Raw genomic sequence first — 54,891 nt, forward strand, 5'->3', positions numbered from 1 at the left:
TCAACGACCGATGGGGCCACGCGACCGGCGACGCGGTGCTCCGAGAACTCGGCGAGCGCCTGCGCACCGGCGTCCGCACCGACGACGTGGTCGGCCGCATCGGCGGCGACGAATTCGTCGCGATCTGCCGGAACGCGGATCTGGATGCCGCGATCTCGATCGCCGACCGGATCCTCGCGCTCACCCGGCAGCCGATCGTCATCGAGGGCGCCACGATCCGCGTCTCCATGAGTGCCGGCGTATCGACCTTCGACCCGGCGGAGGATCCGCGTGCGACGGGATCCGACCTGCTCACCAGCGCGGACGTGGCCATGTACCGGTCGAAGGACTCGGGCAAGGACCGGGTGACGCTCTCTGCGAGCCCCGGTCGTTAAGCGCCCGGCGCGAGACGGGTCAGCGCAGCGAGCTCAGTGGAAGATCCGCCGGAAGACGTTCGTGTCGGCGAGGTCGAGCAGCTCACCGCCACCGCCGGACATCACGGTGCGCAGGGCGTACAGGGCGAACCCCTTGGCCTGCGCGGCGGTGATCGAGGGCGGAATCGATAGTTCCTGGCCGGCGACGACGACGTCGACGAGGGCGGCGCCCGGCAGCGCGAGCGCGCGTTCGAGGGCCGGCCGGAGGTCTGCCGGCTTCTCGACGCGGATGCCGGTGATGCCGATCGAGGTGGCGACATCGGCGAAGTTCGGGTTCTGAAGGTCGGTGCCGAAGTTGACGATGCCGGCCGCTTTCATCTCGACTTCGACGAAGTTCAGCGACGAGTTGTTGAAGACGACGATCTTGATCGGCAGGTCGTTCTGGCGGATCGAGATGAGGTCACCGAGCAGCATCGACAGACCGCCGTCGCCGCTGAGGGCGATCACCTGACGCCCGCCATCCACTGCCTGCGCTCCGAGCGCATGCGGCATGGCGTTCGCCATCGAGCCGTGCGTGAACGATCCGATCAGACGCCGCCGCTCCGTCATCCGCAGATAGCGCGCCGCCCAGATCACCGGTGTGCCGACGTCCGCGGTGAAGATCGCGTCGTCGGCGGCGAGTTCGTCGATCAGTCGCGCGACGTACTGGGGATGGATCGGCTCCTTGCCGTCGTCGTCGGCGAAGCCGTCCAGCTCTTTTCGGGTCTTGGCGTAGTGCTTCACACAGTCGGCCAGGTGCGTGCCCGCACGATCATCGGCGATGAGGGGACGCAGCGCGCTCGCCGTCTCGCGGACGCCGCCGACCAGGCCCAGGTCGATCGGCGTGCGTCGCCCGAGCTGCTCGCCCCGGATGTCGACCTGGATGATCTTCGCCTTGGACGGATAGAACTGCCGGTAGGGGAAGTCGGTGCCGAGCATCAGCAAGGCGTCGCACGACTCCATCGCGCGGTACCCGGACGCGAAACCGAGCAGGCCCGTCATGCCGACGTCGTACGGATTGTCGTACTCGATGTGCTCCTTGCCGCGGAAGGCATGCACGATGGGCGCCTGCAGTCGCTCGGCCAGTGCGAGCACCTCCGCGTGCGCCCCGGCAACCCCCGCGCCGGCAAGGATCGTCACCTTCTTCGCGCCGTTGAGGAGGCCCGCGGCCCGCTGCAGCTCGGCCTCGCCCGGAATGATGCGGGGCGCGGTCGCGAGGATCGGTGCCGATGCTCGGCGCTCCGGCGCATCCTGGAAGAACACGTCGGCTGGCACGACGACCACGGCAACGCCCCGGCGTTCGACCGCGGCCCGCATCGCGATCTCCAGCACCCACGGCAGCTGAGCGGCGTCCGAGACGAGCTCGGAATAGACGCTGCACTCGCGGAACAGCTCCTGCGGATGGGTCTCCTGGAAGTAGCCGCTGCCGATCTCGGCGGAGGGGATGTGTGAGGCGATCGCGAGCACGGGCACGCGGCTGCGCTGGGCATCGAACAGACCGTTGATGAAGTGGAGGTTGCCGGGCCCGCAGCTGCCGGCGACGACTGCGAGTTCACCGGTCACCTCGGCTTCGGCGGCCGCCGCGAACGCCGCTGCCTCCTCGTGGCGCACGTGCATCCAGCGCAGGCCGCCGTCGCGGCGGAGCGCATCGGTGAAGGCGTTGAGCGAGTCACCCGGAAGGCCCCACACCCGCGAAACCCCCGCTGTCTTGAGGGTCGAGACGAACAGTTCGGCGACGTTCTGCGCCATGTGAGGCTCCTCGGCTAGCGTGCGGATGCGCCGGGCGCAACGGCTTCACGCGCGCCCCGCGCCTCGGTAGAAACGTTCCATGATGATTCTGACGTACGCCGGCACCGAACTCATGACCGGGGATTCTCTCGCGCGGGCGGTGCTGGAATACTGCGCCGCACTCGCGGAAGAGGGCGCGGCCGAGACGCTGGAGATCCCCGTGCTCCATTCCGACGGCAGCCGCGGGATGGCGATGATGCTCGTCGGACCCGCCAGCCAGATCGTCGGGCAGAGCGTCGAGACCGCGTACGCCGAGCTGGAGGATGCGGCCGTCCTGGAGCATCTGACGGCCCGCACGCGTGCACATCGCCCCGTCCTGCGGACGAGCACGAACCCGTCCACCGACGAGTTCGACGAGGCGTGAACGCGAGTCGGAGACCGCCTTCACCCCGAAGAAGAATCGCGGCGTTTGTCAAGCCTCTCCGCACGACGGGGGCGACCGCGGATAGTTGATTCATCGATGATGATGAGAGGAGCGGTGGAGATGACTTTGGAGATACATCCCACCAACCGTCGCCCACGGGCACTGCCCTCGTCGCCCCCGCAATGGCAGCGCGTCGGTGTCGATCGCTATCAGGTCCGCGTCGGGACGCGGACGCTCGGCTACATCGACGTGGTCGGAGCCGTCTTCGTGGTGCTGGCAGGCTCTCGCTACAGCCGTGCAGTCGAAACGGCCCAGACACTGGTGTTCGAGGATGCGGTGAACGCGCTGGTGGAGGCTGCCCACGCGGGCTGAGGCATCCGTCCTCAGAGGAGGCTGAACAGCTGACCCTCGCCGCCGGTGAGAAGATCGGCTGGACCGGCGGCTTCGCCGTCATCCGCTGACCACCGCGTTGCACGCTCGGAGAACCCGATGGACACCTTGAACCCGGATACGACGGTGGATGCCGTCACCCTGCGCGTCGGCGACCTCGAAGTGATGTCGGCGTACTACTCGGGCGCGCTGGCCCTGGCGCCACTCGAGCAACGCACCCACGGCCGCGAGGTGCACCGCGTGCTCGGGCGTGGAACGACGCCGATGGTCAAGCTGGTGCACACCCCTGACCTGCCGGGCGTCGACCCCCGGCAGGCGGGGCTGTACCACACGGCGTTCCTGTTCGACGATGCGCCCAGCCTGGCGGCGACCGTCTATCGCGCCGCCCAGTCGCCGCGGAGCCAGTTCGTGGGTTCGAGTGATCACCTGGTCAGCGAGGCGTTCTACTTCACCGACCCGGAGGGCAACGGCATCGAGCTGTACACCGATCGCCCGCGCAGCCAGTGGGAGTGGACCAACGGCCAGATCCAGATGGCGACGCAGTATCTGGATCCGAACGCCTACCTGCAGCGACACCTGACGCAGGAAGTGCTGGATGCTGCGCCAGGTCTTGCCGGACGCGTCGGCCACGTCCACCTCCAGGTGGGCGACGTAGCCGTCGCGCGGGCGTTCTACGTCGACGCACTCGGCTTCGAGGCCACCGCGAGCGGTTACCCCGGCGCGCTGTTGCCTCCGCCGGCGGCTATCACCACCACGTTGCGATGAACACGTGGCACTCGGCCGGCGCGGGCCCCCGTGCAGCCAGCCTGGGCCTCGGCGATGTCGCGGTCTCGGTGCCTGCGGGTGAGGATCTCGACGCGCTCACCTCGCGGCTGACCGCCCTGGGCGTTGCGTTCGCCGACGACGGGCGCTCCGTGCGGGTGAGCGACCCGTGGGGCACGCAGGTGACGGTCGCAGCATCCGCCACCACCGCCGACGAGATGCTCGGATGAGCAATCTGCATGGGCTGACCGGCGGGCCCGGGCGTCGCCGCACCGCGCACCGTATTGCCTCCCCGTTGCGATCTCGCAAGGCCGGCCCTACGGTGTGCGCATGGGATTCGACGGCGCCGCGGTCGACTACGACCGATTCATGGGCCGGTACTCGTCGGGCCTGAGTGCACCGCTCGCTGACTTTGCCGGGGTCGGCCCCGGCCAGCGCGTCCTCGACGTCGGCTGCGGCCCCGGCGCACTGACGGCCGAACTCGTCTCGCGCGTCGGGGCCTCGAAGGTCGTGGGCGTCGACCCCTCGGTCTCGTACGCCACGTCGGCGCGCGAGAGATTCCCCGGTGTGCGCATCGAGGTCGCCTCCGCCGGTGCGCTCCCATTCGAGGATGAGGAGTTCGATGTCGTGCTGGCCCAGCTCGTCGTCCACTTCATGGCCGACCCGGTGCACGACCTGCGTGAGATGGCACGCGTCACGCGAACGGGCGGCGTCGTGGCGGCGTGCGTGTGGGACCACGCCGGCGGGTCCAGCCCGCTCAGCCGGTTCTGGGACGTGCTGAGCGCGACCGATCCGGCCGCACCGAACGAGGCCGCCCTTCCCGGCACACGCCGGGGGCGGCTGGGCGAATACCTGACGACCGCGGGCCTGACCGACGTCACCGAGACCGTGTTGACCGTCCGTGTGACCCACCAGACCTTCGAGGACTGGTGGGAACCCTATCTCCGGGGCGCCGGCCCGGTCGGCTCGTACATCGAGTCGCTCGACGACGCGGGCCGCGCACGGCTGGAGCGCACGCTCCGAGCGGAGATGCCGACGCCACCGTTCGACGTGACCGGGTCCGCGTGGGCGGCACGCGGGATCGTGGCCGCCGACTGAAGCGCGTGCGGCCTAGCCCGCCCGGGTGAGTTCCACCGCGGCGACGTCGTCGCCGAGAGTGATCTCGCCCCCGGCGACGCTCTCGGCCAGGGCGTGCACGCGGGGCAGGTGCTGGCTTCCGTAGAAGTCGGCGGACACGAGCCGGGCGGCATCTGATTCGGACAGGATCGGATGCTGCAGCACTGCGAGCACGGCCTGTCCGTGCATCCATCCCCCGGCGAGCGTGCCGAGCAGCATCAGATAGGGCACGCTCACGGCGTACGCGTCACGAGGGTGCGCACCGAATGCCATCAGGTCGGCCGTCGCCCGGCGCGCCGCCTGCACCGCGCGGGCGAGGCGCTCGCCGGTGCGCGTGGCCACCGGATGATCCCCCACCGACAGCTGGGCGATCGTGGCGTCGATGAGGCCGAACAGCTCGTGCGCGGTCGCTGCGTTGTTGCGGATCAGCTTGCGACCGACGAGGTCGTTCGACTGGATCGCGGTCGTGCCCTCGTAGATCGTCATGATCCGTGCGTCGCGATAGTGCTGAGCGGCCCCGGTCTCTTCGATGAACCCCATCCCACCGTGCACCTGAATGCCGTCGCTCGTCACCGGCACGGCCTCCTCCGTCGCCCACCCCTTGAGGATGGGAACGAAGAATTCCGCGAGCGCCGTGGTCTCGTCCGACCCCGTGCGGTCGAACAGGTCGGCGACGTACACGCCGAGCGCCCGCATCGCGTAGATCATGCTCGACATCGACAGCAGGAGCCTGCGCACATCGGGATGCGCGGCGATGGACGTCTGTGCGGGCCGCTCCAGGACGCTGCCCTGAATGCGCTGCCCGGCATACGCCGCTGCCTCTTGATAAGCCCGGTCGGCGATCCCGGTGGCCTGGAATCCCATGCCGATCCGGGCCGAGTTCATCATCACGAACATTCCCGCGAGCCCGCCGTGCAGCTCACCGACCAGGTATGCGGTCGCTCCCTCGTAGGCGAGCGCGCACGTTGGGCTGCCGTGGATGCCGAGCTTGTGCTCGATTCCGACCGTCGTGATGGCGTTGCGCTCCCCGAGGCTGCCGTCCGCATTCACGAGCACCCGCGGCGCGACGAACAGCGACAGCCCTTTGGCCCCCGCCGGGGCGTCGGGCGTCCGGGCCAGTACGAGGTGCACGATGTTCTCGGCGAGGTCGTGGTCGCCCCATGTGATGAAGATCTTCTCGCCGCTGATCGACCACGAGCCGTCGTCGCGCGGGGTCGCCAGCGTGCGGATCGCTCCGAGGTCGGTGCCGGCACCGGGCTCGGTCAGATTCATCGTGCCGGTCCACTCCCCCGACACGAGCTTCGTGAGGTAGGCCGCGCGGATCGCGTCGGAGGCGACAGCATCCAGAGCATGGATCTGTCCCTGCGTGAGCAGCCAGCAGAGGGCGAACGCGGCATTCGACGCGTTCCAGATCTCTCCGAGCCCTGCCCGGATCGATCCGGGCAGTCCGTCTCCGCCGGCCGATTCGGGGGCCTCAGCGGTGATCCACCCCGCGTCCACCATCGCGCGATAGGCCTCGGCGAACCCTGCGGGAAGACGCACCCGGCCATCTTCCAGCCGCGCGCCCTCGCGATCGCCGATCCGCTCAAGGGGCGCGATCACCGAGGCGGCGAATTCGCCCGCTCCCGCGATGATCTCGGTCGCATCGGCCGCCGAGAGAGCGCCGCCCGTCGACCGGGCCACCAGGTCGACACCGAATGCCTCACTGAAGAGGAACGAGTAGTCATCGACGGGCGGGACGTACGGAGCGGACATGGCTCTCCTTCGGGCGAACGCGGTGGGACCGAGATTCAGTTTACGTGACCCTCAGTCTCACGGCGAGGGTTGCTGGCTGGGGATGCTGCGTGGCCACCGCATGCGCTGTCGAAAAGACCGGCCGGTGACACGACACGCCGGGTCGACAGTTCGTTGGACGGCGTGTCGCCGTGACCGACCGGTCTTTTCGAACGAGAGACGACGAGGACAGCTCCCGGAAACAGAAAAAGTGCCGGCGAACCGGCACTTTCCCTCACTGTCTCAACACAGTGTGCGCCCGAAGAGACTCGAACTCCCAACCTTCTGATCCGTAGTCAGATGCTCTATCCATTGAGCTACGGGCGCGCAGCCTGCGCGCGAAACGGCGAGCAGGCCAGCGACCAGGATACCCTACGGCGCGGCGGGCCGCCAATCGAGGCGGAGGGCCGAGCGATCCAGAGCGGTCATCACAGCGGTCAGTCCGCGGCGCCCGGCTTGGACCGGCGCCGCGCCTGCGAGGCGAGCCGTGACAGGTCGACGAGGCGCAACGCCTGCATCCGTGCCTCGCGCATCTGGGCGTAATCGGGGTCGGCGTCGGCCGTCATGCTCTCCACCTGCAGCCGGCGCTGCAGGTTGTCTTCGACGTCACCCCACGCGGCATCGCGAGCGGCCTCGACGAGCTCGGCCACCACGTCGGGCTGGTCGGCGAGGTCGCGCAGGCGTTCGGCGACCTTGACGTACTGCGTGTGGCGCTTGCGCAGGTTGCGCGTATCGCGGTCACGGTAGTCGTGGGTGCTGTCCGGGTCGGAGAACTTGCCCCACGCCGACTTGCGCTGCTTCTTCGCGAGCGCCGCCGCCGCGTCCTGTTCGGCGGCGAGCGCTCTCAAGGTCTCCTGGGCGAACGCGCCGACCTCGGCGGTGTCGAAGTCGGCGCCGCGCGAGATCGCCTGGACGAGGATGTGGTTGCGCACCGCGAGCCGCGCCGCCGCCGACGCGATCGACACGCCTTCGCCGACAGCATCCGAGCGCTTGCCCATACTCGACCCTCCCCGGTATCGAGGGTATCGGGCGAGGCTCAGGCTCGTACGGGCTCGGTGTACTTGGACGAGCCGAAGCCGAGGATCAGGTAGCCGATGAACGCGAAGAGCCAGAGCACGAAGAACGAGAAGACGCCGCCCTTGTGGAAAGCCGAGCCGAGCTTGAAGGCCACGATGATGCCGAAGACGAAGCCGACGATCGGGATGAGGTACAGCAGGCCCAGCCACATCGACATGCCGGCGATCTTCACGAGGAAGAAGAGGTTGACGATCGGGATGATCCCGAGGATGCCGGGCAGGCCCGCCTTCTGGAAGATCCGCCACAGCGCGACGGCCGTGAGGATGTAGAAGATCAGGCCGAACACGGACGACGTCGTCCACACTCCGGTCTGGTCGGCACTGATCGGAGTGACCTGAGCGGATGCTGCGGTAAGGGCGGTGGCGAGGTGCATGCCGCTCATCATAGGGGTGACGATGAGCGCGGTTGAGGCGGGCCTCAGCCCTGGAGCCCTCAGCCTTGGAGCTTCGTGATCACCGCCGCGACGCGACGGGCACGCGTGTCGGCGGCCTTCGCCGATTCGACGCTGGTGACGTGCGCCTTGCGGTGGCTGGGCGCGAGTGCGTCGAAGACGCTTGAAAGCGATGCTTCAGCGAGCGCCGTCGCGAGGTCGTCGGGCACCTCGACCGTGCGCGGGGCGTCATCGATCTCGAGGTCGACGGTGATCGGGTCGCCGCCCTTGAGCCCGGTGGCCGCACGCTTGTCTGAGCTGAACGGAATGAGGAACTTCCCGCCCATCACGCCCACCGTGCTCGCATAGGCGAAACCGTTGACCACGACTTTCACCGCCGGGCGCTTTCCGCCGCCGAGCGCGTCGATCTGCTCCGCCGACACCTCGATGCCGGTGTTGTTGCCCATCGCATGAAGAGCGGTTTCGAATCTCATGCGCACGAGTGTGCTATGGATGCTGTCGGTGGGCGATCGGCCGACGATTGTCAAGCCCCCTGCCACCCGTCGACGCGCGTCGTAGCTTCTATGAGAAGCCTTCACGAGACTTCACGAAAGGAGCGCAACATGGGAATCCTGGATGACGCCAAAGAAGTAGCCGACACCGCCGGTCGCAAGATCAAGGACGGGTTCGAAGACACCAAAGACCGTATCGGCGACAAGGTCGACGAGGTCAAGGCGGACGCCGAGGTCAAGAAGGCCGAAGCAGACCGCGACTCCGTGCAGAAGCGCAACGAAGTCAAGGAAGAGCTGCGCGACTGATCGGCATGTTTTCCGGCCCACTCGGGTCGGTGTGAGACGTGGAGGGCCCCTGAGAATACTCGGGGGCCTTCTGCTGTGTCCGGGCGCACGCGTCTTCTGCGAGGCGCTCCCATCCGATGACGAGCACGCTCCGAAGAACCTCCAGCGCGGCATCCCGCCGCCCGATCTCGGAGGTCGCTCATGCGTCAGTCACCGAACCGCCTCGTCGCAGTCATCTTCGGCGCGGTCTACGTCGTGGTGGGTCTGCTGGGCTTCGCCGTCACCGGCGGTGTCGGCTTCATCGCCACCCAGGGCGGGCTGCTCCTCGGAATCTTCGAGGTCAACCCGCTGCACAACATCGCGCATCTGCTGATCGGCGCCTCGCTGATGATCGCCGGAATCGTCTCGGCGCGCGCCGCGAAGGCGGTCAACATCACGATCGGCGCGGTCTACCTACTGCTCGGTATCGTCGGCTTCTTCCTGGTCGGCACCGCACTCAACATCCTCGCGCTGAACACGTTCGACCACTTCCTGCACCTCGCGAGCGCGATCGTGCTCCTGGGTGTCGGACTCGCCGCCGACCACGGCATCCGCGCGTCGGTCGCCGGTCAGGCGGCCTGATGACCATCGGCGCTCCCCTCGCACGGCGTGCCGCGTCGACCGCTCCGGTGCTCCGGACGTCGTCGTGGCCCGCTGTGGCCGGGTGGGGCGCCGCACTACTCCAGCTCGCACTGGGCGCTGGGGCTCTCACGGGGGCGGGGGGTGTCTGGCTGGGGGTAGCCGGCGCCACCCTCGCGATCCTCGGGGCCGGCGGGCTGGTGTGGGGGGCCGCGACGCTCGCGCGGGGACGCATCGTCGTTCCCCGCGTGGGCGTCGCTGGGGCCCTCGGGGGAATCGCCGCGGCCACCGTCGTGCTGATGCTGGATCCGCTGCGGACCAGCGTCGTCGCGGTGGCCGCGGCCTCCGCACTCCTCATCGCCGCGGGCATCGGGTGCGGGATCGCCGTGCGCCGCGGCCCGGCCGGTCGCGCTACGCGCACCGGTGTGCTCGGACTACTCGTTGCCGCGGTGCTCGTCGCCGGCGTCGTCACACCCGCCCTCGGCGCGACCGAGGCGGGGCGCCTCGCGCCCAGCCACACCGGTCACGACCTGATCTTCGACGAGCACCAGCACTGACCGCATTCCCGTCTCGCAATGCACCCTCGATCTTCGGAGTGCACCCTCGCGAGGGTGCATTCCGAAGATCGAGGGTGCATTGCGGGAGGCTGATCAGGCGATCGCGGCGATCCGCCACGAGGCCGTGGCCGACTCGTCCGGACCGAGCACGATCAGTCCCGTGTCGAACGGGTACGCGTCGGCGTTGAAGGCGTCGGGCGCGCACGTCATCGGCTCGACTGCGAGCCCGATGCGGTGGAACGGATGCCCCGGCTCGATGTCGGCCGTATGCACCTGCACCCATGGGCACGCGGCATCCCACACCATCGCGACGCCTTGGCCCTCGGCATCCGTGACCCGCACCTCGGCCAGGCCGTCGGAATCTCGGGCGAGCGCCGTGAATGCATGGTCGATCTCGGCACCGCCGATCTCGCGCGGCACGCGGAAGTCGAACCGCGCCGGATCGACCTCGACCGGCTCCAGGCCCGTCGGGACGAGGCGATCGGGGGTGACGGCCAGCACCTCGGCCGCCGGCAGCGAGAACGTCCAGCTCTCCAGCGCCGAATCACCGGCGCGCAGGTAGGGGTGCGGGCCCGTGCCCCACGGCGCGGAGGTGCGGCTGTCGTTGGTCGCGGTCACCGTCTGCGTCAGCCCGTCGGGTCGCAGCCAATAGCCGGTCTCGACGGTGATCCGCCACGGGTAACCCGCCTGCGGCTCGACGACGGCGGCGAGGGCGACGTGGCTCGGGCCTTTGTCGACCACTGTGAAGTCGAGCCACCCGACCAGGCCGTGCAGCGCGTGCCCGCGCTTGGGCTCGGTGAGCGGCAGCACGTAGTCGACCCCGCCGAACGCGTACCGCCCGTCGACCACCCGGTTCGGCCACGGCGCGAGGGTCGCGCCGCGGAAGCCGGGACGCACCTCGTCGGCCGCGAACGGCACGACCAGGTCGCGACCGGTGTAGGTCAGCGAGCGCAGGCTCGCGCCCACGCCGGCGATGACCGCCTCGTAGCCGCCTGCGCGAATCGAATGTTGGATGCCTGATGCCGGTGTGCGAGCCACGGGAATCGAGCCTAGGCCGTTCGGCCAGGCTCGTGCGACCGAATCGATTCCCGTGCCGCGCAGACGTGCCAGGGTGGGAGCATGCGCATCGCACTCACGGGCTCGTCCGGCAAGCTCGGAACCGTCGTCGCCCGCGAACTGCGCACCTCAGGCCACGACGTCGTCGGCCTCGATCTCGTCGGGGCACGCGGGGCGGGCTTCGTGAGGGTCGATCTGACCGATTACGGACAGGTCGTCGATGCCCTGGCCGGAGTCGACCGCGCCGCGCCGTTCGAGGCGGTCGTGCATCTGGGCGCCATCCCCGCACCGGGGATCCTGTCCGATGCCGCGACCTTCCACAACAACATGCCGAGCACGTTCAACGTGTTCTGGGCAGCGGTGCGCACCGGCATCCGTCGCATCGTCTATGCGTCGAGCGAGACGGTGCTGGGGCTTCCGTTCGACGTGCCTCCGCCGTACATCCCCGTCGACGAGGAGTACGCGGCGCGCCCCGAGAGCGTGTACTCGATCGTGAAGGTGCTCGAGGAGCAGCTGGCGACTGAGCTCGTGCGCTGGCATCCCGATCTGTCGATCACCGCGCTGCGTTTCTCGAACGTCATGGTGCCGGAAGACTACGCCGCGTTCCCCGCGTACGACGCCGACGCGATGCTACGCAAGTGGAACCTCTGGGGGTACATCGACGCCCGCGACGGCGCGCAGGCGATCGAGCGCGCGTTGGAGGTCGCTCTCCCGGGCTTCGACCGGTTCATCATCGCGGCCGCCGACACCGTCATGTCGCGGCCGAATGCCGAGCTCGTCGCCGAAGTGTTCCCGGACGCGCCGGTGCGCGGCGACCTCGGCGAGCACGACACCCTGCTCGCGATCGGCAAGGCGCGCCGGCTGCTCGGCTACGCGCCGCAGCACTCGTGGCGCGACGAGGTCTGAACGCGCTCACCCGCTTCCGGCACCAGGTGGTGCGTGCTCACGCCCAGACGATGAATCCGGTCACGGCTGCGACGGCCGCGAGGACTGCCAGGACGATGTTGATGATGGGCTTCTCGCCCAGCCGCGCATGCGTGACGGCGGCACCGATCTGCAGCACGCCGAGCGCAACGGCGGCGATCGGCGCGAGGATCGGCACGATACCGGTAAGCGGCGGCACGATGAGCCCGATCGCGCCGAGGAGCTCGGCGACCGCGATGAGGCGGATCGAGCCCTGCGAGAAGCCTTTCGTCCACTCCATGGCGTTCGCGCCCTCGAGCTGCGCCTTCGTGCGGAACAGTTTGAGTCCCGCGGCGAAGAGCGACACGAATGCGAGCAGCCCCGCGGCGATCCAGTAGGCGATCAGCATGGGCTCACGATACTCCCGCGTGCCGGACCGCCACGCGGCCGGGACTTCACCGAGCGAGAATCGCATTCACGCGCGAGAATCAGGCATGACCCGTCATTGGACTCCGCTCGCGTTCGTGTACCTCGGCCTGTCGATCGCCGGGCTCATCGGCACCATGGCCTTCAACGTGATGAGTGTCGTGCTCATGCGCGACTACCTCGGCGATCTCGTCACGAGCGGGCCCGCCGTGACGTCGATCACGATCGATCTGCTCGTGGCAGCCGTCGCGGCGAGCATCTTCGTGATCGTCGAGTGCCGAAGGCTCGGGATGCGTTTCGGCTGGCTGTACATCGTGGGTTCGGCGGTGACGGCGTTCGCGTTCACCTTCCCGCTGTTCCTGGCAATGCGAGAGCGACGGATGACAGAGCGCCGGATGACGCCGCGCCGGACGACAGAGAGCACGGCCGCGCGCGAGTAGCGCGGGCGCCGGTCAGACGTCGGCGAGCATCGCGACCGACCGGTCCCACAGGTCGCGCGCGAGCCCAGCATCCGTCGCCTGCCTCTTGGGCTTCGCGGGCTTGCGGTCGACGAAGTACTCGCCGGTCGGGTAGTCGATGCCGGGATGCTTCTCGGCGAGGAACACGAGCGTGTCGGCGCCCTTCTCCACGGGAGCGAGGAACAGCTTCGCGAGCCGCGAGGCGTACACGGCCCGCATGGCCGAACCTGGCGCCGCCGAGAAGCTCGAGGCGATGACGCCGGGGTGGAAGGCGGTCGAGGTGAGCCCGACGTCGCGATACCGGCGATCGAGCTCTTTCGCGAAGAGGATCTGCGCGAGCTTGGCGTTGCCGTACGCCCGGCGCGGGCTGTACCGGCGCTGGGCGTCGAGGTCGTCGATGTCGAATCGGCTGAACAGCTTGTTCGCCGCGCTCGAGGTGTTGATCACCGTGCCGTGCGCGGCGACGAGGTTCTCGTGCAGCAGCTGCGTGAGCAGGAACGGCGCGAGGTAATTCACCTGGAAGGTGAGCTCGTGCCCGTCGACGGTGGCCTCGCGGTGCTTGGCGAAGATGCCGCCGGCATTGTTCGCCAGGACATCGATACGGGGATGCTGCGCCCCGAGCTCGCCCGCGAGCCGGCGCACCGAGCCGACGTCGGCGAAGTCGGCGAGGTGATGCTCGACGCCGAGCTCATCGGCGATCGCCGCGGTCTTCTCGGGCGAACGCCCGACGACCACCACCTCGTGGCCGTGTCCGGCGAGCTCGCGAGCCGCGGCTGCGCCGATCCCGTCGCTGGCGCCGGTGATGACGATCGTGCGGCGGTCAGTCGAATCGGTCATGCTTCGACGCTACCCCGCGTCGAGGCATCCGGCGCCGGCACGTCACATCGACGACTCCCGCACAAGCAGCTCGGGGGTGAGTTTGATGTGATGCGGTGGGCGATTGCGGCCGCCCTCGAGCCGGGCAACCAACAGATCGACCGCGCCGCGCCCGACGAACTGCTTCGGGGGGCGTACGGCCGTGATCGCCGGGTGGCCCAACCTTGCCACCTCATCGTCGTAGGCGACGATGGCGATGTCGTCGGGAATACGCACGCCACGATCGGCGCAGTGCTGCTCGAACGCGACCGCTTGAGGGTCGGACAGAATGAGAAGCGCGGTCGTGCCCGTCGATGTGCACTGGGCGAGAATCTCGTCGATGACCGTCTCACGGTCGAACGAGTCGAAGCTGACAGCATCGGTGTTCACCACGTCGGGGGTCAGTCCCAGAGAAGCGATGGCCCTCTTCCAACCCCGTCGCACGTGTGGGGTGGTCGGGCTCTGCGGCTCCGTCAGCAGTCCGATACGTCGGTGCCCCGCAGCGTACAGATGCCGAACTGCCTGCATCGCCCCCGCAGCATGATCCGTGACGACGGACTCCAGCCTCGTCGCTGCTGCGGCAGAGCGCACCCGGCGCTCGGCGAGCACGACCGGGATCGGCAACGAGTCAAGCCAGCGAAGCATCTCGAGTCCCTCCGGCCCTGCCGTGTGCGGAGCGACGATGAGTCCGTGCATGCCCGAAGTGTTGACCAGCACCTGAACCTGCTTGCGGTTATCACGAGCGTCGTACAGCGAGCCGCGCAGCATCAGCCGCGACTGCAGCTGCGCCGCCTGCACACGAGCGCCACTGACGACTTCGGGCCAGTAGTAGTCCAGCGAGGGGACCACCATGCCGATCGTGTACTTGGTCACCGTCGCGTCACGACCGGTGAGAGCGCCCCGGCTCTCGTCTATCGAACTGCGAATCGTCGCACCGCCGTGCACGCGCGTGACCAGACCTCGGCGCGCAAGCGCGTTGATATCGCGCCTGATCGTCAACTCGCTCACCCCGAGCACCACGGCAATGCGGCCGACAGCGACGGCGCCGTGCGCACGCAGCTCGTCCATCAGCCGTTCCTGTCGCTGCAGGGCGAACAGCGGCGCGGGGTCTTCGTCACTGAGATCGGTCATCGGTCCACCTCGATCGTGGTGCGCAGTTCGCCGAAGCGGGGATGCGGTGAAGCGAAGGTCAGGCGAGTGAGGGTCTGTCCCCACACGGCCGTCAATTCCGGGTCGTCGAGCTGCCATACGTCGACGATCGGATGCTGGTTCTGAAACGGCGTAGCGTGGTTTTCCCGCGAGCTCACCGTGATGCGCAAAGCCCTCGCCGACACGTCCGCGCGCACACGCGTAACCGCGTCGTCGATGCTGACCTCGCCGGCGAGAATGAAGTGGATGGATGTCTCCTGCCCTGCAGTGCCGGAAAGCTTCCACTCGTCTGAGACGACTACCCGATGGTTCTGCCTGTCCAGACGCGCATCCCGGATCCACGAGTCGCCTTCCGGGAGCGGATATGCGCTGGCCAGCTCGAGGCGTATCGACGGGGTCGTCTGAGGTGCGCCCGTGCGAGCCGGCTCCGCGAGCATCCGCGCCGCGAATCGGGAGCCCTCCCCCTGCTCGAGACCGAACGGGGCGATCGTGTTGTGCCAGCTGCTGCGCATGGCCGGGTTCTCGTAACGATCAGCGCCGAAGGTCTGAGCCGTGTAGGTCGGTTTGCCGATATCGACGATCAACGGCCGTCCATCCAGGCCGACGATCACCGACCCGACATCCTTATGATTGTGGCTTTCGCCGTTGTGGCCGCCCTTGACCACCAGGGCGAGGCCGTGCGAATCACCCGACTCCTGGCGGGCGACGAACAGCTGCACGGAGCCGAGCCACACGTGTTCGGGCAACGGCGGGTCGGCCGGCGTGGCATCGCGCCACTCGGCATCGGCCAGCGCGCGCAGAACACGCGCGAGGCCTGCGCCGACATCGATCACCGGCTCGCCGGGTATTCGCTTGCTCCGAGCGTGCGCCACGACGTCGTGGTCGCCGAGGCGCATCCCCCATCGAAACGGCACGTCCCACGGTTCGCGGCCGAACGAGCGAGCCGATCCGTCAGCCACATTGACGTACCAGTGATCTCCGAGCTGCATCCGATGGGGAAAACGCAGCGTCTCGCGCACGACCGGAATGTCGCCGGCATCCAAATCGCCGTCGGTCACTCGCGATACGACGTCCAGGCATTCGAGCAGTCGACACGCACCTTGCCACCAGTAGGAGAAGCCCTCGTCGATCGCGCCATCGCTGGGGAGGGTCGCGACGAACCGGTCCAGACTCTCCAGTGCTCGATCCATAACGCGCGCGCGAGTCGGCGTGTCGTCGATCAGAAGCACCGCAGCGGAGATCACGTTGCCGATGATCCAGGGATTCCAATTGTTCACCGTGCGCCGGTAGCCCAGCCACCACAGGTCGTCACGGTTGAGGAACGGCTCGAAGACGCGAATCGTCGCCTCATGGCGGATGCGCTCCCGCAGTCCTGGCCACCGCGATTCGAGGCGTGTGCCCAGCACGTGGTCTGCGACGGCGAGCTGCACCACCACTTCGCCGGCGCCGAGATCGAGATAGGGCGCTGATGCGTCCGGGAGGATGAACCCCCGACGCTCGTGCGCATCGTCGTGCGCCGGCCACGACCAGGTGCTCTGTTCGCAGAGGACGACGATGCCATCGGCCACCTCGTCGAGCCAGACGGATTCGTCCGTGATGGCGGCGAGCACCACAGCTCGCGTGAGTCGTTGCTGCCGGCCGGAGACGCCAGCTTCGTACTCCGTGCGGTTTCCGTCTCGCACGTAGCGCGCATAGGCGGATGGCAGGGCGCTCGGCCATGCCGTGCCTCGTTCGGCCCCGGCGGCGGCGGTGATCTGTTCACGCGTGCGGCCGTCGATGCGGAGCCAGATCGAGCGGTCTTCGATCGTCGGCAGACCGAATCGGGCTGCGGCTCCCTCCAGCATCGGAACGAGCGCGCGCTCCCTCATCCGCTGGCCCCACTCCTGAAAAAGAGGACCCTCGAAAGCCTGGTGTGATCCGCCGAGCGGATTCGGCGACGTCATATCGTCGCACCCGCCCCATCGGCGCGCCGCATAAAGCGCTCTCTCAGATGAATCATTGTGTACGACCTTGTTCGAGTCTGTTTGGAATGTTTGACTTTGGTCAAGGCTGAGTCTCTACTGATTCTTGCGACGGCGCAATCGGCCGTCGAAGGGCATCGCAGCTCGACAGGTTTGGAGCAAGTCCTATGACACCTTCAACAAGGCCCAACGCCCTCATCGTGATGAGCCCCTCCGCCTTCCGCGCACAGTTCGATCACGATCGACTCGACCGGTTGGCGGATCTGACCACGCTCGCCGAACCGATCTGGACCGACAATCTCGACTCGCCGGAGCTGCTCGGACGGCTCGCATCCGTCGACATCCTTCTCACCGGATGGAGCGCCCCCGCACTGACCGACGAGCGGCTGAACCGCATGCCCAACCTGCGTGCCATGTTCCATTGCGCGGGCTCCGTGCGATACGTCGTGACCGACGCATTCTGGGAGCGCAACATCGTCGCATCGAACGCTGCCGATGCGAACGCCATCCCGGTCGCGGAGTACACCCTGGCCGCCATCATTTTCGCCGGCAAGAAGGCACCATTCCTTGCGGCTGACGCGCGCGTCTTCCGGGAGGACTGGGGGTACGCCCAGCGGCGCGGCGAATTGAGCAACCGCGGTCGCACCATCGGCATCGTCGGCTTCTCCCGGGTCGGTCGCCGGGTGGTATCGCTCGTGCAGCAGCTCGACCCGGTGACCTGTCTGGTCGCCGATCCTTACGCCGACCCCGCCGAGGTGGCAGCTGCGGGCGCCACCCTCGTCTCGCTGGCAGAAATGCTCCCCCGGGTAGATGTGCTCTCGCTTCACGCTCCGGCGCTACCGGGCACCCACCACATGATCGACGCCAAGGAACTGGCCGCGCTCCCCGATCACGCCACGGTGATCAACACCGCCCGCGGTTCCCTGATCAACACTCAGGCACTGGAGTTCGAATGCGCGACCGGACGCATCAGCGCGATTCTCGATGTGTCCGATCCGGAACCGCTGCCCGCATCATCCGTTCTCTACGACCTGCCCGGTGTGATGATCACGCCGCACATCGCGGGTTCGATGGGTTCGGAGCTGCACCGCATGACGGATGCTGCGCTCGACGAGTTGGGCCGATATGTGCAGGGGCTCGAACTCGTCGCAGAACTCTCCAGCGAGAATCTCAGACTCAGCGCATGAAATCGACCGATACTTCACACCCACCCAGCACATCGACGGAGGCCCACCGAACGCCCGAAACCAGCACCACCCGATCTCCTCGCCCCTCTGCACCACTCAACGCAAGACCTAGAAATGGAGTTATCTGATGCGAATGAAGCGTACGCTCGTCGCCTGCAGTGTCGGAATCACTGCACTACTCATGGCCGGATGCGCCGGTACCGCAGCAACCAGCGCCGGTAACGACAGCGATGGGTCGCAGACCCTGAGCGTCTCGGTCTGGGACTACTCACAGGGCCAGGAATTCAAGGCGCTGTTCACCGCGTTCGAAAAGGCGAACCCAGATATCACGATCAAGCCGGTCGACATCATCTCGGCGAACTACGAAGACAAGATCACGACCATGCTTGCCGGAGGCGACTCTGTGGACGTCATCGGTCTCAAAGACCTGAGCGACTTCGCGGGATATGCAGCGAAGCAGCAACTCTTGAACATCGATGACGTCGCCGAGAAGCTTCCCAGCGACAATCTCCCCGCGCTGTCGACGTACACCGTGGACGGCACGGCATACGGTGTCCCGTATCGACAGGACTTCGGCGTCCTGTATTACAACAAGACACTCTTCAAGAACGCCGGTCTCCCCGATCCGACGAACCTCTCGTGGAGCGACTTCGCCGCCGATGCCGCCAAGCTCACGAGCGGAAGCGGCCCGGACAAGGTGTATGGCGCGTATATCCACACCTGGAGTTCGATGGTGCAGAGCTACGCGGCTGCGCAGACCGGCAACACCTTCTCGACACCCGACTATGGCTGGATGAAGGACCAGTACGACCTCGTGCTGGGCATGCAGAAGGCCGGGACGGCGATGGACTGGGCGACAGCCAACAGCCAGCAGGTCGACTATCAGGCGATATTCGAATCCGGAAAGGCCGCGATGGTACCCATGGGTACGTGGCTGATCGGCGGCCTGCTCGCCGACGCCAAGGCCGGCACGACGAATGTCGACTGGGGTATCGCGCCGATGCCACAGCTCAAATCAGGCACGGATATCACGACGGCGGGCGGACCCACGGGCTTCGGAATCAACAAGAATGCCAAGAATGTGGACGCCGCCAAAAAGTTCCTCGCGTTCGCGGCGGGGGAAGAAGGCGCGAAGGCAGTGGCTGCCGCCGGGGTCGTTCCGGCCTACCACAGTGACGCGATCACGAAGCAGTACTTCAGTCTCGACGGCATGCCGCAAGGCGAGCTCGCCGAGAAGGCCTTCAACCCTGACGTCATCAAGCTCGACGGCTTGACGGGTCCGGACGCGGCCGCGATCGGCACCGTACTCGATCAAGAGCACCAGCTCATCATGACAGCCAGCGTTTCGGTTGCAGACGGCCTCGCGGAGATGGGTAGCCGCGTCAAAGCGGAAGTCCTCAACAAGTAGTAGCGACGGTTGCGTGGTGCGGCGCCGCGATGCGGCGTCCGCACCACGCGAGGACCGTCGACCGAACTTCCGCGCACAGTACTAGGGAACCTGAACGAGAGGAACGTCCGGCTACCCGGTCTCACACCCACATGACTACTACCATTTCAAAGCGATCATCGCTGACGCCACGGGTGCGCCCGACGTCACATTCGCGCTCGATGCGACGACGCCGGGCACTGGTCGGTTGGAGTTTCATCCTGCCGAACTTCCTCGGGTTCGCGTTGTTCACGCTGGTCCCTGTCATCGCCGCCTTCGTGCTCTCGTTCATGCGCTGGGACGCCTACAACCCGCCGACATGGACCGGCCTGAGCAACTTCATCCGACTGGTCGGCGACCAGAGCTTCCAGGTCGCGCTCCTGAACACGTGCCTGTACGCCCTCGGGCATGTGCCGCTGACGCTGGCCGTGGCTCTGGTCCTCGCACTTCTGCTCAACCAGAAACTGAAGGGCATCGCCTTTTTCCGTGTGGCGATCTTCTTCCCATACATCACGTCGCTCGTTGCGGTCGCCATCGTCTGGAACATGCTGTTCGACCCGACCAGCGGGCCCATCAACCAATTTCTCCACCTCATCGGCATCCAGGACGCTCCCGGCTGGACAGCCAGTACGACGTGGGCGCTGCCCGCCGTGATCATCACCAGCGTCTGGCGCGACATGGGCTACTACATGGTGCTGTTCCTGGCGGGGCTGCAAGCCATCCCGGGGGAATACTACGAAGCCGCCGAAGTCGACGGCGCCAACGGGTGGCAGAAGTTCTGGTACATCACCCTGCCGTCACTGCGGCCCACGACCTTCTTGGTGCTGGTTCTGCTCAGCATCTCCAGCTTCAAAGTCTTCGATCTGGTCTTCGTGATGACTCGAGGCGGCCCCGGTCGAGCAACGCTCATGCTCTCCCAACTGATCTATCAAGACGGCATCATCAACGGCGAGTTCGGATACTCATCCGCCATCTCCCTCGTGCTCTTCCTCCTCGTCCTCGTCGTCACGGTTTTCCAATTCAGACTGCAACAACGACGGGAGCGCTGATGACCACTTTCGCGTCGAAATTCACGAAAGGACTCGCGGTCGAGTTGGCCGACTCCGCGAGCGTCCTCGGAAAACCGTTGCGTCCCACACGACGTGGGCGTCCACGCGTCCGCTCTCTGACAGGGCGAATCGCGATGTACGTTCTGCTCAGCGTGCTGCTGGCACTCGTGCTGTTGCCATTCATCTGGATGCTCTCGTCGTCGTTCAAACACGACAACGAAGTGCTCACCGTACCGATCCGGTGGATCCCCGAAACATTCGTGTGGAGCAATTACACGGACATCTGGACGCGCGTTCCGATGGCGGGATATCTGCTCAACTCCGCGATCCTCGCGGTCGCCATCAGCTCTTTGCAGGTGCTCACCGGAAGCTTCGCCGCGTATGGATTCGCCAAGATACGGTTCCCGGGACGCGACGCGCTGTTCCTCGCCTACATCGCGACGATCGCCGTTCCCTGGCAGGCGTACATGATTCCGCAATACATCATGATGCAGAAGGCCGGGCTTACGAACACTTTCACCGTTTTGATCCTGCTGCAGGCCTTCAGCGCATTCGGCGTGTTCTTGATGCGCCAGTACTACTCGACGATTCCCGACGAACTGATGGAAGCCGCTCGAATCGACGGGTTGAACGAGTACGGCATCTGGGCACGCATCATCCTTCCGCTCTCGAAGCCGGCGCTGGCCAGTCTCGCTCTGCTGACGTTCGTCAATACCTGGAACGACTACATGGGTCCGTTCATCTATCTCTCCAGCAATGAATTGTGGACGGTGCAGATCGGGCTGAGGTCATTCATCGGTCAGTATTCGGCCCAGTACGCCATGATCATGGCCGGCTCGGTGATCTCGATCATCCCCATCTTCCTCATCTTCATGGCGGGGCAGCGAAACTTCATCAGTGGGATCGCGACGAGCGGACTCAAGGGATGAACGCGTCGACGACTCCGGTGAAACGGCGACCGTGGTTCGCCGTTTCGCACGAGACCCTCGAGTCGACGTTCGGCTTGGTCTACGCCGCGCTCGTCGTGAACCTCGCGTTGGTGCTCGCGAACCTCCCGCTGGCGTTCTTCGTGTTCGCCGTCCCCAACCCGCTGTCGTACTGGCCGCTCTTCCTGGCGTTGTCGCTGACTCTCGCGCCGTCGATCACCGGCGCGTTCGGATGCTTCCGCGCATTGCGCGATGGAGCACCCGCCGGGCCGTTCGTGACATTCTGGCGAACCTACCGGCGCAATTTCTTGAGGTCGTTCGTCATCGGGACGGCGGCCGGATCACTCCTGGCCTTCCTGCTCCTGGATGTTGATCTGGTCGCGCAGTTCTCTTTCGGACCGCTGATCGTTCCGACGTTCGTGATGCTCGGCCTCACAGCCGTGGCCATCGTGATCATGGCGCTGGCCGGATTCGCGCTCTACGAACACGCATCGTGGTGGGCGATCACGAAGGCCGCCATGTATCTAGCGGTCAAGCGGTGGTACTTCAGCGCCATAGCGCTGGTGCTCGTCGGCCTGATCGCAGCGATCGTCTTCGTCCAGCCGATCCTGGGGTCGTTCTTGGCGCCGAGCCTTCTGTTGTTCGCCGTCTGGAGCAACGCGCATTTTTCCTTCGTGAAGCTCATCGAGACCGCCGAATGATCACTCGCACGACAGAAAGCCGGTAGGACCATGCCAGAGATGAACGACATCGGCTATGGATGGCGAGGGGCGCAGTATCGCGCCGTCCGCGCCGACGCCGGCCGCGCCGACGGGGATGCCGGCACGGACCCGTGGGCAGCCGGCATCCGGACGCCGCGATTCGTCGACATCGCATCCGGGGCACCGGCTCCGTTCGCGACGTCAGCCAGCGTCACCTGGGATGACGACGCTCTGTACGTGGCCCTCGACGCGGAGGAACCCTTCGTCACCGCGACCAGCCGGCACGACGGTGACCTGCTCTTCTTCGAGAACGATCTGGAACTGTTCATCGACGGGGGAGACACCTACTACGAGCTGGAAGTCAACGCCTTCGGCACCCGCTACGAAGTGTTCTACATCTGGCGGGATGCCCCACAGGCTCAGGAATTGCTGCAAGACCCCCGGTTCGATGTGCACGCGCCGACTGCACATACGTTCGGAGGCGACCACGAACGTACTGCCTCATCATTCTGGACGGGCAATCACCCCCGCGGAACACGGTGGGCATTCCTGGACTACCGTCTGCGCGACCTTCATATCGACGTGGCGGTCGACGGCGAGATCAATGACCCCGCTCATGTCGACAGGGGCTGGTCTGTGCGCCTGCGCATTCCCTGGGACAGCTTGTCGGATCTTGCGGGAACACGATCTCTCCCGCCTCGAGAGGGTGACACCTGGCGGATGTTCTTCGGTCGTTTCGAACAACTCGCAACGCGTGCGCCGGGTGTCAACATCGGTCTCGGATGGGCGGCGAATCCGCACGGCCTGAATGACACGCACATCCCCGAAGCGTGGACGAACGTGACGTTCGTCTCCGGCGCCGCGTGAAACCGAAGGAGATGGCCCCAATGAACCGGGTGGTCGGGGGATGTCGATGAACACGGTGCACCCCGGCGACTGGAGACGGCCGTGGACGGATGCCGTCGAGACGATCCGGCGACAATATGGTGACCAGATCGGTCGACCGACGGGCGAGTTGATCACGCCTGCTCTCGTTCTCGACGCCGACGTGGCCGACCGGAACATCGAGACCATGTCGACGACGCTTGCGGGCGGTCATGTCGGGCTGCGCCCGCACACCAAGGTGCACAAATCGCCGGATCTCGCGAAGTGGCAGATAGCGGCTGGAGCCGTCGGCGTCACCGTCGCTTCGGTATGGGAGGCCGCAGCGATGGGCTCCGCGGGAGTTTCCGACGTTCTCATCGCGAACGAGGTGGTCGGCCCCGCGAAAGTCGGTGCGGCGGCCCGTCTCGCCCGTCACATCCGGCTCGAGATCGTCGTCGATGACGTTACGAACATCGCCGATTTCTCGGCGGCGGCCGCCGCCGCTGGATCGACCGTCGATGTTCTGGTCGATCTCGACGTGGGAATGGCCCGATGCGGGGCGCGGTCTCCGCAGGAGGCGCTCGCGCTCGCGCGGGCGGTCGATGCCGCTCCCCACCTTCGGCTGCGCGGCGTGCAGGCATATGAGGGTCACTGCATGCTCGAGCCGGACCTGACGCAGCGAATACTCAAGGCGAACGAGGCGATGGACTACGCCGGCATGGTCAAGACGCTGTTGTCGGACGATGGGCTGGATGTTCCGGTTCTCTCCGGCGGCGGGACCGGAACATACAACGTGACGGGAATGCACCCGTCGGTCACCGAGCTCCAGGCGGGGTCGTACGTATTCATGGACGCATTCCATGGCAGCCTCGTGCCCGGTTTCGAGGTCTCCCTCACCGTTCACTCGACCGTGGTGGCTCGTCACGGCGATACGGTCGTCTTGGATGCCGGCCGCAAATCCGTCGGCATCGATTTCGTTCTTCCGCCGATCTTCGGCGAGGATCTCGTCGCACGTTATTTTGCCGAAGAGCACGCCCTCTTCGAGGTGGAATCCCGCTTTCCTGCGCAGCCCGGCGACCATGTCCGGCTCATCTGCGGCTACGCACCGACCACGGTGAACCTGCACGACGTCATTTTCATCGCGCGGGACGAGAGGGTCGTCGACGTCTGGCCGGTTTTCCCGCGCGGTCCGCACCACCATGGCTTCCTGCGTTCGCTCGAGGCGCTCATGAACTGATCGGTGAGAGCGATGATCATCGGAGTCGATGTCGGCACGACAGCTATCAAAGCGGCCGCGGTGCATCGGGACGGCACAGTCGGCCACGCCGCTTCCCGGCGGGCAACCTTGCGACGCCGGGGACCGATCGTCGAGCAGCGCATCGACGACGTGATCATCGCCGTGAGCGATGCCGTGAGAGAGATCGTGCGCACGGACCACGATTCGGTCGAGGCGATTGCGATCACGGGTCAGGGTGACGGGCTCTGGCTGCGAGGCGTCGATGGTCGCGAAACGCGACCCGCTATCTCATGGATGGACGGCCGCGCGGCAGAGCTGGTGAACGAATGGTTGCAGTGCGGCGTCGTGGGCAGAGTATTCGATGTCAGCGGTTGCGGTCTGTACCCGGGGTCGCATATGACCCTGATGGCCTGGATGCAGCGCTTCGAACCGCAGTCACTGACATCGGCGGCGACGGCCGGCTATTGCAACGACGCGATCGTCGAACGGCTGACGGGTCGACGAAGCGTTCATCCCAGTGACGCCGTCCTCTCCTTCTGGGATTCCCGCAGCAACAGCTACCGTGACGAAGCCCTGGGCCTGCTCGGTCTCACCGAGTACAGGCATCTGCTCCCGCAGCCCTCGAGCGACGCGGAACTGTTCGTCCTGTCGAACGAGGGCGCCCGGCTCCTCGATGTGCCGATCGGAACGCCGGTCTCTGGGGGCCCATATGATCTGCTCGCGTGCAGCCTGGGGGTGGGCGCCAGCGCGGTCGGTGATGGAACGATCGTGCTGGGCACGACGCTGAGTTGTCAGGTGAGGACGAGCGGCTCGAAAGGAGCGGTCGCCCTGCCTGCCGGAATGCATCTGCCGGTCACCCACTCTTCAGATCTTCTGCAGGTCATGCCGTCGATGGTGGGCACCGCGGGGATCGACTGGCTCTTCAGCCTCTTGGGGCTCGACCTCGCGCAGTTGGACGCGCTCGTCGCGCAGAGCCCGATCGGGGCGAACGGCGTGCGCTGTCTGAGCTCGCTGTCCTTGTCGGGAGAACGAGCACCCTTCATCGAGCCGTTCGCGCGTGGCACGTTCACCGGACTCAGCCTGTCGACATCGCGGGCTGACCTCGTGCGGGCCTTCTGCGAATCCCTCGCGTATGTCGCGCGACACTGCTTCGAGCAGCTGCCATTGACCGGGCGGCTGATCGGATGCGGTGGCGGCTTGATGTCGGACGGCTGGGCGCAGATGTTCGCCGACGTCCTCGGCCGGGAAATCCTGGTTTCGAGAGATCCCTTCGTCGGTGCGCGGGGCGCCGCGATGAACGCGTGGACGAGCCTCGGGTGGCCGACCGCGCGTGCGGCCGGCCCGGACGGGCTCACGAGAGTCTCTCCTGATGCGTCGCGAACGGCCGAGTACGACGAACACTACGACCGCTACAGGTCACTCCTGGAGTCGGCACGGCTGGACTGGGCGACGCGACGATGACACTTCAGTCGCTGTGCCGGGGTGCGCTCACTGTGGGTAGCGTCTCAGCAACTCCCGCGCGACGGCCTCATCGGTCACGAGTACATCGAGATGCGAGCCCTTCACCGCGGCGAGGATGGCGTCGACTTTGTGGATTCCCCCGGCCACGCCGATCACCCGTGGAATCCGCTTCAGCTCATCGAGCTCGATGCCGATCCTCATCCGGTTGATGTGAAGGTCGACCAGGCGACCCTCGCTGTCGAAGAACTGGCCGAGGATGTCGCCGACGACATGATTCCTCAAGAGGATGTCGACACCGTCGCTGTCGAGGAGCCCCATCTCCACGATCACCGCGCTGGAGGTGGGAGTTCCGATCCCGACTACGGCGACATCCACCGCGCGCGCCTTCTCGAGCACCGCTTTGATGGTCGGCTCCTGCTTGAGAGACTGAGCCAACTCGGCACTGGAAGCGACGATGGGCGAGGGCATCACCGACGCCGTCGTGGGTGAGGCCCGCGTCGGATCGGGGTTCGACGACATGAACGGACGCAGATACCCGTCGACACCTCCGGTCAGGGTGACGAGCTCCACCTGCCCCAGCGGCGGAAACGAGGTCCCACGGATCACCTCCGACACCGTCTCCCCGAATCCGACGCCGAGCGTGGTCCCCTTCGCCAGGTAGCTCGTCAGCAATTGCGCACCGCCGAGCCCGATCCGGGCATTGAGTGACCGGGTGCTTCCGGACGGATTCGGCGGCGTAGGTATGACCAGCGCTTCGCTCAGCCCGAAGGTCGACCGCAACGTCGAGCTGAGCTCCATCGAGGTCAGCGACTCGGCATTGATGCCGATGGTGACGATGCCGGACTTGCGCGCGCGGTCCAACATCCGGGCTACGGAGGCCCGAGACAGCGAGAGATGACGCGCGATCTCATCCTGAGTCATGTCGTCTTTGTAATAGAACCAGGCGACGCGAAGGATCAGTTCATCGGTTGTCCGTTCGACACGTCGAACGGACTCTGGGTGGCTCACAGCCGGTCCACTTAGGACACCAGAGGCGCCGCGGTGGGGTTGATCTTCCGAAGGTCCGGACCAACGCAGCGGATCACTTGCAGCACTTCGGACGGAGCGCGAAATCGCGCGTCGACGATCGCCGGCAACGCGAGGGTCATTCCCTTCGTCACGTGGATCTCACCGAACCGCCCCCTCAGGTACCCCGACCCCGACGTGACGATCAGGATGGAGAACCTGCCGTCGGCGACCGTCAATTCGGCGCCCGGCACGATGTCGAGCGAGATCGCGTTGAACAGTCCCCAGAACTCCTCGTTCATCAGAGCGGTCATGCGCGCTCCCCCGCTGTCGTAGATCACCGTGGGAGCCTGGCGAGGATCTCCGGCCGTCGGGGGAGCGTCCTCGACCGGGAAATCGATCATGTCGAGAGCTTTGTCCCAGCCGAAGCCCATCGTCGCGTACGCTTCGTCGTCGCCCGCATCGAGTTCGGCGATGACGATGTGATCGCTGGGCTCTTGCACCTCGATGTACGAGAGGCCGCCGCCCAGGCAGTGCGCCGCCCCCGCCGGCGCGACGAACACGTCGCCTTCCGCGATATCGAAGCGCTGCAGCGACCTGCGAAGGGAGTCGCGATCCCGGTTCAGCGCGGCAGCCTGAAAGCTCGGGCGATCGACGCCCGGAACGAACCCGATGCCGGCACTTCCCGTCTTGTCGGGAGACTCGACGTCGAGAAAGATCCACGCCTCCGTCTTGCCGAAGGCGGAGCCGAGGTTCTTCCTCGCCCACTCCGGTCGAGGATGGGCATGGACGGGCACTGCGCCCTCCGGGGAGAGCAACTTCACCAGTACGCCGGTCGTCGGTCCGACGCGTGTGACGTACTCGTCACCCAGCATCTCGGCCGGATAACTCTCGACGAGATCGACCAGCCGTACCGGCGGGTGCCCCGGAAGGTCAATGGTGCTCAGCCCCTGCTCTGCACCGTCGGGCGAGAGGTTGTTCGCGGTGGTGCACGACCCGACCCAATCCTCGGACCAGAAGTCCGCGGGACTATCGGGCATGCCCCGGAATCGGCGGCTCAGCCGGCCACCCGGGTAGAAGCGATGGACGGGATTCGGTGGAAGAAGGAGGGGCCGCGCGATCGCGTCGCGGGGAAGATCGATGCTCATTAAGCGATGTCCCGTCGCTTCAGAAGATGGCGGTGGGGTTGATAGGCGAGCCGGTTCCGCCGACCAGCCTGAGCGGGGCAGCCGTGAAGAAGAACTCCCAACGACGTTCCTCGGCGCACGCGGCAGCGAGATCATCGAGATTGAGGCTGTCGAACGTCCACCAGCCCAGCGCCGGCAACGAGATCGCATGAATGGGGTATGCGATTCCCTCGCAGTGCGAGGGGACTGCCTCGCCGTCTCCGTCGTACCCGACACCGGCGATATCGCGGTCGTGGAGGATGGGCAACACCGAGGCGTGGATTCCCGCCTTCGATCTGCTGGCATCCCAGGGGCCGAGAACCTGCCGGCGACGTGTATGACCGGTGCGAAAGAGCAGGATGTCTCCTCTGCCCAGCGTGACCCCGCTGGCCGCCTCGGCTGCGAGAAACTCGTCGGGCATGATGGCTTCTCCGGGCTCGACCCACTCGACTTCCCGGAATCTCGGGATATCCAGCAGAACACCGCGAGTGGTTATCCCGTTCTGGGCCACGGTCACGCTCTGAGCGAGCGCACCGGCGGGGCCGATCGCGTCCGCCTCCTCGCGACCGTTATACGTTCTTCCCCGGTAGCTGACGTGGCAGAGCGCGTCGACATGCGAATGCGCGTCGCCGTGAATCTCCATCCCGAACCTGTCGCCGGCGATTCTGAGATCGGCAGATGCGGCGTCGGGCGCTTCGAATCCGAACGTCAGACTGTGTTCGACGGGGGACGGGTTGTCCAACGCGTAGTCCTCGTTCAGGTCGAGAGCGCACGACACCGACCGTCCCGATCTCACCAATCTCGCCGCCTCGACCACCTTCGCGGCCGAGATCGTATTGAGTGCGCCTCGTTCGTCATCGACTCCCCAGCGATCCGCGTTGTCGCACCGGGCGAAGATCTCGTCGAACTCGGCCCGACTGAGGGCCGCGGCAGTAGTGGGCGTCGTCACTGTGTCACCTCGAGCGATCCACGGATCCCCAGTGTCTGTCCTCCGTCGACGACGATCGTTTGACCCACCACATAGGAGGATTCCGCGCTCGCCAGCCAGGAGATCACGCTGGCCACGTCATCGGGCTCACCGAATCTTCCGACGGGTATCGACTCGAGGTAGCGTTCAGTCGTCGCGGGATCATCGAAGACCGGTGCCGCGATAGCGGTGCGGATGACCCCGGGCGCGACGCCGTTGACCCGGATTCCGTCCCCTGCCAGGTCGAGCGCCGCCGAGCGGATCAACGTGAGCAGGGCGCCTTTGGAGACGTTGTAGGCGGCCATCGACTCTTCGACATGAGTGCCATTGATGGAGGCAGTGATGACGATCGAACCGGCAGTGGCCCGGACTTTCATCGATCGAGCGGCGTATACGGCGCACATCGCGGCCCCCACGACATTGACGTCGAGGTGTGCCCGAAAGTTTTCGGACGTCATGCTCAAGAAGTTCTGCGGTATGGCGATCCCGGCATGGGCGATCATGATGTCGATCTGTCCGTAGGCTTCCACGCACGCGTCCACAGCGCGCGCGCAGTCCGTCTCCGATGACACGTCGGCGACGACCCCCGTCGCGGCGTCTCCGAGTTCGGCGACCGCCGCGTCCAGTGCCTCCGGGTTGACGTCCACAGCGACCACGCGCGCACCTTCGGCGATGAGTAGGTGGCACGTCGCCAGTCCGATGCCCTGGGCGGCACCTGTCACGACGGCGGCCTTCGCGGCGTGACGACCGGTCATCGGCTTCTCACTCTCGATTGTGAACAAATGTCCGATATCTGGACATCTGCTCACTATTCTCGACTATGACTCACCGCTTAGCAAGAGGATGCTCGGCCCGCGGCGGAGCATCCCCAGCCGGCGACGGGCTCGCTTAGAGTTCTCGGGTGAGCATCTCGGTCGTGATCCCCTGGCGCTCCGCGCCGTCGCGGATCGATGCGTTCGATCGCGTCACGACCTGGTACGCGCAGAACCTCCCCGAAGTCCGCGTGACGACCATCGACACGAACGACGACGTGTTCGTGCTCTCGCGCTGCCGCAACCTCGCGATCGGACGCGTGGACGATCCCGACGAGGTGATCGTCGTGGGTGACGCAGACACCATCCCGGAGCGAGGGCCCCTGCTCGCGGCGGTCGCCGCCGCGGCGACGAGCGGAATGGTGCACCTGCCCTACACCGAGTACCGCTGGCTGGGCGCCGAAGGATCGGCGCAGTTCGCCGCGGGCACGCCCCTGATCGACTGCGCGGTCGCTCAGCTCGTCGACGGAGCCTGCTCGGGCGTCTACGTCACGACGCGGCGCACGTGGGAGCGTCACGGCGGCCAGGACGAGCGGTTCCGCGGGTGGGGCTTCGAGGATGCTGCGTGGTACCGCGCCCACACCGCGCTGCTGGGGGCTCCCCCCGCACGCCACGAGGGGCGGGTCTACGCCCTCCATCACGTGGGCGAGGCGCGCGCGGGAACCGGCTACGAGCGCAACGCCGCGTTGATGGAGCGCTACCGCGCCGCCGAAGGCGATGCCGCAGCGATGGCCGCGCTCGTCGCCGAAGGTCAGCGACTCAGGGCCGAGAACGCCCGTTCTGCACCTGGCGCCGCCCGCTGAGCCTCGGCCGCAGCATCCAATCGCTCGCGCGTGCGCGGGTCGAGCGCGAGGACGGCCTCGAGCGCCGCCGCGAGCTCTGCCGCCGTCGCGGCGTTGGGGTCGAGCGCGACGCCGAACCCGCTGCGCTCGAGCGCCGCGGCGCCGGCGAACTGATCCGTCGAGAAGGGCAGCACCACGAGCGGGACGCCTGAGCCGATCGCCTCGGTGACGGAATTGTTGCCGCCGTGCGTGACAGCCGCGTCTGCGGCGGCCAGCAGCCGCACCTGGGGCAGGAACGCCCGCACGAGCCAGTCGCTCGGCACCTCACCCAGTTCGCCGGGATCGGTCGAGCCGGTGGCGATGGCCAATCGCACCCCGGCGATCTTGGCGGCGTCCGCCACCCGGCGAAGCACGTCCGCGCGCACCGAGAGGAAGCTGCCGAAGCTCACGTAGACGAATGACGGGGATGCCGCGATCCACTCTTCGACGTCGGGGTCGACCGGCTCCGTCCGCCGGGTCGAGCCGAGGTAATCGTGCGGCGGGAGCAGGCCCGCGCGCGCGGGGTCGGCGAGTTCTTCCGGATAGTTGTAGAGCACGATCGGACCGTGCTCGGCGAACGCATCGTCAGAGCGCGCCCCTCCCGGATCGAGCACGGCCAGCGCGCCGTTCCACTCCTCGGTGAAGCGCGCCGACACCCGCTCGCACAGCGTCTGGAGCTCATCGCGCGCCGCGCGATCGGGGCTGATCGCCCGGGGCCAGGTCGGCGGGCACCCGTACACCTCGCCGGAAACCGGAAGTGCCGTCGGATGCCCCAGCACCACGTCCGCGTACGGGATCCGGGCGGCATGCAGCCCCACGCGGGCGCTGAAGGCGAGGTGGTCGACGAGGATCGCGTCGGGTTGCACGTCGTCGATGATCCGCGTGACGGCGCGCGCAGCATCCACCGGTCGCCACATGAGATCCGTCAGGCGTTCGGTCGCCTGGTAGGTGAGGGTCGCCACGGCCCCCTCGCGCGTTGCGGCGAAGAAGCCGCGGAGAGAGTCGCCCTCGTCGGCGGGCTGGTCCTCCGCTCGGATCACGCCGGCGTTCGAGCCGCGACCCAGCCTGAGGTCGGTGCGCTCGTAGCCGAAGGTCGCGACGATGTCGGCGGTGGCGGGCCCGGTGGCGACGACGACGCGGTCGCCTCGGTCGCGCCACGCGGTCGCCAGGGTGGCCAGCGGCAGCAGGTGCGAGGCGTAGTCGGGGCTGATGACCAGGAGCGTCATCGCGCCGACTCGGCGAGTTCGCGCAGCGTCGCCTCGTCTCGGGCGACCGTGTCGTACACGCGCCCGAGCGCGTCCGACATCTGCTGGATCGTGAACCGCCCCTGCACCATCTCGCGGCTTCGTCGGGCTCGCTCCTGGCCGCGCTCGCCCTGGGCCGTGACCACAGCCGTATCGACGGCCGCACGCAGCTGCCCCGGATCCCACGTCGCCGCGAGGATCCCCGTCACCCCGTCTTCGACGTAGGTCGCGGGCCCTCCCCCGTCGGGGGCGACGACCAGGAGTCCGGTCGCCATCGCCTCCAGGAGCGCGATGCCGAACTCCTCCTTGATGCTCGCGCACACGTACACTCCGCCGGGCGCGGTCGCCGATGGCAGACCCGTTCGGGCTGCCGCCATCCAGCGGGCGACCACGTCATTCGGGCGGTGTCCGGCCATCACCAGCCCGCGGCGCGCACGCTCGCCGGGCGGCACGATCGCGTCGATCAGCGCCAGCTGCTCGCGTTCGTCGAGCGAAGGCGAGTCGAGGTCGCCGCCGACGATCAGCAGATTCGCGCGGTCTGCCACCGGGCCGGACGCCCAGGACGCGACGAGGGTCGCCATGCCTTTGACGCGGTGCAGCCTGCCGACGCTGACGACGAAGGGCAACGAGCGGCGGTCTTCATCGAGCGCATCGACCAGTGCGCGCAGTTCCGCCAGCGCCGCGACGGGAGGCTCACCGGCGAGGTGGCGCTCGGCGTCGGCGAGGGCCGCCTCGATCGTCACGAGGTCGACGCCTTCGGGCACGATCGTGTGGCGCTCCGCGTGCGCGGTCATGTCGATCCCCACGAGCTGTCGCATGTCGTCTTCCAGGTTCGGACGGGGGAAGAACACCGTATGGGCGGCGTTGGCGGCGAGACTCTGGACGAGTCTCGTCCGGAACCAGAAGTGCTCGATGACGTCCGCTTCGCCGAAGCCGGAACGGGTGAGCCGACCCGATTTGTCGAGCGACTCGATCACCGCGTGCGGATCTGGAGCGACCGTGAAGACGACGGGGATGCCGAGCTCGCGCGCCACGTCGGCGGCGGCGAGGCTCCCCACATCGGCCATCCGCAGGTGGAGCAGGTCGACACCGTCGGCGGCGCGGAGGATCCGGCGGATGCCTCGGCGGGTCACGACCCGGAGCGGCCATGCGGCGGCGGAGGAGGCCGGATCGCGCAGGAGCGGGATGTGCCCGTAGAAGTGACCGACATCGGCCGTGCGGATCGCGCGAAGATCGGCCGTCGCATCTTCCACCGAGCCGCGCGACAGCGTGATGACCCGGCGGACACCGGTGGCCGGCTCGTTCACGAGCGCGTCGCCGAGCCGCACGAGCAGCGTCGCGATCCCTCCGTTGTCACCGGCTCCCGCCGACGAGAGGTGCGGATCGATGTCGGCGTGCAGGAACAGCTGCGCGACCGACAGGCCCGATCCGCGGTGCAGAGCCGCCTCGTGGGGTGCGAGGTCGATGAGCGAGAGTCGCGCGACATCGCCGATCAGGCCGGGCTCGGCCGCGAACGAGTCGAGTGCGTCGCGCACTGCAGGGCTCGGCGAGCGCTGCCCGAGTGCGGCGATCGCGGCGATCCGCACGGTCTCGTGCTCTCGTGCGTCCGTCGCCACGCGCAGAAGCGGCGCAGTCGCGATCGAGGCGCGCACGAGGCCGAGGGTCTCCACCAGCCGTGCCCGCGACGCGGGCTCGGTGATGCCCAGGAGCGCACCTTCCAGCCCCACCATGAGCGCCTCGGCGGTGCTTCCCGACCACTGCTCGAGGGTGCGCTGCGCCACCATGCCGGCGAACCCGCCGCTGACCACCAGCGCGAGCAGCCTTCCCATGGCCTCGGGCCGCGGCAGGCCCGATCCGAGCGCCCACGCGGCATGTTCCCGCACGAACAGGCGCCGATCCGAGAGAAGTCCGACGAGCGTCCGCGCCGCTTCGCCGTCGAAGACTTCGGCCAGGGCATGGATCGCGGCGATCGCGACCAGCTGATCGTCGGAGTTCAGCGCTGCGGCGAGCAGTCGCACGGTGCGCACGCCAGGATCGCGTCCCGCCTCGAACGCGAGATCATCCGCGAGCCTCATGGCGTCGACGATGCTCGTCGCCTTCGCGACCTGGTCGAGTGCGGTCTGTACGCCCACGCTCATCTCCTTCTATCGCCGGCTCGACGCGCGAAGCACGCACGCCGGCACGATACCGGCACTCGGATGCTACTTGGGCAGAATGGCCGTTCGGGTGGGATTGACAACGAAGATGGGCGAAAGGGGCCTTCATGCGGCTGGTTGCGATCGGCGACGTCGGGGTGCAGGGGGGCATCGTCCACATCGGCGATGAGGCGATGTTCGAGGCCCTTCTCGACGAAGTGCGCGTCCGCGGGGTGCGTTCGGTGGTCGCGATCTCGAACGCACCGACCGAGACGGCCCGGCGCTACGGCGTCGACGCGATCGACCGCATCGGATTCATGGGCGACCGCGGCGAGATGGCAGCGCGTCTCGCGACGGTGTCTGCCTGCCTCGACGGCGATCGCGTGCTTCCGGCCGATGACCCCGTGTGGCGCGTCATCGCAGCGGTGGAGGCGGCGGATGCTGTCGCCATCGCCGGCGGCGGAAACATGGCGTCGAACTGGCCGCTGCACATCTACGAGCGCGCCGCCCTCGGCATGATCGCGCGGCGGCGGGGACGGCCGCTGGTGGTCACCGGACAGACGCTGGGACCGACGCTGACCCCTCCGGATCGCGACGCGCTCGCTCCGCTCCTGGACGGCGCTGCTCTGGTCGGAGTGCGCGAGCACGCGTCGTTCGGGCTCGCAGCGGAGCTCGGCGTCGAGCGCGCGCACCTCGTCGCCAACCGGGACGACGCGTCGTTCCTGGGGTTCGATGACTACCCGCCCGAACCCGACGCGACGCGGCCTCTCGTCGTGAGCCTGTCGACTCACCTGGGCGGACTCCCGCGTGCCGAGACGGTGGGTGGCCTGGCGCGCGCCCTGGATGGACTGGTCGCGGCATCCGGGCTGAGCGTGATCTTCCACCCCCACTTCGGATCACTCGACCCGGCCGTGCACGCCGGCGACCAGGTGCTGCACGACGAGGTGCGCGCGGCGATGCGGGCCCCGTCGGAGGCCGTGCCGCCCGGCGACGCCCGCTCGTCGGCGGCGCTCGCCCGCTCCGCCGCGATGCTCGTCACGAGCAGGTATCACCCCACGGTGTTCGCGACTCCCGCCGGGATTCCGGTCGCCGCCCTCGTCGCCGATGACTACACCGGGGTCAAACTGCGCGGGGCCACCGGGTGGTGGGACCAGCAAGGCACGATGACGCTCGAGCATGTCGCGGGCGCACTGGGCGCGGCATCCCTCGTCGAGATCTGGGAATCGCGACACCGCGTCGCCGAGCGCACCGCGCAACTGCGGCCGGACGCGCGGGCCGATCACGCCGCGTGGTGGGACCGCGTGGTCACCGAGCTCGGAGGCTAGGGCTGCGGCGCGAACGCGAGGCGGAAGAGACCACGCACCCGGGTAGCGACGTGGAGGCGCTGGTCGGGGTCATTGCGGGCGATCTCGCCGGCGAGCATCGCCGTGGCCAACAGCACGTCCTCGATCGTCAGGTGCAATCCGGCGCGCCCCGCCTGCTGTTCGCGGGCGAGAAGGCGGGCCGCTACCTCTTGGTAGCGGGCACCGAGCGCAGCGATGCGGGGGTCATGACGATCGCCGTTGATCAGCTCGACGAATGCGATCGAGACCATCGCCTGATTCACGGTGCGGTTCAACAGGTCATCGAGCGTGCTGGTATCGGGCTCCATCAGCCGCTCGAGTTCGGCGACGTTCTCCTCGTAGACCGCAACGGCCAGCGCGGTGCGATCGGGGAAGTGACGGTAGAGACTCCCCTGCCCCACCCCGGCGCGTTTGGCGACCGCACTGAAGGGCGCATTGAGCCCCGCCTCGGCGTAGACCTCCCGCGCGGCCGCGATCAGGGCGCGGCGGTTCTCCGGACCAGCGGCGGGTCCACGATTTACTTTCGGCTGCTCTTCTTCCGACGACGACACGGGTGTAGCCTATTACCGGACATGCTTGTCCGGTAGAAAGGAACACATCATGGGCACCTCGCCTCTCACCGCCAACTCGTCGATCGCCACCTGGCTCGAAGATCCGATCGGCAACGCCATCCTCACCGAGATGCTCGCAGCGGGAGGCCAGACCCCCGAGGCATTCAAGCCGATCCGCAAGCTGGCGCTCAAGCGCCTCGTCAAGCTCAGCCAGGGCGCCTTCACGGAGCAGATGCTCGATGACCTCGTGCGCCGCGCGGCCGCAGGTGACGCGCCCGTCGCTCCGGCCCCGAGCTCTCCGGGGGCGGATGCTGCAGCATCCGCTCCCTCTCCTGTCGGGCGCGAATGGACCGAGCGCGTAGACCAGGGTCGCTTCGCCGGCAAGACGATCGTCGTCACCGGCGCCGGATCCGGCATCGGCCGGGCGACGGCGTCGCGCATCGCGCGCGAAGGGGGCCGCGTGGTCGCGGTCGACGTCAGCCAGGAGCGGCTCGACGAGTTCGGCGCCGCGCACTCGGATGCCGAGATCGTCGCGCTCACCGCTGACATCACCGACGACGCCGGAGTCTCGCGCATCATCGAGGCGGCCGGAGGCACGATCGACGGCCTGGCCAACATCGCCGGGATCATGGACGACATGACCCCGGTCGGCGATGTGTCCGACGCGGTGTGGGAGCGCGTCTTCCGCGTCAATGTCACCGGCACGATGAAGCTCATGCGCGCCGTCATCCCGGTGATGCTCGCGCAGGGCGGCGGCTCGATCGTCAACACCGCATCCGAGGCCGCGCTCCGCGGCTCGGCTGCCGGTGCCGCCTACACCGCGTCCAAGCACGCCGTCGCCGGACTCACCAAGAGCACCGCGTTCATGTACGGGCCGAGCGGCATCCGCGTGAACGCCGTCGCCCCCGGCCCGACCATCACCAACATCCAGGCGACCTTCGCCTCGCCGTTAGGAGCCGAGCGCGTGGGGACGGGCATGGCGATCATGCCCGACCCGGTCGAGGCCGATGCCGTGGCCGCATCCATCACCTTCCTGCTCAGCGACGACGGCGTGAACGTGAACGGCGTCATCCTCGCGAGCGACGGCGGCTGGTCTGCCGCCTAGGGTCGATGAGGGGCGCGGGGTGCGTCGCAACGCAAGACGCAGACGAGGAGTGATGTGGCGACCGAACTGACCGTGACCGGAACCTCGTGGGTGACCCCGAGCGTGAAGCGGGTCCACTTCCACTCCGACGATCTGTCGGCGTTCGCCGAAAGCGGGTTCACCGATCGGTACGTGAAGATCGTTTTCCTCAAGCCCGGGGTTCACTACCCCCAGCCGCTCGACGTACGGGCGCTGCGCGGCACTCTCCCGCCCGAGCAGCTGCCCGATGTGCGCACCTACACGGCGCTGTTCCCCGATGTCGACGCCGGAACGCTCGCGATCGACTTCGTGGTGCACGGCGACGAGGGGGTGGCGGGGCCGTGGGCCGCCCGTGCGGAGGTGGGCGACACGCTCTTGATCAACGGCCCCGGCGGGGGCTACCGTCCGAGCCCCGACGCCGAGTGGCACCTGCTCGTCGGCGATGAGTCGGCGCTTCCGGCGATCATCGCCGCCCTCGACGTGCTGCCGAGGGATGCTGTGACCCGCGTCATCCTCCTCGTCGACGACGCCGCGCATGAGCCGGAGCTGACGCTGCCCTCCGCCGGCGAGGTGCAGTACGTCCACCGCGCGGACGGCGCGGATGCCGACGGCGTGCTCGTGGACGCCGTGCGGGCGCTGGAGTGGCCGGAGGGCCGGGTCCACGCCTTCGTGCACGGGGAGGCGCAGGAGGTCATGCATGGCCTGCGCCCCTTCCTGCTGAAGGAGAAAGGGCTGACCCGCGATCAGGTCTCGGTTTCGGGGTACTGGCGCCGTGGCCGCACCGAAGACTCGTTCCGGGTCTGGAAATCAGAGCTGGCCGCCGCCGAACGCGCCTGATCTTCCTTCCGTCAGGCGAACGGACCGCGGTGCCGGCTGCGCGCGACGTAGACGGTGTTCGACGAGGTGCCGCCCGTGACGGCGTTCGCGAAATCGACGACGTGCGCTGCTCCGTCGTCGAACACGGCGTGCAGCGCGGTCATGAAGTCGTCGTCGGGCGGGTCGTCCGACCACAGGGCGAACACTCCGCCCTCGGCCAGGTGCCGGTCGAGCGCGCGCAGGCCGTCGGCCGAATAGAGGTCGGCGTGACTCGGATCGAGCTGGTGGCGCGGCGAATGGTCGACGTCGAGCAGGATGGCGTCATAGCCGCGAGCGCCGTCGGGCGGCGGCATCCGCATCACGGCGAAGAAGTCGTCGCACACGAGCGTCGTGCGCGGGTCGTCGACGAGCTCCGCCGAGACGGGCAACAGCCGTCGCTCGTGCCACCCGATGACCGCTTGGAGCCTGTCTACGATGGTGACCGCCCCGACGCGTTCGTCGCGCAGCGCGGCGACCGCGGTGTACCCGAGCCCGAGGCCCCCGACCAGCACCTTCAGCTGCGTGCCCGTCGTCGCGGCGAGACCGAGGGTGGCGAGCGCCTCTTCGGCCACAGTGAACAGGCTCGACATGAGGTACTCGTCGCCGAGCTTGACCTCGTAGATCTCGTGGCCGACGGCCGGCTCGGTGCGGCGGCGCAGAGTGATATCGCCGATCGGGGTGGACTGCCAGTCGAGTTCCTCGAACCGTGCGATCACAGCATCCTTCTCATGTAGATGCTCACCCTACGCGGCAGGATGCTGGGTTTCGCCGCGCAGGTCCGGCGCGCAGGTCAGCCGCGCAGGTCAGCCGCGCAGCGCGAGCGCGAACGGCAAGACCGCGTCAGCTCCGGCGCGCCGCAGCTCGCGGGCCGCGACCGTGAGGGTCCAGCGGCTGTCGGCGATGTCGTCCACGAGGAGCACCGGGCCCGGAGGAAGATCCAAACCGGACGCGTCGAAGCGATCCCAGAGCCCGGCCAGGCGATAGACGCTGTTGCCGCCCGGGTCGCCGGTCGGGCCGCCGCCCCGCGTGCCGAGCGTGCCGGCGAACGTGAGGCGCCCGGCGCCGGCGAGGCCGCGGGCGAGCGAATCCACCAAGAGCGGGCGGCGGCGCGCGGGCATCGCGACGACCGACACGGGACGAGCCGCCCACGGCCAGTCTGCCAGCACCCGTACCGCGGCATCGAGCAGGGCAGGCGTAATGGGCGCGTCCGAGGCGCCGTCGGCGAACAGAGTGCGAAGGGCGCCGCCCCAGCCCAGGTCGGTGAGGCGCGCGAGCGCGCGCCCCTCTTCGGGTCGCTCGTCCGCGGCGATCCGGCCCTTCACCGCGACGCCGAGGCGGTCGGCGCCGGTCGGCCACTGCGCGCGCGGCTCGATCGGCACCCCGACGCGCGCGAGCGACGCGGTGGCCGAGTCGGCGGCAGCCGATGCGATGTCCGCGTCGAACCATACGCCCGCGCAGTTGTCGCACCGGCCGCATGGGGTTGCCGTCTCGTCGTCGAGCGCGCGCTGCAGGTATTCCATCCGGCATCCGCTCGTCGCCTCGTAGTCGAGCATGTGCTGCTGCTCGGCGATGCGCTCGGCGCCGATGCGCTCGTACCGCTCGGCGTCGTAGGTCCACGGCTCGCCCGTTGACACCCACCCGCCGCTCACCCGGCGCACCGCGCCGTCGACGTCGAGCACCTTGAGCAGGAGCTCGAGAGGTGTGCGCCGGATGTCGACCAGCGCCTCGAGGGCGGGGGTAGAGGTCGGGCGGTCATCGAGTTCGCGGATCACCCGCTCGGCGCGGTCGCGCGTGGGCATCGACGCGGTTGCGAAGTAGCGCCAGATGTCGGGGTCTTCCGGGCCGGGCAGCAGCAGCACGTCGGCGTTCGCGGTCGCGCGGCCCGCGCGACCGACCTGCTGGTAGTACGCGACCGGCGACGAGGGCGCTCCAAGGTGCACGACGAAGCCGAGGTCGGGCTTGTCGAAGCCCATCCCGAGGGCGCTGGTCGCCACGAGCGCCTTGACCTCGTTGTTCTTGAGTTGGGCTTCGGATGCCTCACGCTCGCCCGGATCGGTCTGCCCCGTGTACGCCCGCACGGCGTGGCCGGCCTCGCGCAGCAGTCGGGCGGTGTCTTCGGCGCCCGCGACCGTGAGGCTGTAGATGATGCCCGAGCCCGGCAGATCGCCGAGGTGCGTGAGGAGCCACGCGAGCCGCGCGCGGGCGTCGGGCAGGCGCAGCACGCCCAGCCGCAGCGACGCACGGGCGAGCGGACCGCGGATCGTGACGACCTCTTGAGACCCATGCCCCTGTCCGCCGGCATCTACGCCTCGCCCCAGCTGCTCCTCGACGTCGGCGACCACGCGGCTGTTGGCGGTGGCGGTCGTCGCCAGGATCGGGATGCCTGCGGGCAGGCGCCGGATGAGATCTCCGAGGCGGCGATAGTCGGGGCGGAAGTCGTGCCCCCAGTCGCTGATGCAGTGGGCTTCGTCGACCACCAGCATCCCCATCCGCTCCACGAGCGCGGGGAGCTGCTCGTCTCTGAACGTGGGGTTGTTGAGCCGTTCGGGCGAGAGCAGGAGCACGTCGACCTCGTCGCGGTCGAGCCGGCCCAGCACATCGCTCCACTCATGGGCGTTGGTCGAGTTGATCGCCACCGCGCGCACGCCGGCGCGCTCGGCGGCCGAGATCTGGTCGCGCATGAGGGCCAGGAGCGGCGAGACGAGCACAGTCGGGCCCCCGCCGCGCCGGCGCAGCAGCAGCGTCGCGACGAAGTAGACGGCCGACTTGCCCCAACCGGTGCGCTGCACCACGAGCGCGCGCCTGCGGCCGTCGACGAGCGTCTCGATCGCCTCGAACTGGCCCTCATGGAACTCGGCGGGCGGTGAATCGGCACCGGGGCGCCCCACGAGCGTGCGCAGGATCTCGAGCGCCTCGGTGCGGGTGTCGGCGGTCATCGTCCGAGTCTGTCAGCCGCCGCCGACAGTCGGGTCAGGCCGCCGACAGTCGGGTCAGGCGATCGCCTGCACCGCGTGGCGGATCGAATGCCACTCGGCGTCGAGCCATTCGGCGACGACCTCACGGCGATCGTCGGCGCGCGCCGCCGGGAAGGCGATACCGCGGGTCGGCACGCTCGCGCCGAGCTCGACCAGCAGCGGTCGGAGCGTGGTCTCCACGGCGAGGGTGTGCTGCGGCGATCCGATCGTGAGCAGTGGCACGGCCGTGACGCCGTGCAGCCCGTTGGTCGGGTACCGGTCGAGGAACGCCTTGAGCAGCCCCGAATACGCCGCCTTGTAGGTGGGGCTCGCCACGATCACCAGATCGGATGCCGCGACCCGGGCCAGCAGGTCGTCCACCGTCCTGTCGCCGAAGTCGAAGAGCGACCCCGCCACCTCCGCGAGGTCGATCGTCTCACCCACGGTCGCGTCGCCCCGCGCCGCCAGCTGGGCGGCGACCTCCTCCGCCGCGAGACGCGTCGTGGAGGCGGGCTTGGGGTTTCCGACCAGGACGGTGATGACAGGCAACGGTGCTCCTCGGCGCTCGACGGTACGTCACCGATTCCACCGCACCGGCTTGGCGGGCGCCAACCTACGGGAAACCTCGCGTAACGCGCCGTCAGGCGGAGTGAGGGAGGGATGCTGCGCCCAGCGCGGCTTCGAGAGCCACCCAGGGGAGCATCGCGCACTTCACGCGCATCACGTATTTCGAGACGCCCTGGAACACCTCGGCGTCGCCGAGGAACTCCGGCGCCTCCTCGGCGCCGCGCGAGCGCATCATCGAGCGGAACGCGTCGATCGACTCGTGCGCGTGCTCCTCGGTGGCCCCTTCCAGCAGCTCCGACATCACCGAGGCAGACGCGGTCGAGATGCTGCACCCCTGGCCCGACCAGGCGAGGTCGATCATTCCGTCATCGCCGACCGCGACCCCGACCGTCATCTGGTCGCCGCAGGTCGGGCTCACCTCGGTGTGCTGATGCACGAAGGATGCGGCATCCCCCCGTCCGACCTTGCGGCGCGCATGATCGAGGATGACCTCCTGATACAGGCCGTCGAGGTCGCTCATCGGTCGGCTCCGAAGAACCCGCGCACCTCGGCCAGCGCTTCGCCGAAGCGCGCCACCTCGTCGGCGGTCGTGTACAGGTAGGCGCTCGCCCGGGTCGACGCGGTGATGCCGATGGCCCGGTGCAGCGGCTGCGCGCAGTGGTGGCCGACCCGCACCGAGATGCCGCGTGCGTCGAGGAACTGCCCGACGTCGTGCGCATGCACTCCCGCGACATCGACGCTGACGATCGCGGCGCGCGGGGTGCCCGGCGCGGGCCCGATGAGGGTCACATCGGGGATGCCCGCGACCGCCTCGGTCAGGAGGCCCGCCAGCTCGGTCTCGTGCGCGTGGATGCGCTCCATGCCCCAGCCGTCGAGATAGTCGACGGCCGCACCGAGCCCGACCGCCTGCGAGACCGGCTGCGTGCCGGCCTCGAACCGCTGGGGCGCGGGCAGGAAGTCGGCTTCGGTCATCGTCACCGTCGTGATGGTCGACCCGCCGGTGCGTGCCGGCGGCAGCGCATTCAGCAGCTCGGCCCGCCCGTAGAGCGCGCCGATACCGGTGGGCCCGAGCATCTTGTGCCCCGAGAACGCGGCGAAATCGACGCCGAGCGCGCCGAAATCGACCGGCAGATGCGGCACCGACTGGCAGGCGTCCAGCAGGGTGAGCGCGCCCACCGACCGCGCCAGCTCTACGACGTCGGCGACGGGTGCGATGTAGCCGGTCACGTTCGAGACGTGGGCGAACGCGATGAGACGGGTGCGATCGGATGCTGCGGCCCGGAGCCCGTCGATCGTCCAGGTGCCGTCTGCCTGCACCGGCGCCCAGCGGAGGACGGCGCCCGTGCGGGCGGCGAGCTTCTGCCACGGGAGGAGGTTGGCGTGATGCTCGGCCTCGGTGATGAGGATCTCATCGCCCGGTCGCAGGGCCAGGATCGTGTCACCGACGCCGGTCGAGGCATCCGACAGCCCCAGCGCGACCACGTTGACCGCGTCGGTCGCATTCTCGGTCCAGACGATCTCGTTCTCGCCCGCGCCGACGAATCGGGCGACTTTCTGCCGCGCGCTCTCGAAGGCTTCGGTCGCCGCGCCGACCGCTTCGCTGGCGCCGCGATGCACGGCCGCATAGTCGCGCTCGACGAAAAGCCGCTCGGCGTCGATGACCTGGGCGGGGCGCTGGGCGGTCGCGGCCGAGTCGAGGTAGGCACGGTCGGGGTGGTGACCGATCGACGGGAAATCACTGCGTGCATCCGCGAGGTCGCGGACATCGGTGGGGTCGTGGGCGAGCCGATCGCGCGAGGGAATGGTGCGCATGGGGGTCCGATCGTGGGGCGAGGGGGTCCTTCTAGTCTGCCTCGCGCAGCGCGGGGATGGGCTGGGTGCGTTCCGGACTGATCGGATGTCGCGCCCGCACCTTGCGGATGTCGGTGGCCGGTGGTTCGGTGAAGGCATGGAAACCGTGACATCTGCCGACGGAACACCCATCGCCTATCACCGCACCGGCGAGGGACCGGTGGTGATCATCGTGAACGGCGCGCTCTCTACAGCGGCCGACGCGGCCCCACTGGCCGACGCCCTCGTCGACGCCGGGTTCAGCGCCGTCACGTGGGACCGCCGCGCGCGCGGAGACAGCGGCGATGCGCGCGACTCGATCCCAGAGAACGAGGTCGACGATCTCGCCGCGGTCCTCGCAGCTGCCGGCGGAGGCGAAGGTGGCGCCGCCGTGCTGGGGCACTCGTCGGGAGCGGTGCTCGCCCTGTACGCCGCCTCGCTCGGTGTGCCGGTGGGCGCACTGTTCCTCTCCGAGCCGCCGCTGAGCTTCGGCGTCGACGAGGCGCCCGCCGACCTCGCCGAGCGGCTGCAGCAGCTCGTTGACGACGGCCACCCCGACGAGGCGGTGGTCGCGTTCCAGCTCGAGAACATCCGGCTGCCTCGCGAGATGGTCGACCAGTTCCGCGCGAGTGATCAGTTCGCCGCCGTCGCGCTGCTGGGTCAGTCGACCGTGTACGACACACGGCTGGTCGCGCAGGTGTCGACTCCGACGGAGGGGATGCTGTCGGTCTCACAGCCCGTGACGGTGCTGCGCGGCGCACAGACCTTCCCCATGCTCATCACCGCGTCCGACCGCCTGGCCGACGAGATCGACCACGCCGAGCTCGTCGTCGTTCCCGAATCGGTCATGCATCGCCCCGACCCGGCGGCAACCGCGCGGGTCGTCCGCGAGCGCCTGGGCTGAACCGCCGTTTCCGAGTCGTCCGCACGCCTGGTCGGTCGCTACGATCGAAGTGCCCACATCACGGAGCCTCTCGACGCAAAGGTCGCCATGTTCATCCTGTACATCGTTCTGTTCCTCGGCGGCATGTACCTCTTCGGCTTCGCCTTCACAGTCGATTCCTGGCAGGGGCTCATCTTCTTCGCCGGCCTCATGTGCGTCTCGCTCGCCCTCGCCCTCGCGTTCCGCCAGACCCGCGAAAAATCCTGAGCCCGCGCGGCGCCCTTACTGGCGGCGCCCTCACTGCACGAGCGTCTTGAGCTGTTTCTTCGCCTCGCGCTCCACGATCACCGGCAGGAAGTCGCGCACGTGCGCGCCGGCGACCGAGGCATACACGTCGTTCACCGCGATCCGGATCGTGTCGGCGGGAACATGGGGAAAACTCACTGCGAGTCGTTCGACCACTTGGTCGAGAGCTGCGCTTTCATCCGAAACGTCATCGTTCACGTCAACCTCCACGGCGAGGGACAAGGGGTTTTCAGAAACGATAGCCCTCGTCGATCCGGCCGCATAGAACTTCTCGCGGAGAGCGGTCAGCTGCCCGCAGGTGCGGTCACGAGATTGCCGCACATGCCGCAGATGCCGGAGGCCGCCACCTCGATGAAGCAGTCGGGGCACAGCATCCGGGGCTTCTCCTCAACGGCAGCGGCGCGCGACGTCGAGGGCCGGCGCTCCCGGCGGGGCGCCACGCGCTCCGGTACGGGCGGAGCGGCCACGACCGGGGCGGCGGGAACATGCTCTGCGCAGTAGAAGCGCACGAATCCGTCATGATTCTTCGGATGCCGGTGCTTGTACGCCCACAGTTCGGTGCGCGGACGCAGTGCGGAATCGGTGCCGCAGACCGTGCAGCGCACCGGTTCACCCGGAGAGATATCGGCGACGATCATCGGGGTCTCGAACGGGATGCCGTCTCGCCAGTCGGATGCTGCGACGATCTTCATGGCCTGCCCTTCGAGCGGTGCTGTGCCTTCCACGCTACGGGAAGGATCGGTCCGCCGGGGCCGCGGTCTCAGCTCGAGGGAGCAGGGTCCGGCTGCGAGCCGGCGATCCCGTCGCGGAGTGCCGCATACACCGCCACCTCCGGTGCGAGATCGGCGGCCCGCGCGAAGTAGGTGTGCGCCCGCTCGAGTCGTGCGGCCCGGTCGGGGCCGGCGACGAAGTCGGCCGAGCGCTTCCAGCCGGCACCGACGTTGCCCGCGGTGCTCGCCGAGCGAGGGGCCAGCACGGCGCCGATGCGCGCGATCCCGAGTCCTTGTTCGACCGCCTCCGGGCTGTCACCGGCGAGCAGGGTCGCGCTGAACGCGTCGTACCAGTCCACCAGGAGAAGCGCGCAGAGCGCGCACGGCGAGGTGACTTCGGCCTCTTCCCAGTGCCGGTGCGGTGCGGGTATCGCCGCGGCGAACCGCTGAAAGCCCTGCTGCAGAGTGGTGACGGCGCGCGTCGTCACCGATTCGGGATGCTGTGCGAACAGGTTCGCCAGCATCAGGAGGGGTGACAGGGCGAACGGGAGTCGCGCGGTGGCGGCGAACTCCGCCGGATGTGTCAGCGTCGCTGCCAGCCCCGCCACGAGGGGGCTGGCGAAGCTCGTGCCGCGGAACCCGGGCGGCTCCTCGACGACGAGCTCGGGCGTCACCAGGCTCCCCATCTCGGTCTCGGGCAGCCCTGAAGCGGTCAGGACGATGCCGCCCACCTCGACCCGCTGCGTGCGCTGGAATCCCACGCCGATCGCCCCGGCGAAGCAGGCGGGGCAGACCTGGTCGCGGATGTTCCCGGATGCGGCGACCACGAGCACATCGCCGGGCAGCCGGGCGAGCGCGTCGCACACTTCGCAGGCACGTGTGCATCTGCTGCCCGCATACGGCTCGGCGTGGGCGATCCATGCGTCCACCTCGCCGAGGAAGCGCACGGGGTCGGGGTCGATCTCGAGGGCGAGCGACGAGTCGATCCAGGTCGCATCGCGATGCGCGCAGTCGGTGGGGAACTCCACGCTCAGGTTCACGACCGCCGCGCGGCACTCCGCGGCGAGCGCCAGGCCGTCGGCGATCTTGGCCGCCCGGACGAAGGGGCCCGCCATCACGTCGATCAGCAGCAGCTGTGCGCCCGGTGCCGCGGCCAGCGCGAGAAGGGCGACGACGGTGCCGTGACCTCCGGCGGACGATGGCGAGGATGCCGCAACCCGCGACGCCGGATGCACGCGACCCGCCGGGATCATGGTGAGGTCGAACTCGCCGTCGAGGATCGCGATGATGCTCCCGACACCATCGTGATCGGTGCCGTCTTGGCCGGCGTCGTGCGCGGTCAGGATCGCCTCCCAGATGCGCCCGGTCCGCGAGACCAGGAGCTCACCGGTCGATGGGTGAAACGCGGTGCGGAGGAAGGCTGCCGAGGTGGTGCCGTCGGTCGCCAGTTCGCCGTCGGGACCGGTCATGCAGCCAGTATGGCGTCAGAGGGGCGGAAAGCGCTCTGCGCAGTTGCGCGGGGCTCACCGGGTGGCCCGCCGTCCCGAAAGACCGGCTCGTCACGAAGGCACGCCGAGGCACAGCATCCCGAACCGGCGTGTCATCGTCACCGACCGGTCTTTTCGAGAGCCCGGTCGGGTCAGCCGGCGAGCGGATCCCGGCGCCGGCAGTGCTACCGGGAGCTTCGGGTCTCGCCGACGCCGTCGATGCGGATCGATCCCGTGCGCGCCGACAGCACCGGCTCGGCCGTGGGGTTCGCTCCGGTGGCGAGTGACTCGTCGAGCAGCTGCATGTTCAGCGACGGTTCGCCTTCGGCGCTCTCGATGCGCGTGGCGAGGGGCTTCTCGACGACGAACATGAGGAGGACCGCGGCGATCAGCACGAGCGGCACCATGAGCAGGAAGATCGGTGCGAGCGCGTCGTTGTAGGCGTTGATGACGATCGAGTGCACCGGCTCGGGCAGGGCGGAGACGATCGCCGGCGTGAGCGAATTCATCCCGGTGCCGCCGGTTCCGCCCGCGGGCAGGTTTGCGGCGAGGATGTCGGTCAGTCGCGAGACGAACAGGCTGCCGACGATCGCGGCACCCAGCGACGAGCCGATCTGACGGAAGAAGTTGTTCGAGCTGGTCGCCGTTCCGACGATGGCCTGCGGGAACGAGTTCTGCACCACGAGGATCAGGATCTGCATCGACATTCCCAGGCCCAGGCCCATGACGGCAAGGTACACGCACATGATCCAGATGGCGGTCGTGGCGGTGAGGGTCGAAAGCAGGAAGAGCCCCAGTGCGGTGACGAACATGCCGACGATCGGGATCGCCTTGTACCTGCCGGTGTGCGAGACGATCTGACCCGAGCCGATGGATGAGACCAGCAACGCACCCATCATGGGGATCATCAGCAGGCCGGCCTGCGCCGCGCCCACTCCGGTGACCATCTGCAGGTAGGTGGGCATGTAGGCGAGCGCGCCGAACATGGCGACGCCGGTGATGAGGCCCGCGCCGGTCGTGAGATTGAAGTTGCGGTTCTTGAACAGCGTCAGCGGGATGACCGGCTCGGCGGCTCGGCTTTCGATGAACACGAACAGCACGGCGAAGACGACCGTCGCGATGATCAGCCCGATGATGATGGGCGAATCCCACGCGTAGGTGCTGCCACCCCAGGTCGTGAACAGCACCAGGCTCGTCGCGGCGATCGCGAGCACGATCATGCCGGCGAAGTCGATCCGCGGCTTGGCGTAGGAACGCTGGGGAAGCTTCAGGAAGAAGACCGCCGAAAGGATGGCGAGGATGCCGAGGGGGATGTTCATCCAGAAAGCCCAGCGCCAGCCGGGTCCATCGGTGAAGTATCCGCCGAGCAGCGGGCCTGCGACACTCGAGACGGCGAAGACGGCGCCCATGATCCCGGAATACCGACCGCGCTGGCGGGCCGGCACCACGTCGGCGATGATCGCCAGGGCGAGGATCATCAGTCCGCCACCGCCCAGACCCTGAACGGCGCGCCCCGCTATGAGGGTTCCCATCGAGTCGGCCAGGCCGCCCATGACGCTGCCGACGAGGAAGATCGAGATCGCCGCGACGAACAGCCACTTGCGCCCGACGAGGTCTCCGAGTTTGCCGTAGACCGGCATGACGATGGTCGAGGCGAGGATGTACGCCGTCGTGACCCACAGCATGTGCTCGACGCCATTGAGTTCACCCACGATGGTCGGAAGGGCGGTGCTGAAAATGGTCTGATCGAGCGACGCGAGCAACATCGCCACCATGAGACCGGCGAAGACGAGCAGCACGCTGCGCGTCGAGGGAACGCCACCCTGCGTGTTCGGTGCCGCGGATGCAGAGGTCATGAGAGCTTCTCCAATAGTGATCTGAGCGTCGTGATCGACCGCTCGTACGTCAGTCGCGGGTCGACAGTTCTCGCCTCGGCTTCGGCGTCGCTGGGGCTTGCCCACGCCTTCATGCTCACGCGGATGCTGGCGAGGCAGACGCCGATGATGAGTCGAGCCTGTTGGAGGCGCTCGTCGTCGCTGTCGGCGGCGAAACGGGCATCCGTGGCGAGCCAGCCTGCGACGATCTCGCCGAGCCGGCCTTCGAGTTCTGCGACTCGCAGCATCTGTCGCGTCATGAGCGGCGGATTCCTGCGAACGACCTGCCGGACCAGGTCGACGTTGGCGCGCCGCCCCCCGCTGGCTTCGAACACCGAGTACAGGATGTCGAATGCCGCGATCAGCGGGTCGCCGCCGTAATCGGGTGGCGCCTCGAGCTGGGCGGTGACCGCAGCCTCGTCCACCCCGAGGACGGCGTCTTCCTTCGAGGGAAAGTAGTTGAAGAACGTACGGCTCGACACATCGGCGCGTTCACTGATCGCGTCGACCGTCGCCGCTTCGAGTCCACGTTCGAGGACCAGTTCGATCGCCGCCGCATGGATCGCTTCGGAAGTCTTGACGCGCTTTCGTTCGCGCAACCCGACCGTCTCAGAAATATTCACACATGCATTATTGCACACTCTGCATATTTTCATGACTGCATGTCGCGGGCGATGTGGCACTCCCGCTGAGATCGAGTGCAGTCATTTGACTGATGCGCCGTCGTGACCGCTTTCATACTGTCGAACCAGCCGAAGCCCGCCTGCTCGACACTCCTTGGAGGAGAAATGAACCGCGTTCCCGATTCCGAGCTGGTCGGCATCCCCGCTGGCACGCTCATCACGGCGACGGCGGAAGAAGGCCGCACGCTCGCCCTCACCATCGCGCGCCACACCATCCACAACATCCAGCCCGACCTCGACGCACTCGTGGCGGGCCGGAAGGTGTACTCCCCCCATCCAGACAGCCTGATAGCCGCCAGCCAGGTCGTCGCGATCGAGTTCGCGACGATCGCGGCGGCGAACGACTATTGGCGCAGCTGAGCTGACGCCCGCACCTGTCTTGCATCACTTGAGTCGAAGGAATGAACCATGACCGAAGCGCCGATTCCTGTCGTTTTCATCCACGGCCTCTGGCTGGCAGCATCCTCGTGGAATCCTTGGCTCGAATTATTCGCCGCTCGAGGATTCGACCCGGTCGCACCGACCTGGCCGGGAGAGCCCGAATCGGTAGATGCCGCGCGCGAGGACTCCCAGTCGGGGGCGGGGCACGGCATCGACGACGTCACGACCCACTACGCGGAGATCATCGGAGACCTGGGTCAGAGCCCGATCATCATCGGGCACTCTTTCGGCGGCATGATCACTGAGAAGCTCCTCGGCCAGAACCTCGGACGCGCGGGTGTGGCCATCGATGCGGCACAGATCAAAGGCGTATTGCCGCTCCCACTGTCATCGTTGCGGTCGACGCTTCCCGTGTTCAAAGACTTTGCGAACGAGAAGCGATCAGTGTCGCTGACCGCGGAACAGTTCCGCTACAGCTTCGGCAACGAACTGACCGAGGAAGAGTCCGACACGCTGTGGGCCGAGTGGAACATCCCATCGCCGGGGAAGCCGCTCTTCGAGGCGGCCAGCGCAAACTTCTCGCGGCACTCGCCCGCGGCCGTCGAAACGGGAAACGACGAACGCGGGCCGCTGCTGCTGATCGCGGGAGGCAAGGACCACACTGTCCCGACCGCGATCACGAAGTCGACGCTCAAGCAGTACCGGCACTCCACTGCCGTCACAGAGCTCGTGGAATTTCCCGACCGCGGACATTCCCTCACCATCGATCATGGCTGGCGGGAGGTCGCTGAGAGCATCCTCAGCTGGATCGATGCGCGCGTGGTGAACGTCTCACGCTGAGCGCTGAGCCCTCGGGCGGCGCTCGGGCTGTTCGATTACCGCCGCCAGCTGCGCGCGGTTGGTGATTCCGAGCTTGGGAAAGATCCGGTACAGGTGCGAGCCCACGGTGCGGTGCGATAGGAACAGCCGCTCGCCGATCTCTCGATTCGACAGCCCTGCGGCCGCCAGTTGCGCTACGTGCAACTCTTGCGGTGAGAGCCGCTCCCACGCCGCCACATGTGCACGCGCGCTTTCCTCCCCCATCGCGCGCAACTCGTGCCGAGCAAGCATCGACCATGGGTGCAAGCCGTACGCGTCCGCCTGATCCCTCCCGGTGCGCAGTCGGTCCTTCGCCTCGTCGCCGCGCCTCCGACGACGTAGCCACGACCCGTATTCGATCAGCATCCGCGCACGGTACGTCGGCCATCGCGAAACCCGGCCTGCGATGGCGGTGAGGAAAGCAGCCTCCACACCGGCCGGATCGGTTCGCAGGAACGGCTCAGCGTACTCCGACGCCATGCGATGCCACGGCGAGGATGTGCGCGCCGTCCCGAACGAGGCCATGATGGGTCGGATCTCGTCGAGGCGACCGCAGTGGTAGGCGGCTTGCGCCAGATCGCCGAGGCACCACGGCGATTGCACGGGATGGAACGACGGATCATCTGGGTCGCAGGATCGCTTGAGCGCCGATGTCGCCTCGTCGAATTCACCGCGGGCGATGTGGTCGACGCCACGGGTGAGTTGCACACCGGTCAGCACATTCTGCGCGCCCTTCGTCGCCGCCAACGTCTCCGCAGCCGTGATGGCTGCGGCGGCGCCCTCTTCATCTCCGCGGAAGGCCGCGATCATCGCCAGAGCGATCACCGAACCCGATTCCCACTGCGCGGAACCCGTCTCCTGCGCGAGGCGGATGCCCTCCTCCGCGGCGAGCATTGCCTCGGGCCAGTCGGCCAACGCGATCGCGGTCCAGGTGTGCACGACACGCAGCGATGCAACGGCCCTCAACTGTCCGCGCGCCCTGAATCTGTCGATGGCGGCGGCCTGCAGGCGAGCCAGTGTCGGGTCGGCATCCAGCACGAACGCGGTGGCGTTGACGAGCAGCTCGTCTCGTTCATCGAAGGCGTCGAAGTCGATGTGGGACAGGCGCTCACGGACGAGAGTCGCGTTCGTCTGCGGATCGACGACGGCCAAGACCGCCACCACCCGCGGATCATCCGCGCCGAGATGCGCGGCCAGTGCTCGGGTCACGTCGGTGGCGGAGTCGGCCTCGAGAGTGAAACTGGCGGCGGTGAGGTGCGTACCGGCCGCGATCAGGAGTGACACGGCGAGGTCGGGATGGGCGGCAACGACGGCACGCGCGTGCGAAACAAGGCGATCGACCCTCGATTGCGAGTGCGCGGTGGCATCGAGACTGTCCCGCAAGAGGGCGAAGCGAGCCGAATCAATCGGCCCGAGTGCGGTGGCATCGAGCTGAGCCGCCAGACTACGCGCCACGCCGGGCCGATTCAGGTCGACAGCGGTCTGAGCGGCACGCAACAGTCGGCGTGAACGGCGGGCCGGATTCTCACTCAGCTCCGACGCCCGCGCCAACGCTCGGTGTTCCAAGGCAACGTCGCCGCCGGCGCGCGCGTGGGCCGCGACCTCATCGAGGGCCTCCGCGGCGTGTTCGTCGGCGCCGGTCGCCGCGGCCGCGAGATGCCACGCCGCCCGCTGGGGAGCGCCGAGAGTGGCGCCCAGCGACCTGTGCGCGGCGCGCAGTTCTTGGGCGGAAACCGTAGCCATCACCGCTGACCGGATGAGGGGATGCCGAAAGCGGATGTGTCCATCGTCGATTCGCACGGCCCCTGTTGCCGCGAGCTCTTCCCATACGCCGATCGAGGCATCCTGAGCATCGACCAGATGATCGGCGGCGGCGAGTACCTCCTCGATCGGAGCGCCGTCGCTGACGGTGACTACGAGCAATGCGGCGTTCGCCGCGGGGCTCAGCCCCGCCCATCGCACCGCGAAGCTTTCCCGCAGTCGGTCGCCGAGATGGATGCGGTCCTCCGCGTCATCCGACGGATTCCCGCTCGCTGCCAATTCCAAAAGCGCCAGAGGGTGTCCCTGAGCGAGCTCGAGGATCCGTCGTCGACCGGCGGCGTCGAGTTCCCGCCGATGCGACACCAACAAGGCCTCTGCATCCTCGTCAGACAGTGATCCGATGTGGAGTGTCGACAGGTGGGCCTCGTCGAGTGGACTCGACCACCCGCTGCGCTTGACGAAGACAATCGCAATCGGGTCTGCCCGAACGCGCCGTGACACGAAACCCAAGACCTGAGCCGTCGAGTAATCCATCCACTGCGTGTCATCGACCGTAACGAGAACACCTCGGCCCTGGCCGAGCTCGCTCAAGAGCTCCAGAACCGCGAGCCCGACCAGGAAGACATCCGAAGGAGCTTCGTCGCCCAGGCCGATCGCCGCATCCAGCGCCGCGCGCAACCGCGGCTGCAACCGCAGCCGCTGCGTCTCGACTGAGTGGAGCAAGCTGTGCAGAGTGGCGAAGGGCAGATGCACCTCCGCCTCTGACGCAACGGCACTCAGAACCACGACATTCCGCTGCCGCGCAAGACGCTCGCTGCAGGCGAGGAGCGACGATTTGCCGATGCCGGCTTCGCCCGTGACCAGCAGCGCGTCGCCCGATGCCGGCAACCCGGCGATGACACCCGCGATCCTCTCGACCTCGGCCTGCCGGCCGATCAACTCTCCGGCGTCCACCACCAACACTCACCGCAGCGCGCAGGAAAACCCGTCGGTCGAGGTCGGCACGTTGCTTTCCCGCGATCGTAGCCGTCTCACCGGGCTCCGGCGAGGGAGGTTGTGGACCCCGACCGGGTGACGCGATTGTCAATCCCATGTCTGCATCGTCCCGCCACGGTGAGAGTGGAGACCGGGATCCGTCGCACCGGTTGACGGACCGCGGATGACGAGTGCGGAGTTCGGATGTCTGTGAACGTGCGTGAGCTGCAATGCAGCGTCGAGGCTGTCTTCCGGGTGTTGGCTGACGGCTGGCTCTACCCCTCATGGGTGGTGGGCGCAACGAGGATGCGGGATGTCGATGTCTCATGGCCGGATCCAGGCTCGCAGCTGCACCACTCGTTCGGCGTGTGGCCGGTGATGATCAACGACGAAACCCATTCGATCGAGTGGAGCCCGCCCCACCGAATGATCATGCGCCCCACCGGATGGCCGCTGGGTGAAGCGCGCGTGACCCTCGACGTCAAGCCGAGAGGAAAGGGGTGCGTCGTCCGAATCCAGGAGGAGCCCGTCGCAGGCCCCGGGGCATGGATCCCCCGGCCGCTCATGGAGCCTCTGCTGTGGTGGCGCAACACCGAGACCCTCCGTCGCCTCGCGTACCTCGCGGAAGGAATCGTTGTACCGTGACCGACGTGGAGTTGCCCTTCTTCTTCGTCGACGTGTTCGCCCGTGAGCCGCTCAGCGGCAACCCTTTGGCGCTCGTGCCCAACGCCGATGCCATCGACGTCGCGCGCATGAAGGCGATCGCTCAGGAGTTCAACCAGTCCGAGACCACTTTTCTCCTGCGGCCGACGGCACCCACTGCGCACTGGCGGCTCCGCTCGTTCACCGCAGTCGGCGTCGAGGTGCTCGGGGCGGGGCATAACGCCATGGGCGCGTGGATCTGGCTGGCGCAGTCCGGCGAGCTGCCGGCCGACCAGACGCGGTTCCGGCAGGAGATCGGCGACGACGTCCTCGCCGTGGAGGTCACTCGGCGCGACGGCGACGCGAGGCATCTCGTCACCATGGACCAATCTGCCCCGCAATTCGCGGCCACGGTCATCGACCGCGCAGCGCTCGCCTCAGCATTGGGGCTGGATGCTGTCGATCTCGCGCCCGACGATTCGCCCCAGGTCGTCTCGACCGGGGTCGGCCACCTGCTGGTGCCGCTTCACGACCGAACGGCGGTCGACCGCGCAACGCCCGACTCGAGCCGCCTGCTCGCGGTGCTGCGCGATGCAGAAGGCGAGGGCTGCTACGTCTACACCCGGGATGCCGGAACCGACGCGGTCGCGTATGCGCGCTTCTTCAACCCCACCGTCGGGATCGTCGAAGACCCCGCGACGGGTACCGCCGCAGGACCTCTCGCGGCACGTCTGGTCGACCAGGGCCATGTCGCGGCCGGCGCGCCTGCGACGATCGAGCAGGGAACGGCGCTCGGGCGTCCTAGCCGACTCGAGGTGACCGTCGACGGGCCGCTCGTTCGGCTGAGCGGGTCGGGCGTGCTGACGGCGAGCGGCACACTCCATCTACCCGCACGCTCGTAGCCGCCGCTCGGAGTCAGCGCAACCCGAGTCGCGCGAGCGCGTAGTCCCACGGTGCGTGCCGCTATCCGGGAGTGAGCTTGGTCCTCATGGTGCTGACGGGTTCGTTCCAGATTTTCGCGTCTTTCCTGACGACAGCCAGCACATCGTCAACGACCGCCGTTCGGATATGGATGTGTCGTTCTCGCGCCAGCTGACGAATCGCGGCTCTCACAGCGGGTATGTCGTCGCGAGGGAGGATCCGGTAGGCGGCTTGCTCGTCTGCCGCGGCGCGATCGAAGAGGTGCTGAGCGAGGCCGGACGTGGACATGTCTCATGGTGACTCTCGCCCCACCCTCGTGTCCACGTTCAGATCAGCGAATCCCCTAGCTTCGGCTGCATGACGTCTGCGATCCA

The 54,891-nt window shown here is 67.7% G+C and carries 55 protein-coding genes, 1 tRNA gene and 1 pseudogene (1 of these 57 cut by a window edge); 28 read left to right on the forward strand and 29 right to left on the reverse strand.

What is annotated here, in order from left to right:
• Window positions 1-374, forward strand: partial view of a diguanylate cyclase gene (locus tag ACFE6Z_RS07535; RefSeq protein ID WP_375385107.1) — the end only. 1,015 nt of this gene lie to the left of the window's left edge; only the last 374 of its 1,389 coding nucleotides appear in the window; the start codon falls outside the window, past its left edge; it ends in the stop codon at window positions 372-374.
• A gap of 33 nt (window positions 375-407) precedes the next feature.
• Here ACFE6Z_RS07535 and poxB read toward each other — a convergent pair whose 3' ends face one another.
• A complete protein-coding gene (gene poxB / locus ACFE6Z_RS07540; protein ID WP_375385108.1) occupies window positions 408-2,141 on the reverse strand; it encodes a ubiquinone-dependent pyruvate dehydrogenase in 1,734 nt (577 codons plus the stop codon).
• Between the two features lie 79 nt (window positions 2,142-2,220).
• Here poxB and ACFE6Z_RS07545 point away from each other — a divergent pair, with 79 nt between their 5' ends.
• The 4 genes and pseudogenes from ACFE6Z_RS07545 to ACFE6Z_RS07560 all read left to right on the forward strand — a co-directional run bounded on the left by ACFE6Z_RS07545 (window position 2,221) and on the right by ACFE6Z_RS07560 (window position 4,794).
• Window positions 2,221-2,544 carry a hypothetical protein gene (locus ACFE6Z_RS07545; RefSeq protein WP_375385109.1) on the forward strand — a complete coding sequence of 108 codons (324 nt, stop codon included), beginning with the start codon at window positions 2,221-2,223 and terminating at the stop codon, window positions 2,542-2,544.
• A 120-nt stretch (window positions 2,545-2,664) separates the two neighbouring features.
• A complete protein-coding gene (locus ACFE6Z_RS07550) occupies window positions 2,665-2,916 on the forward strand; it encodes a hypothetical protein (protein ID WP_375385110.1) in 252 nt (83 codons plus the stop codon).
• 117 nt (window positions 2,917-3,033) lie between these two features.
• Window positions 3,034-3,926, forward strand: a pseudogene (locus ACFE6Z_RS07555) (VOC family protein).
• A 100-nt stretch (window positions 3,927-4,026) separates the two neighbouring features.
• A complete protein-coding gene (locus ACFE6Z_RS07560) occupies window positions 4,027-4,794 on the forward strand; it encodes a class I SAM-dependent methyltransferase (RefSeq protein WP_375385111.1) in 768 nt (255 codons plus the stop codon).
• A 12-nt stretch (window positions 4,795-4,806) separates the two neighbouring features.
• Here the strand turns inward: ACFE6Z_RS07560 and ACFE6Z_RS07565 are convergent, their stop codons facing one another.
• The 5 genes from ACFE6Z_RS07565 to ACFE6Z_RS07585 form a co-directional block, all read right to left on the reverse strand.
• Window positions 4,807-6,567, reverse strand: coding sequence for an acyl-CoA dehydrogenase (locus tag ACFE6Z_RS07565; protein ID WP_375385112.1), 1,761 nt, complete (start codon window positions 6,565-6,567; stop codon window positions 4,807-4,809).
• A gap of 272 nt (window positions 6,568-6,839) precedes the next feature.
• Window positions 6,840-6,912, reverse strand: a tRNA-Arg gene (locus tag ACFE6Z_RS07570).
• A gap of 110 nt (window positions 6,913-7,022) precedes the next feature.
• Window positions 7,023-7,583, reverse strand: coding sequence for an asparagine synthase (locus tag ACFE6Z_RS07575; RefSeq protein WP_375385113.1), 561 nt, complete (start codon window positions 7,581-7,583; stop codon window positions 7,023-7,025).
• 38 nt (window positions 7,584-7,621) lie between these two features.
• On the reverse strand, window positions 7,622-8,035 hold the full coding sequence (locus ACFE6Z_RS07580; RefSeq protein WP_375385114.1) for a DUF5684 domain-containing protein: 414 nt from the start codon (window positions 8,033-8,035) through the stop codon (window positions 7,622-7,624).
• A 59-nt stretch (window positions 8,036-8,094) separates the two neighbouring features.
• Window positions 8,095-8,526, reverse strand: coding sequence for a YdeI/OmpD-associated family protein (locus tag ACFE6Z_RS07585; protein ID WP_375385115.1), 432 nt, complete (start codon window positions 8,524-8,526; stop codon window positions 8,095-8,097).
• Between the two features lie 129 nt (window positions 8,527-8,655).
• On the opposite strand from ACFE6Z_RS07585, the gene ACFE6Z_RS07590 reads away from it, so the two are divergent.
• From ACFE6Z_RS07590 to ACFE6Z_RS07600, 3 genes are all read left to right on the forward strand, one after another.
• Window positions 8,656-8,850, forward strand: coding sequence for a hypothetical protein (locus tag ACFE6Z_RS07590; RefSeq protein ID WP_375385116.1), 195 nt, complete (start codon window positions 8,656-8,658; stop codon window positions 8,848-8,850).
• Window positions 8,851-9,030: 180 nt separating this feature from the next.
• Window positions 9,031-9,450: a DUF4383 domain-containing protein gene (locus ACFE6Z_RS07595; RefSeq protein WP_375385117.1), complete on the forward strand. Its 420-nt coding sequence runs from the start codon at window positions 9,031-9,033 to the stop codon at window positions 9,448-9,450.
• Window positions 9,450-10,004, forward strand: a complete 555-nt coding sequence (locus ACFE6Z_RS07600; RefSeq protein ID WP_375385118.1) for a hypothetical protein — start codon at window positions 9,450-9,452, stop codon at window positions 10,002-10,004. The genes ACFE6Z_RS07595 and ACFE6Z_RS07600 overlap by 1 nt, the downstream gene beginning before the upstream one ends.
• Before the next feature lie 93 nt (window positions 10,005-10,097).
• On the opposite strand, the gene ACFE6Z_RS07605 is transcribed toward ACFE6Z_RS07600, so the two are convergent.
• Window positions 10,098-11,042, reverse strand: a complete 945-nt coding sequence (locus ACFE6Z_RS07605) for an aldose 1-epimerase family protein (RefSeq protein WP_375385119.1) — start codon at window positions 11,040-11,042, stop codon at window positions 10,098-10,100.
• Window positions 11,043-11,123: 81 nt separating this feature from the next.
• Here ACFE6Z_RS07605 and ACFE6Z_RS07610 point away from each other — a divergent pair, with 81 nt between their 5' ends.
• Window positions 11,124-11,966 carry an NAD-dependent epimerase/dehydratase family protein gene (locus ACFE6Z_RS07610; protein WP_375385120.1) on the forward strand — a complete coding sequence of 281 codons (843 nt, stop codon included), beginning with the start codon at window positions 11,124-11,126 and terminating at the stop codon, window positions 11,964-11,966.
• A 37-nt stretch (window positions 11,967-12,003) separates the two neighbouring features.
• Here ACFE6Z_RS07610 and ACFE6Z_RS07615 read toward each other — a convergent pair whose 3' ends face one another.
• The gene (locus ACFE6Z_RS07615; protein WP_375385121.1) at window positions 12,004-12,372 is read right to left on the reverse strand and encodes a DoxX family protein; all 369 of its coding nucleotides are present in this window, start codon (window positions 12,370-12,372) and stop codon (window positions 12,004-12,006) included.
• Window positions 12,373-12,457: 85 nt separating this feature from the next.
• Here ACFE6Z_RS07615 and ACFE6Z_RS07620 point away from each other — a divergent pair, with 85 nt between their 5' ends.
• Window positions 12,458-12,829 (forward strand): DUF2834 domain-containing protein, encoded by a 372-nt coding sequence (locus ACFE6Z_RS07620; RefSeq protein ID WP_375385122.1) that lies wholly within the window; start codon window positions 12,458-12,460, stop codon window positions 12,827-12,829.
• Window positions 12,830-12,841: 12 nt separating this feature from the next.
• On the opposite strand, the gene ACFE6Z_RS07625 is transcribed toward ACFE6Z_RS07620, so the two are convergent.
• Genes ACFE6Z_RS07625 through ACFE6Z_RS07635 form a run of 3 tightly spaced genes read right to left on the reverse strand, consistent with a single transcriptional unit; the run spans window position 12,842 to window position 16,719 of the window.
• Window positions 12,842-13,684, reverse strand: a complete 843-nt coding sequence (locus tag ACFE6Z_RS07625) for an SDR family NAD(P)-dependent oxidoreductase (RefSeq protein WP_375385123.1) — start codon at window positions 13,682-13,684, stop codon at window positions 12,842-12,844.
• Between the two features lie 42 nt (window positions 13,685-13,726).
• Window positions 13,727-14,833, reverse strand: coding sequence for a substrate-binding domain-containing protein (locus tag ACFE6Z_RS07630; protein ID WP_375385124.1), 1,107 nt, complete (start codon window positions 14,831-14,833; stop codon window positions 13,727-13,729).
• A complete protein-coding gene (locus tag ACFE6Z_RS07635; RefSeq protein ID WP_375385125.1) occupies window positions 14,830-16,719 on the reverse strand; it encodes a heparinase II/III family protein in 1,890 nt (629 codons plus the stop codon). Before ACFE6Z_RS07635 ends, ACFE6Z_RS07630 begins: the two co-directional genes overlap by 4 nt.
• 260 nt (window positions 16,720-16,979) lie before the next feature.
• Here ACFE6Z_RS07635 and ACFE6Z_RS07640 point away from each other — a divergent pair, with 260 nt between their 5' ends.
• From ACFE6Z_RS07640 to ACFE6Z_RS07675, 8 genes are all read left to right on the forward strand, one after another.
• Window positions 16,980-17,999, forward strand: coding sequence for a hydroxyacid dehydrogenase (locus tag ACFE6Z_RS07640; protein ID WP_375385126.1), 1,020 nt, complete (start codon window positions 16,980-16,982; stop codon window positions 17,997-17,999).
• 127 nt (window positions 18,000-18,126) lie between these two features.
• Entirely contained in the window at window positions 18,127-19,407 is a 1,281-nt protein-coding gene (locus ACFE6Z_RS07645) for an ABC transporter substrate-binding protein (RefSeq protein ID WP_375385127.1), read from the forward strand.
• A gap of 200 nt (window positions 19,408-19,607) precedes the next feature.
• Window positions 19,608-20,474 carry a carbohydrate ABC transporter permease gene (locus ACFE6Z_RS07650; protein WP_375385128.1) on the forward strand — a complete coding sequence of 289 codons (867 nt, stop codon included), beginning with the start codon at window positions 19,608-19,610 and terminating at the stop codon, window positions 20,472-20,474.
• A gap of 134 nt (window positions 20,475-20,608) precedes the next feature.
• Window positions 20,609-21,403, forward strand: a complete 795-nt coding sequence (locus ACFE6Z_RS07655) for a carbohydrate ABC transporter permease (protein ID WP_375385129.1) — start codon at window positions 20,609-20,611, stop codon at window positions 21,401-21,403.
• Window positions 21,400-22,101: a DUF624 domain-containing protein gene (locus ACFE6Z_RS07660; RefSeq protein ID WP_375385130.1), complete on the forward strand. Its 702-nt coding sequence runs from the start codon at window positions 21,400-21,402 to the stop codon at window positions 22,099-22,101. The genes ACFE6Z_RS07655 and ACFE6Z_RS07660 overlap by 4 nt, the downstream gene beginning before the upstream one ends.
• A gap of 39 nt (window positions 22,102-22,140) precedes the next feature.
• On the forward strand, window positions 22,141-22,968 hold the full coding sequence (locus ACFE6Z_RS07665; RefSeq protein WP_375385131.1) for a carbohydrate-binding family 9-like protein: 828 nt from the start codon (window positions 22,141-22,143) through the stop codon (window positions 22,966-22,968).
• Between the two features lie 46 nt (window positions 22,969-23,014).
• Entirely contained in the window at window positions 23,015-24,202 is a 1,188-nt protein-coding gene (locus ACFE6Z_RS07670) for an alanine racemase (RefSeq protein WP_375385132.1), read from the forward strand.
• 12 nt (window positions 24,203-24,214) lie between these two features.
• Window positions 24,215-25,663 carry an FGGY family carbohydrate kinase gene (locus tag ACFE6Z_RS07675; RefSeq protein WP_375385133.1) on the forward strand — a complete coding sequence of 483 codons (1,449 nt, stop codon included), beginning with the start codon at window positions 24,215-24,217 and terminating at the stop codon, window positions 25,661-25,663.
• Window positions 25,664-25,690: 27 nt separating this feature from the next.
• On the opposite strand, the gene ACFE6Z_RS07680 is transcribed toward ACFE6Z_RS07675, so the two are convergent.
• The 4 genes from ACFE6Z_RS07680 to ACFE6Z_RS07695 all read right to left on the reverse strand — a co-directional run bounded on the left by ACFE6Z_RS07680 (window position 25,691) and on the right by ACFE6Z_RS07695 (window position 29,556).
• The gene (locus ACFE6Z_RS07680) at window positions 25,691-26,584 is read right to left on the reverse strand and encodes a sugar-binding transcriptional regulator (RefSeq protein ID WP_375385134.1); all 894 of its coding nucleotides are present in this window, start codon (window positions 26,582-26,584) and stop codon (window positions 25,691-25,693) included.
• A 98-nt stretch (window positions 26,585-26,682) separates the two neighbouring features.
• Complete coding sequence (locus tag ACFE6Z_RS07685; protein WP_375385135.1) at window positions 26,683-27,708, reverse strand: hypothetical protein; 1,026 nt, start codon at window positions 27,706-27,708, stop codon at window positions 26,683-26,685.
• Window positions 27,709-27,835: 127 nt separating this feature from the next.
• A complete protein-coding gene (locus ACFE6Z_RS07690; RefSeq protein ID WP_375385136.1) occupies window positions 27,836-28,651 on the reverse strand; it encodes a cyclase family protein in 816 nt (271 codons plus the stop codon).
• Between the two features lie 128 nt (window positions 28,652-28,779).
• Entirely contained in the window at window positions 28,780-29,556 is a 777-nt protein-coding gene (locus ACFE6Z_RS07695) for an SDR family NAD(P)-dependent oxidoreductase (RefSeq protein ID WP_375385137.1), read from the reverse strand.
• A gap of 146 nt (window positions 29,557-29,702) precedes the next feature.
• Here ACFE6Z_RS07695 and ACFE6Z_RS07700 point away from each other — a divergent pair, with 146 nt between their 5' ends.
• On the forward strand, window positions 29,703-30,416 hold the full coding sequence (locus ACFE6Z_RS07700) for a hypothetical protein (protein WP_375385138.1): 714 nt from the start codon (window positions 29,703-29,705) through the stop codon (window positions 30,414-30,416).
• Here the strand turns inward: ACFE6Z_RS07700 and ACFE6Z_RS07705 are convergent.
• Complete coding sequence (locus ACFE6Z_RS07705) at window positions 30,365-31,660, reverse strand: glycosyltransferase (RefSeq protein WP_375385139.1); 1,296 nt, start codon at window positions 31,658-31,660, stop codon at window positions 30,365-30,367. The genes ACFE6Z_RS07700 and ACFE6Z_RS07705 overlap by 52 nt on opposite strands.
• Window positions 31,657-33,810 carry a glycosyltransferase gene (locus ACFE6Z_RS07710; protein ID WP_375385140.1) on the reverse strand — a complete coding sequence of 718 codons (2,154 nt, stop codon included), beginning with the start codon at window positions 33,808-33,810 and terminating at the stop codon, window positions 31,657-31,659. Before ACFE6Z_RS07710 ends, ACFE6Z_RS07705 begins: the two co-directional genes overlap by 4 nt.
• Before the next feature lie 131 nt (window positions 33,811-33,941).
• Here ACFE6Z_RS07710 and ACFE6Z_RS07715 point away from each other — a divergent pair, with 131 nt between their 5' ends.
• Window positions 33,942-35,138 carry a polysaccharide pyruvyl transferase family protein gene (locus tag ACFE6Z_RS07715; protein ID WP_375385141.1) on the forward strand — a complete coding sequence of 399 codons (1,197 nt, stop codon included), beginning with the start codon at window positions 33,942-33,944 and terminating at the stop codon, window positions 35,136-35,138.
• Here the strand turns inward: ACFE6Z_RS07715 and ACFE6Z_RS07720 are convergent.
• Window positions 35,135-35,707 (reverse strand): TetR/AcrR family transcriptional regulator, encoded by a 573-nt coding sequence (locus tag ACFE6Z_RS07720; RefSeq protein WP_375385142.1) that lies wholly within the window; start codon window positions 35,705-35,707, stop codon window positions 35,135-35,137. The two genes, ACFE6Z_RS07715 and ACFE6Z_RS07720, sit on opposite strands and share 4 nt — an antisense overlap.
• A 49-nt stretch (window positions 35,708-35,756) precedes the next feature.
• Between ACFE6Z_RS07720 and ACFE6Z_RS07725 the strand changes: the two genes are divergently transcribed.
• Window positions 35,757-36,812 (forward strand): SDR family NAD(P)-dependent oxidoreductase, encoded by a 1,056-nt coding sequence (locus ACFE6Z_RS07725; protein WP_375385143.1) that lies wholly within the window; start codon window positions 35,757-35,759, stop codon window positions 36,810-36,812.
• Window positions 36,813-36,866: 54 nt separating this feature from the next.
• Window positions 36,867-37,667, forward strand: a complete 801-nt coding sequence (locus ACFE6Z_RS07730; RefSeq protein ID WP_375385144.1) for a siderophore-interacting protein — start codon at window positions 36,867-36,869, stop codon at window positions 37,665-37,667.
• Between the two features lie 11 nt (window positions 37,668-37,678).
• On the opposite strand, the gene ACFE6Z_RS07735 is transcribed toward ACFE6Z_RS07730, so the two are convergent.
• The 5 genes from ACFE6Z_RS07735 to ACFE6Z_RS07755 form a co-directional block, all read right to left on the reverse strand.
• Window positions 37,679-38,401 carry a spermidine synthase gene (locus ACFE6Z_RS07735; protein WP_375385145.1) on the reverse strand — a complete coding sequence of 241 codons (723 nt, stop codon included), beginning with the start codon at window positions 38,399-38,401 and terminating at the stop codon, window positions 37,679-37,681.
• An 87-nt stretch (window positions 38,402-38,488) separates the two neighbouring features.
• Entirely contained in the window at window positions 38,489-40,621 is a 2,133-nt protein-coding gene (locus tag ACFE6Z_RS07740; protein ID WP_375385146.1) for a DEAD/DEAH box helicase, read from the reverse strand.
• A 54-nt stretch (window positions 40,622-40,675) separates the two neighbouring features.
• Window positions 40,676-41,188, reverse strand: a complete 513-nt coding sequence (locus ACFE6Z_RS07745) for an NADPH-dependent FMN reductase (protein WP_375385147.1) — start codon at window positions 41,186-41,188, stop codon at window positions 40,676-40,678.
• Between the two features lie 91 nt (window positions 41,189-41,279).
• Entirely contained in the window at window positions 41,280-41,726 is a 447-nt protein-coding gene (gene sufU, locus ACFE6Z_RS07750) for a Fe-S cluster assembly sulfur transfer protein SufU (RefSeq protein WP_375385148.1), read from the reverse strand.
• Window positions 41,723-43,018: an aminotransferase class V-fold PLP-dependent enzyme gene (locus ACFE6Z_RS07755; RefSeq protein ID WP_375385149.1), complete on the reverse strand. Its 1,296-nt coding sequence runs from the start codon at window positions 43,016-43,018 to the stop codon at window positions 41,723-41,725. Before ACFE6Z_RS07755 ends, sufU begins: the two co-directional genes overlap by 4 nt.
• 136 nt (window positions 43,019-43,154) lie before the next feature.
• Between ACFE6Z_RS07755 and ACFE6Z_RS07760 the strand changes: the two genes are divergently transcribed.
• Window positions 43,155-43,940, forward strand: coding sequence for an alpha/beta fold hydrolase (locus tag ACFE6Z_RS07760; RefSeq protein ID WP_375385150.1), 786 nt, complete (start codon window positions 43,155-43,157; stop codon window positions 43,938-43,940).
• An 87-nt stretch (window positions 43,941-44,027) separates the two neighbouring features.
• The gene (locus tag ACFE6Z_RS07765) at window positions 44,028-44,186 is read left to right on the forward strand and encodes a hypothetical protein (RefSeq protein ID WP_375385151.1); all 159 of its coding nucleotides are present in this window, start codon (window positions 44,028-44,030) and stop codon (window positions 44,184-44,186) included.
• 30 nt (window positions 44,187-44,216) lie between these two features.
• Here the strand turns inward: ACFE6Z_RS07765 and ACFE6Z_RS07770 are convergent, their stop codons facing one another.
• The 5 genes from ACFE6Z_RS07770 to ACFE6Z_RS07790 form a co-directional block, all read right to left on the reverse strand.
• Window positions 44,217-44,435: a three-helix bundle dimerization domain-containing protein gene (locus tag ACFE6Z_RS07770; RefSeq protein WP_375385152.1), complete on the reverse strand. Its 219-nt coding sequence runs from the start codon at window positions 44,433-44,435 to the stop codon at window positions 44,217-44,219.
• A 74-nt stretch (window positions 44,436-44,509) separates the two neighbouring features.
• Window positions 44,510-44,950, reverse strand: coding sequence for a glucose-6-phosphate dehydrogenase (locus ACFE6Z_RS07775; protein ID WP_375385153.1), 441 nt, complete (start codon window positions 44,948-44,950; stop codon window positions 44,510-44,512).
• Window positions 44,951-44,985: 35 nt separating this feature from the next.
• Window positions 44,986-46,404 (reverse strand): S8 family serine peptidase, encoded by a 1,419-nt coding sequence (locus ACFE6Z_RS07780; protein WP_375385154.1) that lies wholly within the window; start codon window positions 46,402-46,404, stop codon window positions 44,986-44,988.
• A gap of 203 nt (window positions 46,405-46,607) precedes the next feature.
• The gene (locus tag ACFE6Z_RS07785) at window positions 46,608-48,278 is read right to left on the reverse strand and encodes an MDR family MFS transporter (RefSeq protein WP_375385155.1); all 1,671 of its coding nucleotides are present in this window, start codon (window positions 48,276-48,278) and stop codon (window positions 46,608-46,610) included.
• Entirely contained in the window at window positions 48,275-48,919 is a 645-nt protein-coding gene (locus ACFE6Z_RS07790; RefSeq protein ID WP_375385156.1) for a TetR/AcrR family transcriptional regulator, read from the reverse strand. Before ACFE6Z_RS07790 ends, ACFE6Z_RS07785 begins: the two co-directional genes overlap by 4 nt.
• Window positions 48,920-49,084: 165 nt before the next feature.
• Here ACFE6Z_RS07790 and ACFE6Z_RS07795 point away from each other — a divergent pair, with 165 nt between their 5' ends.
• Together ACFE6Z_RS07795 and ACFE6Z_RS07800 are read left to right on the forward strand one after the other, a co-directional pair.
• Entirely contained in the window at window positions 49,085-49,339 is a 255-nt protein-coding gene (locus tag ACFE6Z_RS07795) for a hexameric tyrosine-coordinated heme protein (protein ID WP_375385157.1), read from the forward strand.
• A gap of 48 nt (window positions 49,340-49,387) precedes the next feature.
• Window positions 49,388-50,200, forward strand: a complete 813-nt coding sequence (locus ACFE6Z_RS07800; protein ID WP_375385158.1) for an alpha/beta hydrolase — start codon at window positions 49,388-49,390, stop codon at window positions 50,198-50,200.
• Here ACFE6Z_RS07800 and ACFE6Z_RS07805 read toward each other — a convergent pair.
• On the reverse strand, window positions 50,192-52,936 hold the full coding sequence (locus tag ACFE6Z_RS07805; RefSeq protein WP_375385159.1) for an AAA family ATPase: 2,745 nt from the start codon (window positions 52,934-52,936) through the stop codon (window positions 50,192-50,194). The genes ACFE6Z_RS07800 and ACFE6Z_RS07805 overlap by 9 nt on opposite strands.
• 222 nt (window positions 52,937-53,158) lie before the next feature.
• Between ACFE6Z_RS07805 and ACFE6Z_RS07810 the strand changes: the two genes are divergently transcribed.
• Together ACFE6Z_RS07810 and ACFE6Z_RS07815 are read left to right on the forward strand one after the other, a co-directional pair.
• Entirely contained in the window at window positions 53,159-53,599 is a 441-nt protein-coding gene (locus tag ACFE6Z_RS07810; protein ID WP_375385160.1) for an SRPBCC family protein, read from the forward strand.
• Window positions 53,596-54,498, forward strand: a complete 903-nt coding sequence (locus ACFE6Z_RS07815) for a PhzF family phenazine biosynthesis protein (RefSeq protein WP_375385161.1) — start codon at window positions 53,596-53,598, stop codon at window positions 54,496-54,498. The genes ACFE6Z_RS07810 and ACFE6Z_RS07815 overlap by 4 nt, the downstream gene beginning before the upstream one ends.
• Window positions 54,499-54,891 lie beyond the last annotated feature (393 nt).

It is taken from the genome of uncultured Microbacterium sp. (genome assembly GCF_964244775.1).
Lineage (GTDB): Bacteria > Actinomycetota > Actinomycetes > Actinomycetales > Microbacteriaceae > Microbacterium.

Excerpts from the sequence above, each read along its gene's own strand:
- poxB (WP_375385108.1), bottom strand. The coding sequence starts at position 2,141 with ATGGCGCAGAACGTCGCCGAACTGTTCGTCTCGACCCTCAAGACAGCG.
- ACFE6Z_RS07545 (WP_375385109.1), top strand. The coding sequence starts at position 2,221 with ATGATGATTCTGACGTACGCCGGCACCGAACTCATGACCGGGGATTCT.
- ACFE6Z_RS07550 (WP_375385110.1), top strand. The coding sequence starts at position 2,665 with ATGACTTTGGAGATACATCCCACCAACCGTCGCCCACGGGCACTGCCC.
- ACFE6Z_RS07560 (WP_375385111.1), top strand. The coding sequence starts at position 4,027 with ATGGGATTCGACGGCGCCGCGGTCGACTACGACCGATTCATGGGCCGG.
- ACFE6Z_RS07565 (WP_375385112.1), bottom strand. The coding sequence starts at position 6,567 with ATGTCCGCTCCGTACGTCCCGCCCGTCGATGACTACTCGTTCCTCTTC.
- ACFE6Z_RS07575 (WP_375385113.1), bottom strand. The coding sequence starts at position 7,583 with ATGGGCAAGCGCTCGGATGCTGTCGGCGAAGGCGTGTCGATCGCGTCG.
- ACFE6Z_RS07580 (WP_375385114.1), bottom strand. The coding sequence starts at position 8,035 with ATGCACCTCGCCACCGCCCTTACCGCAGCATCCGCTCAGGTCACTCCG.
- ACFE6Z_RS07585 (WP_375385115.1), bottom strand. The coding sequence starts at position 8,526 with ATGAGATTCGAAACCGCTCTTCATGCGATGGGCAACAACACCGGCATC.
- ACFE6Z_RS07590 (WP_375385116.1), top strand. The coding sequence starts at position 8,656 with ATGGGAATCCTGGATGACGCCAAAGAAGTAGCCGACACCGCCGGTCGC.
- ACFE6Z_RS07595 (WP_375385117.1), top strand. The coding sequence starts at position 9,031 with ATGCGTCAGTCACCGAACCGCCTCGTCGCAGTCATCTTCGGCGCGGTC.
- ACFE6Z_RS07600 (WP_375385118.1), top strand. The coding sequence starts at position 9,450 with ATGACCATCGGCGCTCCCCTCGCACGGCGTGCCGCGTCGACCGCTCCG.
- ACFE6Z_RS07610 (WP_375385120.1), top strand. The coding sequence starts at position 11,124 with ATGCGCATCGCACTCACGGGCTCGTCCGGCAAGCTCGGAACCGTCGTC.
- ACFE6Z_RS07615 (WP_375385121.1), bottom strand. The coding sequence starts at position 12,372 with ATGCTGATCGCCTACTGGATCGCCGCGGGGCTGCTCGCATTCGTGTCG.
- ACFE6Z_RS07620 (WP_375385122.1), top strand. The coding sequence starts at position 12,458 with ATGACCCGTCATTGGACTCCGCTCGCGTTCGTGTACCTCGGCCTGTCG.
- ACFE6Z_RS07625 (WP_375385123.1), bottom strand. The coding sequence starts at position 13,684 with ATGACCGATTCGACTGACCGCCGCACGATCGTCATCACCGGCGCCAGC.
- ACFE6Z_RS07630 (WP_375385124.1), bottom strand. The coding sequence starts at position 14,833 with ATGACCGATCTCAGTGACGAAGACCCCGCGCCGCTGTTCGCCCTGCAG.
- ACFE6Z_RS07635 (WP_375385125.1), bottom strand. The coding sequence starts at position 16,719 with ATGAGGGAGCGCGCGCTCGTTCCGATGCTGGAGGGAGCCGCAGCCCGA.
- ACFE6Z_RS07640 (WP_375385126.1), top strand. The coding sequence starts at position 16,980 with ATGACACCTTCAACAAGGCCCAACGCCCTCATCGTGATGAGCCCCTCC.
- ACFE6Z_RS07645 (WP_375385127.1), top strand. The coding sequence starts at position 18,127 with ATGCGAATGAAGCGTACGCTCGTCGCCTGCAGTGTCGGAATCACTGCA.
- ACFE6Z_RS07650 (WP_375385128.1), top strand. The coding sequence starts at position 19,608 with ATGCGACGACGCCGGGCACTGGTCGGTTGGAGTTTCATCCTGCCGAAC.
- ACFE6Z_RS07655 (WP_375385129.1), top strand. The coding sequence starts at position 20,609 with ATGTACGTTCTGCTCAGCGTGCTGCTGGCACTCGTGCTGTTGCCATTC.
- ACFE6Z_RS07660 (WP_375385130.1), top strand. The coding sequence starts at position 21,400 with ATGAACGCGTCGACGACTCCGGTGAAACGGCGACCGTGGTTCGCCGTT.
- ACFE6Z_RS07665 (WP_375385131.1), top strand. The coding sequence starts at position 22,141 with ATGAACGACATCGGCTATGGATGGCGAGGGGCGCAGTATCGCGCCGTC.
- ACFE6Z_RS07670 (WP_375385132.1), top strand. The coding sequence starts at position 23,015 with ATGAACACGGTGCACCCCGGCGACTGGAGACGGCCGTGGACGGATGCC.
- ACFE6Z_RS07675 (WP_375385133.1), top strand. The coding sequence starts at position 24,215 with ATGATCATCGGAGTCGATGTCGGCACGACAGCTATCAAAGCGGCCGCG.
- ACFE6Z_RS07680 (WP_375385134.1), bottom strand. The coding sequence starts at position 26,584 with ATGACTCAGGATGAGATCGCGCGTCATCTCTCGCTGTCTCGGGCCTCC.
- ACFE6Z_RS07685 (WP_375385135.1), bottom strand. The coding sequence starts at position 27,708 with ATGCCCGATAGTCCCGCGGACTTCTGGTCCGAGGATTGGGTCGGGTCG.
- ACFE6Z_RS07695 (WP_375385137.1), bottom strand. The coding sequence starts at position 29,556 with ATGACCGGTCGTCACGCCGCGAAGGCCGCCGTCGTGACAGGTGCCGCC.
- ACFE6Z_RS07705 (WP_375385139.1), bottom strand. The coding sequence starts at position 31,660 with ATGACGCTCCTGGTCATCAGCCCCGACTACGCCTCGCACCTGCTGCCG.
- ACFE6Z_RS07715 (WP_375385141.1), top strand. The coding sequence starts at position 33,942 with ATGCGGCTGGTTGCGATCGGCGACGTCGGGGTGCAGGGGGGCATCGTC.
- ACFE6Z_RS07725 (WP_375385143.1), top strand. The coding sequence starts at position 35,757 with ATGGGCACCTCGCCTCTCACCGCCAACTCGTCGATCGCCACCTGGCTC.
- ACFE6Z_RS07740 (WP_375385146.1), bottom strand. The coding sequence starts at position 40,621 with ATGACCGCCGACACCCGCACCGAGGCGCTCGAGATCCTGCGCACGCTC.
- sufU (WP_375385148.1), bottom strand. The coding sequence starts at position 41,726 with ATGAGCGACCTCGACGGCCTGTATCAGGAGGTCATCCTCGATCATGCG.
- ACFE6Z_RS07755 (WP_375385149.1), bottom strand. The coding sequence starts at position 43,018 with ATGCGCACCATTCCCTCGCGCGATCGGCTCGCCCACGACCCCACCGAT.
- ACFE6Z_RS07760 (WP_375385150.1), top strand. The coding sequence starts at position 43,155 with ATGGAAACCGTGACATCTGCCGACGGAACACCCATCGCCTATCACCGC.
- ACFE6Z_RS07765 (WP_375385151.1), top strand. The coding sequence starts at position 44,028 with ATGTTCATCCTGTACATCGTTCTGTTCCTCGGCGGCATGTACCTCTTC.
- ACFE6Z_RS07780 (WP_375385154.1), bottom strand. The coding sequence starts at position 46,404 with ATGACCGGTCCCGACGGCGAACTGGCGACCGACGGCACCACCTCGGCA.
- ACFE6Z_RS07785 (WP_375385155.1), bottom strand. The coding sequence starts at position 48,278 with ATGACCTCTGCATCCGCGGCACCGAACACGCAGGGTGGCGTTCCCTCG.
- ACFE6Z_RS07795 (WP_375385157.1), top strand. The coding sequence starts at position 49,085 with ATGAACCGCGTTCCCGATTCCGAGCTGGTCGGCATCCCCGCTGGCACG.
- ACFE6Z_RS07800 (WP_375385158.1), top strand. The coding sequence starts at position 49,388 with ATGACCGAAGCGCCGATTCCTGTCGTTTTCATCCACGGCCTCTGGCTG.
- ACFE6Z_RS07810 (WP_375385160.1), top strand. The coding sequence starts at position 53,159 with ATGTCTGTGAACGTGCGTGAGCTGCAATGCAGCGTCGAGGCTGTCTTC.